Raw genomic sequence first — 47,240 nt, 5'->3', positions numbered from 1 at the left:
TCTACGGCAGCTACAACTTGTAATTTAAAGCCTAACGAATAATCTCGCTGTGTTCGCTTAACGCGGGCTGGTATTGGTGTGGTCATAATAAAGTCCTAAATGTGTAAACACATTCCAGGACAAGACAGTCGAATGATAAAAGCCAGTAGCAACTGCTACTGGCTTTTTTGGTTGTTACTAACGCAGAGTGAGATAGCTTCTAATTAAATAGCTGAGTCCACAAAGCCTCGCTTCTGGATGTATCTTAAACGAGCGGCAAACATGATAGCTGCAGAGGTTAAACCTGCAATCAAGCCAATCCAGAAGCCTTGAGCCCCCATATGCTGCACTATGATGTCGGTGCGCGCTAATGTGTAGCCTAAGGTCATGCCCACGCCCCAATACGAAACCAGCGTGATATAAAATGCGCTGCGGGTATCTTTATAACCACGCAATGCACCTGCTGTAACTACCTGAATTGAATCTGATAACTGATAGATAGCGGCGAAGAACATCAAGCTACCAGCCAGTGTAATCACATCAGGGTTGTCGTTATATAGAAGCGCAATTTCGTTTCTAAATAAGATGGTAATCACTGCGGTACAGGCTGCTAACGAAAACGAGATCATCAGAGCCAGTTTAGTCACTAACGCGGCGATCTCAGGCTTATCTTGGCCTAAGTAATAGCCAACGCGGATAGACACTGCGATACCCAAAGATAGCGGCAACATAAACACAATCGATGAAAAGTTCAGTGCTATTTGATGTCCTGCGACTACAGTTGCGCCTAAAGGTGCTAAAAGTAGCGCGATGATTGCAAATAAACTCACTTCAAAAAACAACGCCATGGCGATAGGTAAGCCATGTTTTGTCATATCCACCATGACCTTTAGGTCTGGCAGATGAAAAGATTTGAAGGGAGCCAATTCTTTAAACTTGTGGTGAAACTGCATATAGATGATCATGGCGATAAACATTGCCCAGAACACTAATGCCGTAGCCACACCACAACCAGCGCCGCCCATAGCGGGCATGCCAAAGTGGCCATAGATAAAGATGTAATTAGCTGGGATGTTGACCGCAAGGCCCACAAAGCCGATGACCATGGTTGGTAGGGTATAAGAGATCCCTTCGCTACAGCCTCTTAGTACCTGATAGAGTACAAATGCTGGCACGCCCCACATAAAGCCATCTAGGTAGCCGATGCCTAATCTCGCCATTTCTGGTTCAAGATCCATCATGGTAAATATATTCTCTGCAAATGAGAGGAATAGCACCACACCTAAGCTACCGATTATGGCAATATAAGCGCCTTGATAAGCCAAAGGTTGAATCGCTTTTTGATTGTCGGCACCATGATGGTGGGCAAACACAGGTGTAAAGGCCATGAGTAGACCTTGAACAAAAAGCAAAGCGGGTAACCAAAGACTGGCACTGATAGCTACAGCAGCCATATCGACGGCAGCGACACGACCCGCCATGACGGTATCGATAAAGCCCATCATAGTTTGCGTGACTTGGGCAATTAACACGGGTAGCGCTAATTGGATTAAGCGTTTGGCTTGAAAGCCAGAATGGTTCATGGGTACAGCCCTTAATATACTAACGAGAGATAATAATGTTTACAGGTATAGTTCAAGCAACGTGCGAAGTGTTGGCGATAGATAAGAAATCAGGCTTAAACACGCTACAAATCGCAATTGGGCCGGATTTGCGCGAGGGACTTTCACTAGGGGCAAGTGTCGCAAATAACGGTGTATGTTTAACGGTTACAAGAATAGATGATGATAGGGTGTTTTTCGATGTAATGGAAGAGACCCTTAAGCTAACTAACCTATCAAAACTGAGAGTTGGCTCACAGGTTAACATTGAACGTTCATTAACCTTTGGTAGCGAGATTGGCGGGCATATTTTATCGGGCCATGTTCACACCTTAGCTGAGGTCGATTTCGTCAGTGTCACTGAAGAACATTATGATATCCGTTTGAAAGTTGAGCCTAAATGGATGAACTACATTTTGTATAAAGGCTTCGTTGGTGTTAATGGTTGTAGCCTGACAGTGGGTGAGGTAACTGAAGACACCTTTATGTTGCACTTGATCCCTGAAACACTGAAGCTTACAAATCTTGATGGTTATCAAAAAGGCGATGTGATCAATATTGAGATCGACAGCCAAACTCAGGCGATCGTGGACACGGTAGAGCGTGTGCTAGCCAAGCGATTTGCAGTGTAATGTGTCGTTGCAGCAGTGCGGTTCACTGCTGCGCCCACATAGGTGGAAAAGGGCGTTACTGATTAATAGATCTGCTCATCGTCTGAATCAATAAAAAGTTCAATCTTATGTTGGGCTTCATCCATGTGCAATCGCATATGGATTGGGTTGCAGCACACCCGACAGTCCTCATAGTAATCCTGATCGCCACAGGTAGCATCGATATTAATGTGTTGGTGGTGCCCGCAGTGAGGACAGCTAATTGTCTTGTTGATGAATCGCATAATTACGCTCCCATAAAACCTACTGCACTTCGCCCTCCATCGACAGCTATCACCTGGCCTGTGATATAAGGCGCGCTAACTAAATGTGAAATAAGCTTGGCAATGTCTTCAGGCTGTCCAAGCTTCGCCAAGGGGATTGCGCCTAAAACAGCTTGTTGCGATTCCATATTGGACTGTTCCGGCCAGAGAATTGCACCGGGTGATACGCCATTTACACGTATGTTCGGGGCGAGTTCTTGTGCCAATGACAGTGTTGCCATTTCAAGTGCAGCCTTTGATATAGAGTATAGTCCATGATCTTTTAGTGGGCGCTTGCCATGGATGTCTAAAAGGTTAATCACGCAGCCATTATTTGCTGAGAGTTGTGGGCAGAGTTTTTCAGCCAGCATATAAGGTGCGATAAGGTTGGTGGCAAGCAGTTGTTGTGCTTTAGTAAAAGAGCTCTTGCCAATAGGAGTCGGGTAGAAGCAAGAGGCGTTATTAATAAGGACTTCAAGGCTTAGAGCACGAGTCTCTATTTGTGCGACTAGTTTATCTAATGCGGTAGCGTCGGCTAAGTCGGCCTGCATAATGATCGCAGAGTCGGCGCGCTTAGTGTTTAGCTCATCGCATAGTGCTTGGGCTTCATTTACAGATTGACCGTAATGGATCACGATATTGTAGTCATCCTCATGAAGTTGAGTTGCAATTGCGCGTCCAATCCGTTTCGGTGCGCCCGTGACTAATGCCCAAGTTGTCATATTGAAGCCTTTTAGATAGCAGATAAAATGAGGCTAAAATATAACAGTTGTTAGCTATTAGCCCAGTATAACTACATCATAGCCAGAGCAAGCAAAGAATAGAAGTCGCAGCCAAATACACTCTTGTTAGGGAGTCACGTGAGAGGATTGGTTATGACTCAAACGGTTGTTTATCGTCGGAGTAAACTCTGCAATCGTAGTGGGGACGCTGTTGGCTTTTAATCTATTACATTCGTTGAGCAAGTTTTGCGTCATTAGCGAGATTGAATCATCAAGCTGAGATTCTATTTGGGCAACAATGGCTTGTTTATCCATTATTAGCGTGTCTTGTTGCTCTTCTCCTGCTATTTCTGGCTGAAAAAGTGCGGCGGTTAACATCAATGTTTTAATCATCATGACCTCCTTATTAAGTCTCGGCCATATTAGAAATAAAGCGTGAACAAACTGTGACATTAACTTGTTAGTTTCATTACATTTGCCCAGTGTTTATTAGATAACTTGATAAGAAAAACTAATCGAATGGAAAGCTTGCATCATGTACTCCCTATCAACTAGAATTAGCGGCTTGCACGCTGGAAAACCCAGACCACTGTATGGCCTAGTCCCAGTAGTGCGCACCCATACTTAATTTAAAACCAAGTGGCCCTACGTAGGGGTCACCACTGGAAAAGGAATAATCATGCCTGTTATTACACTTCCTGACGGAAGCAAACGTGAGTTTGCTAACCCTGTTTCTACTTTAGATGTTGCTGCTGATATCGGTCCTGGCCTTGCTAAAGCCTGTATCGCGGGTCGCGTGAACGGCGAGCTAAAAGATGCTTGCGATCTGATTGAAACCGACTCAGATCTTTCTATCATCACAGCTAAAGATGAAGAGGGCGTAGAAATTCTTCGTCACTCGTGCGCTCATTTGTTAGGTCACGCGATTAAGCAACTGTTCCCAGAAACTAAGATGGCTATCGGTCCAGTTATCGATAACGGTTTCTACTATGACGTTGACCTTGACCATAAGTTGACTCAGGAAGACATCGATGCGCTAGAAAAGCGCATGACAGAGCTTGCAAAGACTAATTACAACGTCGATAAGCGTGTTGTTAGCTGGCAAGAAGCGCGTGATACCTTCGAAGCCCGTGGCGAAAGCTACAAGATGGCGATTCTTGATGAGAACATCAGCAAGGACTCAACGCCTGCGCTTTATCACCATGAAGAATATATCGACATGTGTCGTGGTCCTCACGTACCTAACATGAAATTCTGCCAAAACTTCAAGTTAATGAGTGTTGCAGGTGCCTACTGGCGCGGTAACTCAGACAACAAGATGTTGCAGCGTATTTATGGTACAGCTTGGGCTGATAAGAAAGCACTTAAAGTCCACCTTAACCGTCTTGAAGAAGCGGCTAAGCGTGACCACCGTAAGATTGGTAAGCAGTTAGACCTTTACCATATGCAAGAAGAAGCACCTGGCATGGTGTTTTGGCATAACGACGGTTGGAGCTTGTTCCTAGAACTTGAGAAGTTTATTCGTCAAAAGCTAGGCCAATACACTTATCAAGAAGTAAAAGGTCCATTGATGATGGACAGAGTATTGTGGGAACGTAGTGGTCACTGGGACAAGTACTCAGAAGCCATGTTCACTACGAGCTCTGAAAACCGCGAATACGCAGTTAAGCCAATGAACTGCCCTGGTCACGTACAGATCTTTAACCAAGGTCTTAAGTCTTACCGTGATCTGCCACTTCGTATGGCGGAGTTTGGTTGTTGTCACCGTAATGAGCCATCGGGTTCACTACATGGCCTAATGCGAGTACGTGGCTTTACTCAAGATGATGCTCATATCTTCTGTACTGAAGAGCAAGTTCAGCAGGAAGTGAGCGCATGTATCAAGATGGTTTACGATACATACGAAACATTCGGCTTTAATAATATTGTCGTTAAGCTTTCAACACGCCCTGAAAAGCGTATTGGTGACGATGATATGTGGGATCGTGCTGAAGAGGCACTTAAGCAAGCATTGACTGCTAACGGTATCGAATTTGAGATCCTACCGGGCGAAGGTGCCTTCTACGGCCCTAAGATTGAATTCACATTACATGACTGTCTAGACAGAGCGTGGCAATGTGGTACTGTGCAGCTCGATTACGCTCTACCTGGTCGTTTAGGTGCAACCTATGTTGCTGAAGATAACAGCCGTCAAACACCTGTTATGATCCACCGTGCGATCTTAGGTTCACTAGAGCGCTTCTTGGGTATTCTAATTGAAGAATATGCAGGTAAATTCCCAGCTTGGTTGTCACCAGTTCAAGTTGTTGTAATGAATATTACCGATAAACAGTCTGATTATGTGGACAATGTCGTTAATTTATTCAAAGAACATGGAATTCGTGCAACTAAAGACTTGAGGAATGAGAAGATAGGCTTTAAAATACGCGAACATACCTTAAGGCGTGTGCCTTATCTATTGGTCGTTGGTGACCAAGAGATGGAAAATAAGGAAGTAGCGGTGCGTACCCGTGAAGGCGTTGACTTAGGTAAGATGCAGATCGAAGAATTTGCTACTAAGCTCAAGAACCAGATTTCGCTCCGTAGTCTCAATTTGTTGGAGGATTAGGTCATAAAGATCAAGAAAACAGCAGGGCGCCAGGCGGCCCCAAACAGAATTAACGAACTCATCACTGGTGTGCCAGAAGTCCGTCTAAACGGTCTTGACGGTGAGCAATTGGGAATCATGAGCATTAGAGAAGCTCAAGAGATCGCTGACGAAGCCGGCGTAGATCTTGTAGAAATCAGTCCTAATGCTGAGCCGCCAGTTTGTCGTGTTATGGACTACGGTAAGTTCCTTTTTGACAAAGCCAAAGCTCAAAAAGAACAAAAGAAGAAGCAGAAAATTGTACAGGTGAAGGAAATTAAATTCCGTCCCGGTACAGACGAAAACGATTATCAGGTAAAACTACGCAACCTGACTCGTTTTCTAGAAGACGGCGACAAAGCGAAAGTAACGCTGCGTTTCCGTGGTCGCGAGATGGCTCACCAAAGTCTAGGTATGGATCTTCTGAACCGTATCAAGACTGATTTGGAAGCAATTGCAGTTGTGGAGTCTTTCCCTAAAATGGAAGGTCGCCAAGCTGTTATGGTTCTAGCGCCGAAAAAGAAATAGTAAGGCAACCATAAAAGTAACAGGGGCCTCTTGAGGTTTCCTGTTCGCCTTGCGTTTTATTAATTGTCCCAATGCGGAGTTTTAGCAATGCCTAAAATGAAAACAGACAAGGGTGTACAAAAGCGTTTTAAGAAAACCGCTAATGGTTTCAAGCGCAAGCAAGCCCATTTACGTCACATTTTGACCAAGAAGAGCACTAAGCGTAAACGTCACTTACGTGCTAAATGTTTAGTAGCTAAGTCTGATGTGCCAGCAATTGCACGTCAACTACCATACGCTTAATTAGAGGAGTAAAGAACAATGCCTAGAGTTAAGCGTGGTGTAACCGCTCGTGCTCGTCACAAGAAAGTACTTAAATTAGCTAAAGGTTATTATGGCGCTCGTAGCCGTACTTACCGCGTTGCTGTTCAAGCAGTAACTAAAGCTGGTCAATATGCTTACCGTGACCGTCGTCAAAAGAAACGTCAATTCCGTCAACTATGGATTGCACGTATCAACGCGGCATCTCGTCAAAATGGCCTATCTTACAGCCGTTTCATTAATGGTTTGAAAAAAGCATCAATCGAAATCGACCGTAAGATCCTAGCTGACATCGCTGTTTTCGATAAAGTTGTATTCGCAACTTTAGTAGAAAAAGCAAAAGACGCTTTAGCTAAGTAATTAGTTTAGAATCTTTTTAGAAAGGGAGCCCTATGGCTCCCTTTTTTTATAACTGAAATCCTCAGCCGTGATACCTGAGAGAAAAAATAGCGACAAAAAAGCAGGCATAATGCCTGCTCAATTTGTTCGCTCTGAAAGGGCTATTTCTGTGCGTCTAAGTAACGCTCTGCGTCTAATGCAGCCATACAGCCTGTACCAGCAGAGGTAATTGCTTGGCGGTAATGTTGGTCCATCACGTCGCCTGCAGCAAACACACCTTCGATACTTGTCTGAGTTGCGTTGCCATCGAGACCGCTTTGGATCTTGATATAGCCATTATTCATCTCTAGTTGGCCTTCAAACATCTCAGTGTTCGGCTTATGACCAATAGCAACAAATACACCTGCAACCTCTAGATCTTTAATGCTGGCGTCTTTTGTGCTCTTCATCTTAAGACCCGTTACACCCATCTGATCGCCAACCACCTCTTCAAGAGTGTTGTCTAAGTGAAGGATGATATTGCCGTTCTCAACCTTGTCCATTAGGCGCTTTGTTAAGATCTTTTCACTGCGGAAACTATCACGGCGGTGGATCAGGTGAACTTCTGATGCGATGTTGCTCAGGTAAAGCGCTTCTTCAACGGCAGTGTTACCACCACCGATCACGGCGACTTTTTGATTACGGTAGAAGAAACCATCACAGGTTGCACAGGCCGAAACGCCGCGACCTTTAAAGGCCTCTTCAGATTCAAGGCCTAGGTACATAGCCGATGCACCTGTCGAGATAATAAGTGAGTCACAGGTAAACTCGCCGTTGTCGCCTTTTAGCTGGAAAGGACGAACATTTAAGTTCACTTCATTGATGTGATCGAAAATGATCTCAGTTTCAAACTTTTCAGCGTGTTTTTGCATACGCTCCATAAGTGCAGGACCTGTTAGGTCTTCTGCATCGCCTGGCCAGTTTTCAACTTCAGTCGTTGTGGTTAGCTGTCCACCTTGCTGCATTCCTGTGATCAATACAGGCTTTAAGTTCGCGCGTGCTGCATAAACTGCTGCAGTGTAGCCTGCTGGGCCTGAACCCAGAATAAGTAGTTCACAATGTCTAGCTTGGGTCATTAGTCTCTCCGTTCTTTAACGAATGCGGTACTGCAAGAGGAATCGTTTCTCTCTTGTTTTAACAATTGCAGCGATTGTAGGGAATTTAACGGGAGGGGTAAAGCTCTGTATTTGGCTTTAGGCAGCTTCTAAGTGAGCATGCTTGTGATATTTGGCGGTTTTTGTTGGGTTTAGGCTGCTCCTTATCACATTTTGGTTTATTCTATAGCGCAAAGATCGACTGTTGGCTTGTTTGCTGCTGCAAACTGTAAGAGTCAAATCGTATAAGCAAAAGTAAAAGGAAGTGTTATGCGTATTACCGCGAATTTTGATAGTGGCAACATTGAAGTTATCAATTTAGATAATAAAGATGACGTGCAGTTAGCGATCCGTCCCGATGAAGGCGGCGAATTTTTTCAGTGGTTTAACTTTAAACTAGAAGGTGTGGTGGGTAACCAGTACACACTTAACATCGTTAATGCAGATAAGGCTTCTTACACTAAAGGCTGGGAAGATTACCAAGCAGTAGCGACTTACGATAGGCAAAATTGGTTTAGACTGCCAACGGAATATAAAGATGGCAAATTAACAATTCATGTTGATCTCGATTGTGATGCCATTCAGATTGCCTATTTCGCGCCATACAGCTATGAGCGTCATCAGGATCTGCTAGCTGCTGTTCAAGTCCATCCACAAGTTAGCCTTGAGCACTTAGGCCTAACGCTAGATGGCCGCGATATGACCTTGGTTAAGATTGGTGACGGCGACGAAGAGAAAGCCAAGATCTGGATCACCGCTCGTCAGCATCCAGGTGAAACCATGGCGGAATGGTTGGTAGAAGGCTTAATGAACAATCTACTCGATAGTGATTGTCCTACAGCTAAGGCGCTGCTAGACAAAGCTAACTTCTACATTGTACCGAACATGAACCCAGATGGAAGTGCCCGCGGTCACCTGCGCACCAACGCCGTCGGAACCAACCTTAACCGCGAATGGAAAACGCCTTCTCTAGAGAAGAGCCCTGAAGTGCTTTATGTGGTTAATAAGATGAAAGAGACCGGCGTGGATCTTTTCTATGACGTACATGGTGATGAAGGTTTACCATACGTGTTCCTCGCTGGGTGTGAAGGCGTACCTGCCTTTAACAAGAAAGATGCTGAGCGTCAGCAAGCCTTTGTCGATGCACTATTGATGGCGAGTCCTGATTTCCAAGATAAATTTGGTTACGATAAAGATCAACCCGGCCAAGCTAACTTGACGGTTGCTTCAAATTGGGTTGCACATACTTTTGGTTGCCTATCAAATACCCTAGAGATGCCATTTAAAGATAATGCGAATATGCCAGACTTAATGGCGGGTTGGTCACCAGAGCGCTGTATTTATCTTGGCGAAGCGTCATTAATTGCAATGAACGCTGTGGTTGATAAACTTAAGTAAGACATTTTTGTGCAACTTAAGACATAAACTAAGAGGTAGCCAATGGCATTAGTTAATTGTCCTAGCTGTAATAAACGTATTTCGAGTATGGCAAAGGAGTGTTCATATTGTAAGGCGAAGATCTCGTCTGATAATGAGAGCCTAAGAGTTATTAGCCATATCAAGCGTTCGAATCAGTTAATGAATCAGAGCTTTTTAGCACTGACCCTGTTTATTGCAGGTGTAGTGATTTGGTTTTGGGGAGGCGAGCCAGCTGAAGGCCTAAGAGCAAATATTGCTGTTGGTGCATTTTCACTTGGCTTTGTTGGCTACCTAATTACTCGAATTCAGATAGTTCTGCATAAACGGAAAAAAGTATGACCGATATAAACAAAGTTATCGACGAAATGCCCGATGAAGTTTATCAGCGTCTACTGAGCGCTGTTGAACTGGGTAAGTGGGAAGATGGTACCGTGTTAACGCCTGAGCAACGAGCATCGACTCAACAGGTGGTTATGCTTTATCAAGCAAGAAGGCTCAAGCAGACGGATCATTTTACTATTAATAGTGAAGGGCAGGTCAACGAGCTGTCTAAGTCTGAGCTTAAAAAGCAGTTTAAAGGTGAGGCGATCGCCGAATTTAAAGAACACGACCTTTAGTCTAAAAAGAAGTAACAAAAAGCCCAAGCATAATGTTTGGGCTTTTTTAATATTGCCTGCTACAAAAGAGCATATTTGATGATTGGTACTAGTCTGCTGTTAACTCACCGGCAATAGACACCTTCATCGCAGCGCGAATATCATCAGGGCTCATGTCTGTTGATAGTAAGTAGTGCAGCTTAGTCAGGGCTGCTTCTGTGGTCATATCGTAACCACTGGTTACACCTGCTTCTGCAAGCGCGTTACCTGTTGCATAGCCATCCATGTTGACTCGCCCTTGCATGCACTGTGTTAAGTTGACCAATACTATGCCACGCTCTTGGGCGTCTTTTAGGGTTTTTAGTAACTCAGGAGTTTGCGGTGCATTACCAACACCAAAAGTTAATAAGATAAGAGCCTTCACAGGTTGCTGAAGAATATTGGCGAAGATTTCGGTGTTAATGCCAGGGTAAAGGGTAACAACACCAATAGGTTGAGGGCTAATTTTGGCGACTTTAAGCTCGACCTTTGGATCAAATTTAGCACGTTTCCCAGCATGCCAACGGATTTTAATGCCAGCCTCTAACAACAACGGGAAGTTTGGCGATGCAAAAGCGTTGAAGCCATCGGCATGAGCTTTAGTTGTACGGTTACCGCGAAAGAGCTTGTTATTGAAGAATAAGCAAACCTCTGCGACAGGATAGTTAGCGGCAATATAAAGCGCATTTAGTAGGTTTGTTTGGCCGTCCGATCTAAGTTGAGCTAGCGGAATTTGTGAGCCAGTAACGATAACAGGTTTCTGCAAGCCTTGTAGCATGAAAGAGAGGGCTGATGCTGTAAACGCCATGGTATCGGTGCCATGAAGAATGACAAACCCGTCATACTGATCATATTTTGCTTTGATGTCATCCGCTATCATCTGCCAATCAGTAGGTTTCATATTCGCGGAGTCTATAAGTGGCGAATATTCGTTAATGACGAAGTTAGGCATTTCATCATGGTAAAACTCAGGCATGGCTTTTACGCAGCCTGTAAGGAAGTCGGCAACTGGAGCAAAACCATGTTCGGTTTTTTGCATACCAATGGTGCCACCAGTGTAGGCTACATAGATAGATCGTTTAGTCATTTGATTTAGTTTTTTAGTTTTTGATTAAATCTCGATGCAGGGATTATATACCTAAAGTGGCTTTAGATGCAGGCTAATAGGGGCATTTATCCCAAGCAAAGGGCACTAAAATACTGTTTTGATACATTTGTGCGTTAAATAGAAATTAATGAATTGAAATCTCTCGTAACAAACTTGCTGTCGGTATATTTCGCTGTCCAAAAAGTGTAGTAGGGTTGATATATAAAAGCCCTGCAATGGCAGGGCTCTCTTGATAAATAATGGTGGTTAGTAATTGCAGGTATCGCAATACAGATACACGCCATTGGGGTCGTCGAAGGCTTTAAACTCTTCAATCACACCTGACCACTTTGACAGCAAGCTTTCAAGTAGGCTTGATTGAGTCATGCTCTGGGGCAGGTAGCTTGACGCAGAAGCAAACATTTCTTGAATGAATTGCTCTTGAGGCGACAACTCTCTCTCTATGACCTCGGTATCGAAGGTATCGAGTGATGCCATTTCAGCGGCTTTAGTCACCGCATCTTCAAGCTCCCCTAAATCGTCGACTAGACCGAGTTCCAGAGCCTTTCGGCCGGTCCAGACACGACCTTGGGCGATGTTATCAACCTGTTCAAGACTCATATCACGCTCTTTTGCCACAAGCGAGATGAAGTCGAGGTAACCACGTTCGATATGACGCTGGATTATTGCCTTTATTTGAGGTGTTAGGCCTTTAGTCACCGAGAAACCCGCCCATTCAGAGGTACCAACGCCGTCGGTGTGAACTCCAATGCTCGCTAGCGCGTCTTCAAAAGTGGTGACCATACCGAAGATCCCAATAGAGCCTGTAAGGGTCGTAGGGGTTGCGTAGATATAATCGGCGCTGGCAGAGATCCAGTAACCACCCGATGCGGCGTAGCTGCCCATACTGACGATCACAGGCTTATTCGCCGCTTTTAATGCAAGCACTTCTTGCCTGATCTGCTCGGAGGCAAAGGCACTACCACCAGGGCTGTCTACACGAAGTACAACGGCCTTAACTGAATCATCGAAACGCGCTTTTCTCAGAAGCTCAGAGGTACTCTCGCCGCCAATTTGCCCCGCGGGTTGCGAACCATTGAGGATGTTTCCTTTAGCTACAACGATTCCGACTTTGTCATTGAGTGATAAAGGAGGGTAGGTTTTAGCTACAGATAGATAATCATAGAAGTCGATATGCTTATAGGATTCCCCATCGGCAGACTTACCAACGGCATCAACCATAGATAACCTAAACTCTTCAGCAGACTTGAGCCCATCGACCCATTTCATATTAAGAGCCATTTCAGACGACTTGCCATCTGCTTTATCGAGCTGTGCCAGATAATCATCTGCACTTAACGATAAGCTGTCACTGTCGATACCGCGATTTGCGGCAACGGTGTCGGCGTAGCTCTGCCATAAATCGTTTAATAGGACTAAATTAGCTTCTTTCGCTGCGTCAGACATATCATCACGGATAAAAGGCTCAACCGCGGACTTGAATGTGCCTACTCTAAAGACGTGAGCATTAATCTGAAGTTTTTCTAATGCTGATTTAAAATAGAGTCGATAGCGACCTAGGCCTTCAATTTCCACACTTCCTTGCGGGTTTAAGTAAATCTTGTCGGCAAAGCTGGCGAGAAAGTATTGGTTTTGCCCATACCAGTTAGCATTAGCAACAACGCTCTTGCCTGTAGCTTTAAAAGATTCAATAGCATTGCCAATAGATTGTAGCTTGCTGATCCCTGTGCCTCTTAACATGCCAAGATCTAATACTATCTGATTGATCCGCTTGTCTGAGGCGGCATTGTTAATCACTAATAAAACGTCTGAAAGTAATATCTCGCCACTTCCATCGGCCTCTCCGCCACTTTTCATCGCAGCTTCAATCGGGTCGACTTGACGTTTCTGATCAACAATAACCCCTGAAAGGTTCAGTACCAGCGCGGCGCCATCTTCAACTTCAACACCATCATCAGCAGTAAGGCTAACGATAATAACGGCAATCAGTCCGAAGAAAATAAGATTAAGAAAAAGCTTTCTTAATCCATTGACTGTATTCCATGTAAGTAGGAACATCCTTTTAAATATTGAGGGTTTAGTGGGCATCAGCCACTCCTATATAGCGTAGTTGATATAATGCTAACTGAAATTTCGCCCGAAAGGAAAACTCAATTGTAAAGGAATCTATTCATCCGCTTATTGAGCTTATTGTTTACTCAGGGTATGCTGGATTAAATCACTTGTTTAAAAAGGATGTTTGAATGTCGTTTCCGCATTTATTAGAACCCTTAGATCTGGGATTTACCCAGTTAAAAAACCGCGTATTGATGGGATCAATGCACACAGGTTTAGAAGAAGAAAAGGGCGGCTTTGAGAAACTGGCAGCGTTTTATAAAGAGCGCGCACTCGGTGGTGTTGGATTAATCGTCACTGGTGGGATATCACCTAATCTACGAGGGCGCCTAGCGCCTAATGCCTGCCAACTGAGTTTTCCTTGGCAGGTTAAGAAACATACCATAGTGACCAAGGCGGTACATGAGGCGGGGGGCAAGATCTGCATGCAATTACTGCACGCAGGACGCTACGGTTATCACCCTTTCTCGAGTGCACCAAGTAAGATCAAATCGCCTATCACGCCATTTACTCCATCGGCGATGTCCACACGACAGGTTGCTTCCACGATTAAAGATTATGCTACCAGCGCGGCTTTAGCTAAAAAAGCAGGCTATGATGGTGTCGAAGTAATGGGAAGTGAAGGCTATCTGATTAACCAATTTATTAGCTCTCGTACCAATAAGCGAACCGATAAATGGGGCGGAGCGTTTGAGAGTCGTGCTCAATTCCCAATCGAAATAGTGAAGCAAATCCGCGCTAAGGTCGGTGCTGATTTTATTATCATCTTTAGATTATCGATGCTTGATCTGGTTGATAATGGATCAACTTGGGAAGAGGTTGTCCAACTCGCTAAGTGGCTCGAACAGGCGGGCGTGACGATTATCAATACAGGGATCGGTTGGCATGAAGCCCGTGTACCGACTATCGCCACGAGTGTACCTCGAGGCGCATTTGCTTGGGTGACCGAGCGCCTGATGAAAGAGATGTCAATTCCGCTTATCGCTACTAACCGCATTAACACTCCTGAAATTGCCGAGCATATTATCTCTTCAGGTCAGGCAGATATGGTGTCCATGGCACGCCCATTCCTCGCCGATCCTGAGTTTGTTAATAAGGCTGCAGCTAATACGCCGGAGCTTATCAACACCTGTATTGGTTGTAATCAGGCATGTCTCGACCATACCTTCTCACTAAAGCGCGCCACTTGCCTTGTCAACCCAAGAGCATGTTATGAAACTGAGCTTAACTTCACTCCAGTACAAAAGAAGAAGCGCATTGCCGTGATGGGAGCGGGACCTGCTGGCATGGCATTCTCGATTTATGCCGCGAGTCGCGGCCATGAAGTGGTATTGTTTGAGGCTAAACCGGAAGTGGGCGGGCAGTTTAATCTTGCACGTAAGATCCCAGGCAAAGAAGAGTTTAATGAAACTATCCGTTACTTTCTGAATCAGATGAAGCTTCATAATGTGGAGCTACGTTTAAACACCCGCCTCGATGCTAGTGTCGTCCGTGACGAGAAATTTGACGAAATTGTTATGTCATCAGGCGTCAGACCAAGACCTATCGATTTACCCGGTTTCGATAGCCCTAAAGTCGTCGATTATCAACAAGTTCTCAATGGCGAGGTAGAGATTGGCCGAAAGGTGGCACTCATAGGTGCTGGCGGAATTGGATTCGATATGGCCCATTTCCTGTGTGAATCTGAGTCTTCAACTCTAGACTTAAATCGTTGGTTAAAACAGTGGGGCATAGACAAAGAATATAAGCAGCCTGGCGGTTTGACTGAGCCAGTACCTGAAGATAAGCATCGTGAAGTGTACTTGCTACAACGTAAAACCACCAAGATGGGCAAGGGCTTAGGTAAAACCACAGGTTGGATCCACCGCTCTGTATTAAAGCAACATCAAGTATCGATGAAAACGGGTGTCAGCTACGAGAAATTCGACGAGCAGGGCCTGCATATCAAGGTCGATGGTAATGCCCAAGTGTTGGATGTGGATAATGTCATCTTGTGTGCTGGCCAAGTATCAAATACTGAGCTTGTGGATGAGATGAAATCTACTGGCATACCTGTTCACCTTATCGGTGGCGTCGATGTTGCGGCTGAACTTGATGCCAAGCGCGCAATCCGCCAAGGTGCGGAGTTAGCCATCGCACTCTAATCTGTTGTCGCTTCTAAAGAAAACCTGCTTCTGTTTCATGCATTAGCAGGTTTTTTTATTGTTGTTTAAAGGTGTAGGATTGAGAACAAGAGGCAAATAGATATCATCGTTGGGGCTTTTACAAGGGATTGTATCGCCCCTTTGTGCTGTTTTACTCCTAAGACCAAATTTTAACTTTTAATCCTCTTGTTATTTCACGCTTTGTTCACGAGTGATCAATTATCGTTTTTAGAGAAGTATGAGCATTGAAATGCGCATGTACTAAAGTGTGAATTTTTAAAGGAAATAAAGGCATGAACAAAGTCTTATTAGTAAGTGTATTGGTACTCGCATCATCTAGTGTATTCGCAGGTCAAACGACTGAAAACAAGGGCGGATTTATAGGCCCTAGTAACGTAAAGGTTCAGACGGTTGCTGTGGCTTTAGAAGCGAAAGATGACACACAAGTTATGTTAACCGGTTACATTGATGCGAGCTTAGGTGACGAAGAATATAAATTTAGGGATGACACAGGTGAGATTATTATTGAGATTGACGATCGCGATTGGAAAGGCGTAGAGGCAACACCTGAAACCAAAATAGTTATTCAGGGTGAAGTCGATAGCGGCTGGTCATATACAACTATCGATGTTGATTCGGTTCGATTGGCAAAATAGCCTTATATCCGTTTTGAACTAACACAATTAGGCTCGATTAGACCAGTTGCATTCGCTGCTGGTCTTTTTTGTTTTTATTGCATAGGCGGCTGGCGAGTTTGGCAGAGAAATAGTTGGTCTAACGTGTCTTGTTAGAACAGCTTTTGCTTTGCGGGGCTCATTTGTTGACAATATGCTAGTCGGTATCGAATGCCATCCAAATATTGAGAAGCGTGATTATTATTTAAATACCAAAAACCTGAATTCATATCAGTTTTTTGATTAAAAAACATCTGCTCGCTGGCTAATAATTTTTCCTGACTTGAATGCTGTAACCAGCTTTCAATGGGGCTTGTTGATAGATAAATTAGGAGCGCCAACATCTCATTCGGTGAAGTTGTTTTATCTAAAGATTTCTGACGTAATTTAGCAAGCAATTCAAAAGGGCACTGGTGGGTATAGTCAACCGTATTAGAAGTGATGTGGGGAGCTAAACCCGTGTCTGATGAAGGTGAGCTTAAATATAATTCTGGCCAGTTAAGGTTAGCTTTGGCTAGATCTAATGCAATTCGACGTTCACCAAGCCAATTATGAACTATGCAAGGTAAGTGCGCATCACTCGCCATGGTGAGATTACGCTTAAGGCTTGGCAATAGTGACATACGTTTCACATCTAATTGGGCCGCAAGTTTTGCCATCAAAACTATGGTTACCAAGCCTGTAGAAGGCCAACAATGAAGCTGTTTTTCTAATGACTCTGCTACCTCAATCAGTTGCAGGGTTAATGACTCTAGTTCATTTTTAGGAAATGGCCCTGACACAACAAAAGGACAGTTTGAGCCTGCAAATGGGCCATTACTTATGTTGATGAGTGCACTGTTTTTTGAGTTTGCTTGGTTGGGGGATTTTGTACCGTTAAAAATGAAGGTGGCGCCGTCCGGTGGAAGCTGCCATTCTCCATTCGCGTTACCTATGATGGTCACTTTCGTTAATACTGATAATAGTTGAGGGGGATTGTCTGCTTGCATACTAACCTTTAGAGTGAGTTCCTTTCGTAGGTCATTATACTCAGTAGAGCAAAAAATGCTCGTTGCAACTGTCTTGCACTAACTTAGCGGTAGTTTTATCGTATTAAATACACCACTCAAGGGCGTAGCCAATATTGTAAGAGAGCAGAGTTAAATCCCTTTTGTAACAGCTGATTTATCGCTGGGCATGCGTACAACCATCTCAGCCCCTTCGGCTGAAAGGGCTAAATCGATATCGCCGTCAGGGGCGCAGCAGCAGGGCAAGCATTCATCAGCTTCTAACGATACAAGTGGCTCACGGATATAAGTGACTTTTCCGCTTTTGACCTTAGTTTTGCACTGGCCACAATAACCACTTCGACACTCAGAGAATATCTTTACTCGTTTTTGTTCAAGTGCTTCAAGCAAGGTTAAGTGTTGCTGATTAAACAGCAACACAGGCATGCCTTGAAGGCTCACGATAGGAGCCTTCTTAAAGCTAGCTTGACTAAAGTTGGCCGGCTTAAAGGTCAAAGTCTGAAAACTCATCTTCGTCGATAGAAGAGTCGATTTGACCCACGAGGTAAGATGAGACCTCTACCTCTTGGGGAGCTACCTGAACAGAGTCGCTCTCCAACCAGTTTTTCATCCAAGGAAGTGGGTTGCTCTTCTCTTCATATGGCGATGCGAGATTAACGGCTTTCATGCGCTCGTTAGTGATGTATTCAACATACTGACATAGGATATGCTCGTTCAGACCGATCATTGAACCATCTTTGAATAGGTATTTAGCCCACTCTTTTTCCTGCTCAGCAGCTTTAACGAAGATGTCGATAGCCGTTTGTTCACACTCTTTAGCAATCTCTGCCATTTCTGGGTCGTCTTTGCCACCTTGCATGATTTTCAAAATATGCTGGGTGCTGTTAAGGTGTAGCGCTTCATCGCGAGCGATTAGACGAATAATTTTCGCATTGCCTTCCATTACCTTACGCTCTGCAAATGCAAATGAGCAGGCGAAGCTAACGTAAAATCGGATTGCTTCTAGCACGTTAACCGACATCATACATAGGTATAGGGCTTTTTTGATTTCACGTTTAGTGACTTCAACTACTTCACCTTCGATCTCATGTTTGCCTTCACCATGTAGGTGGTAAGCTTGGCTTAATTTGATCAAGTCATCGTAGTAATTAGCAATGTCACTTGCGCGCTTTAAAATCTCTTCGTTTTGCACGATGTCATCAAATACGATTGAAGGATCGTTAACAATATTACGAATAATATGGGTGTATGAGCGCGAGTGAATCGTTTCTGAGAAGGACCATGTTTCAATCCAGGTCTCTAGCTCTGGTAGCGACACTAAAGGTAAAAACGCCACGTTTGGCGAACGGCCTTGAATTGAATCGAGTAGCGTTTGATACTTAAGGTTTGAGATGAAAATATGCTTTTCATGCTCTGGCAGGGCAGCGTAATCGATTTTATCGCGGCTAACGTCAACCTCTTCTGGACGCCAGAAGAAGGAAAGCTGTTTTTCGATCAGCTTTTCGAATACTTCATATTTTTGTTGATCATAACGCGCTACGTTAACTGATTGCCCAAGAAACATAGGCTCTAGCATTGCATTGTTTGGAGTTTGACAAAATGTTGAATAGGCCATTTTTCTATCTTCCGATAACGGGGGCTAGGCCCCCTTAAATTAACGTTTAATACTAATGATTAAAATCTTGGGTTAGATCTTACATGCGCCGCCAGCGCAACTGTCATCTTCTTTCTCGACGGCAGTGATATCGTCATGACTATCTGAAGCTCCATCACGAGTATTGTGATAGTAAAGTGTCTTCACACCATATTTGTAAGCGGTTAATAAGTCTTTTAGCAGTACCTTCATCGGTACGCGGCCACCTTCAAAACGAGTTGGGTCGTAGTTGGTGTTTGCTGAAATCGACTGATCGACAAATTTTTGCATTAAACCCACTAGCTGTAAGTAACCATCGTTACTTGGCATTTGCCATAGTAGCTCATAGCTGTACTGGTACTTTTCAAAGTCTGGAACAACTTGCTTTAGCTGACCATCTTTACTGGCTTTAACGCTGATTAAACCTCGTGGTGGCTCGATGCCGTTAGTTGCGTTAGAGATCTGCGAAGAGGTCTCAGACGGCATTAGCGCAGACAGGGTTGAGTTACGTAGACCGTGAGTCTTGATCTCTTCACGCAGTGTTTCCCAGTCTAGATGTAACGGCTCATCACAGATCTTGTCTAGATCGCGCTTGTAGGTATCAATTGGCAAAATACCTTTAGCGTAAGTTGTCTCATGGAATGCAGGGCAGGCGCCTTGTTCTTGAGCTAGCTTCATTGACGCTTTCAATAGGTAGAATTGAATCGCTTCAAATGTCTTGTGGGTAATGCCGTTGGCTGAGCCATCAGAGTAACGCACGCCTTCCTTCGCTAAGTAATTAGCAAAGTTAATCACGCCTATACCAAGAGTACGGCGGTTCATCGATGCTTTCTTAGCAGAGATGATCGGGTAATCTTGATAATCTAATAAGTTATCTAGCGCACGTACTGCAAGATCGGCCAATGGCTCGAGCTCTTCAAGTTTCTTAATCGCGCCTAAGTTCAATGCCGACAGTGTACAAAGCGCAATTTCGCCATCTGGGTCGTTAATGTTATTTAACGGCTTAGTTGGTAGGGCAATTTCTAAACATAAGTTAGACTGACGAACTGGTGCAACCTTAGAGTCAAATGGACTGTGGGTATTACAGTGGTCAACGTTTTGAATGTAGATCCGGCCAGTAGAGGCACGCTCTTGCATCATTAACGAGAACAACTCAACCGCTTTGATCTGCTTTTTGCGGATGCTAGGATCGGCTTCATACTTAAGATACAGACGCTCAAATTCTTCTTGATCTTCAAAGAATGCATCGTACATACCAGGTACATCAGATGGGCTGAACAAACTGATCATGCCACCTTGAATAAGACGTTGATACATTATCTTGTTGATCTGTACACCGTAGTCCAAGTGACGAATACGGTTATCATCCACACCACGGTTGTTCTTAAGTACTAATAGTGATTCAACTTCTAAGTGCCACATAGGGTAGAAGAGAGTTGCTGCACCACCACGTACGCCGCCTTGAGAGCATGACTTAACCGCCGTTTGGAAGTACTTGTAAAAAGGTAAGCAACCCGTATGGAATGCTTCACCGCCACGAATTGGGCTACCAAGTGCACGAATACGGCCTGCGTTGACCCCGATACCTGCGCGCTGAGATACGTACTTAACGATTGAAGAAGAGGTCGCGTTAATTGAGTCTAAGCTGTCGCCACATTCAATCAATACACAAGAGCTGAATTGGCGCGTAGGCGTACGCACACCAGCCATAATTGGTGTTGGCAGTGAGATCTTGAATGTTGAGGTCGCATCGTAAAAATCTTTAACATACTGAAGGCGCGTGTCTTTTGGATACTTGGCAAATAAGCAAGCTGCAACCAAGATATAAAGGAACTGAGCACTTTCGTAGATCTCGTGGCTAACGCGGTTCTGAACCAGATACTTACCTTCTAGCTGTTTTACCGCGGCGTAAGAGAAATTCATATCACGCCAGTGATCGATGTAGCTGTCTAATGTATCAAGCTCTTCACGGCTATAATCTTCAAGAATATGTGTGTCGTACTTGCCTAGTTCAACCAGTTTAACCACATGATCGTATAGCTTAGGCGGTTCAAATTGACCGAAAGCTTTTTTACGTAAGTGGAAAATAGCTAAGCGCGCAGACAGAAACTGGTAGTCTGGTGACTCAGGTGAGATCAGATCTGCAGCCGCTTTAATGATAGTCTCATGGATGGCTTCTGTTGCAATGCCATCGAAAAACTGCAGATGAGAGCGCAGCTCTACTTCAGATACAGAGACATTGTTGAGTCCTTTTGCCGCCCATTCAATAACGCGATGGATCTTGTCTAGATCGATAGTCTCACGTTCGCCACTACGCTTGGTGACTGTCATATTGCTATTCATTAACGATAAACCTTGGTTTTTATATTTATGAAAGTGACCTGTGTAGGCGCACCGTACGTTTCCCTGTAAACAAACAGATTTTAACCGAAAATCGGGGAGTTCCTTTTTGTTGACACAAACGACTAAATAGTGCCTACCTCTATCACTCACACACTATATATGGTGTTTTGAGATTCAATAGCTACAAGATAGTGAGGTTGTTGGTTTTTTGCAAGTGGGAATTTAGGGGACAAGTTGTGGATATCTTGAGGATAATCGAACCTGTTAGTAATGGCTAACCGTTAAAGCTTGTTTTGGTTTGATTTCCTTTTAAAAGGTTAACAATTAAACAAATAAAAATGTTCTGTCAGATCGCCACTTACTTGAGCGATCTAAGCAGAACATTTTTACAACTATTAGTGTGAAGTATTCAAGCCTAGCACTTTAGAGTTGAAAACTTGTTCAGCTGTAAAGTTAATTCTACTGAGCAAGTGTAAAAAAGTCTGCTAAATGATCGCCAGTCTCAAAACTGAGATCAGCAGGCCAAAGCGAAACATCATCATTGGCACCAATATAACCCCATAGTGCAAGCCCTGAGATCATATTGGCCGCTTTTGCCGCAATAAGGTCGCGCTCTGCATCACCAAGATAAAGGATATGCTCTGGGAGGACTTTTAGCTGCTGAGCGGCTAAGTGCATAGGTGCGGTATGGGGCTTAGCGTAAAGGGTTGTGTCGCCACTAATCACCGCCGGCATTTGGGCCGTAAGGCCTAATCTGTTTAAAAGCGGGCGTGAAAAGCGTGCTGGTTTATTGGTGACTACGCCATAGGGAATGGCTAAATGATTCAGTCTATCCAATAGTCTATCTAACCCATTAAACAGTTTGCAGTCGTCGCCGTTAATCAACTCATAATGATCAAAAAGCGATTGCTGTAACTGAGCAATATACTGTTCTTCAATGGCTGGCAGGGCGGCTTTAATCATTGCAATACTGCCATGAGACGCACTGTCGCGGATTTGTTCAAACGGTACACGCGAGTGGCCTAAGGCTTCTAAACTCATATTGAGCGCTTCAATCATATCGGGCGCAGTATCGGCCAGCGTACCATCTAGATCAAACAGTACGCCTTTGATTTTTAATGCTTCAGCCTTAGTCATTCTTAACTGTCGCAATCATGTAGTTAACTTCAAGACTTTTGGTATACCTAAAGATATCGGTAATCGGATTATAGGTGATCCCACAAGCATCTTTACAAAACAGCTCTGCATTTTCAGCCAGCTCAATAAGCTCTGATGGTTTAATAAATTTATTATGATCGTGAGTGCCAACAGGTAGCATCTTTAGTACATATTCAGCACCTAGAATGGTTTCAACATAGGCACGTAGATTACGGTTAATAGTTGAGAAGAACACATATCCGCCAGGTTTGACCATATCGGCGCAGGCTTGAATGACCGAACTAGGGTTAGGGACATGCTCAAGCATCTCCATACACGTCACTACATCATAATGACCACGATGTTCATCGCGATGTGCTTCGGCAGTGTTCTTTATATAGTTTATCTCCACACCCGTTTCTAAGGCGTGAAGTCTAGCAACATCAAGGGGCTCTTCTCCCATATCGAGCCCGGTTACATGGGCGCCGATTCTTGCCATGCTTTCAGATAAAATACCACCACCGCAACCGACATCCAGTACCTGCTTACCAAAAATGCCACCAGCGGTTTGATCAATATAGTTAAGACGTAGTGGATTTAAGTTGTGTAGCGGCTTAAATTCACCTTTGGGGTCCCACCAAGTAGCGGCCATCTTTTCAAACTTCGCGATCTCTTGTGGATCAACATTGCTATGTGTTTGCACTTTAATTACCTCACAGTGACAAATCCGTATTTAGCTCAGATTATAATGAATAGTGGCAAGAAACAAACAAGTTATGATTTTGTGGAACAAAGTGGTGATTTATTGCGCCTATGCCTTGATTTTAATCAAGTGAATTGACTTTATCTGGTTATTTAAAATGAATCGATATTTGGGTCTAGCGCCATTAAATAACTGTGTTAGAATGCCAAATCACGTTTTCAAGCTTAGCTATTTTAGGAAATAGAAATAGCTCGCTAAATTTCAGGGGATCGAGCAGTTTATGACTGATCTGGCTTCATCTATAACACCAATTAATATTGAAGACGAATTAAAGAATTCATACTTAGATTACGCCATGAGCGTAATCGTTGGTCGCGCACTGCCTGACGTTCGAGACGGCCTTAAGCCTGTACATCGCCGCGTGCTATTCGCGATGAATGAATTGAAGAACGACTGGAACAAGCCTTATAAAAAGTCTGCCCGTGTCGTTGGTGACGTAATCGGTAAATATCACCCACACGGTGATACGGCTGTTTATGACACGATTGTTCGTCTGGCTCAGCCATTTTCCATGCGTTATCCGTTAATCGATGGTCAAGGTAACTTCGGTTCCGTTGACGGCGATGCGGCAGCGGCAATGCGTTATACCGAAATCCGTATGGACAAGTTAGCGCACCAGCTATTGGCTGACTTAGATAAAGAGACGGTTGATTTCGTCCCTAACTACGACGGCACAGAATTTATTCCAGCGGTATTACCGACCCGAATCCCAGCACTGTTAGTCAACGGTTCATCAGGTATTGCGGTTGGTATGGCGACTAACATTCCGCCACACAACTTAAATGAAGTGATCAGTGGCTGTTTGGCACTTATCGAAGACCCAGCACTGTCAATTGAACAGTTGATGGAGCACATCCCTGGTCCAGACTTCCCAACAGCAGCAATTATCAACGGCCGTAAAGGTATCATCGATGCTTATAAGACAGGTCGTGGTCGCGCCGTTATGCGTGCTCGTGCTGAAATTGAGGAAGAGAATGGCCGTGAGCGTATTATCGTTCATGAGATCCCTTATCAAGTAAACAAGGCGCGTTTGATCGAAAAGATCGCTGAGCTGGTAAAAGATAAGAAGATCGAAGGTATTAGCGGTCTACGCGACGAGTCAGATAAAGACGGTATGCGTATCGTTGTCGAGATCAAGCGTGGCGAAGTGGGTGAGGTTGTACTTAATAACCTATATGCACAAACTCAAATGCAGTGTTCTTTCGGTATTAACATGGTTGCACTGACCAATGGTCAGCCAAAACTGTTTAACCTTAAAGAGATGCTAGAGTGCTTTATCCTTCACCGCCGTGAAGTCGTCACACGTCGTACCGTATTTGAACTGCGTAAGGCCCGTGAAAGAGCACATATTCTAGAAGCATTAGCGGTTGCACTCGCTAACATCGATCCGATCATTGCCTTGATCAAAGCCTCTCCAACTCCTGCTGAAGCAAAAGTTAAGTTGGTTGCACAGGGCTGGGAGCTTGGCCACGTTAAAGGCATGCTTGAGAAAGCCGGCGATGATGCTGCGCGTCCAGAGTGGTTAGAACCTGAATACGGTATTCGTGATGGTCAGTACTACCTGACTGAGCAGCAAGCTCAAGCGATTCTAGAACTGCGCCTACACCGTCTAACGGGTCTAGAGCATGACAAGATCATTGCTGAATACGAAGAACTGTTAGAGGTTATTGCAGCATTACTACTTATCCTAAGCAGCCCACAGCGCTTGATGGAAGTAATCAAAGAAGAACTTGAAGAAGTACTTGAAAACTTTGGTGATGCGCGACGCACTGTGATCAACGCTAATGAAGTTGATATGAGCCTTGAAGATCTTATCAATGAAGAAGATGTTGTAGTAACACTGTCACACTTAGGCTACGCCAAGTATCAGGCTCTGTCTGACTATCAAGCACAGCGTCGTGGTGGTAAGGGTAAAGCCGCAACTAAGGTTAAAGACGAAGATTTCGTTGAGAAACTATTAGTTGCCAATACCCACGACACCATCTTGTGTTTCTCTGACTTTGGTAAGATGTACTGGTTGAAGGTATATCAATTGCCATTGGCGAGTCGTACAGCCCGTGGTCGCCCGATTGTTAACTTACTGCCATTGGCAGAAGGTGAGCGTATCACCGCGATTCTACCTGTACGCGAATATGCTGAAGATAAGTATATCATCATGGCAACTTCTCACGGTACCGTGAAGAAGACGGCCTTGACAGCTTATAGTAACCCTCGCGCAAACGGCATCATTGCAGTTAACCTGAAAGATGGTGATCAGCTAATTGGTGTTGATATTACCGATGGTAATGACGACATCATGTTGTTCTCAAACGAAGGTAAAGTGGTTCGATTTAACGAAAAAGCGCGTAGTTCTGAGACGGGTGAAGTGAAGATCGATCCAGAGACTGGCGAAGAAGTGATTGCTCTGCGTGCCATGGGACGTACTGCAACCGGTGTTCGCGGTATTAAGCTTGAAGACGGCCAAACTGTTGTATCGCTAATCGTACCTAAGGGTGATGGCGCGATCTTAACAGTAACCGAAAACGGATACGGTAAGCGTACTGAACTGTCTGAATACCCAGCTAAGAGTCGTGGTACTAAGGGTGTGGTTTCTATCAAGGTTAGCGAGCGTAATGGCGCAGTAGTTGGCGCCGTTCAAGTTGGCAGCAACGATGAAATCATGTTGATCAGCAACAAAGGTACCTTGGTTAGAACACCAGCAGAGGGCGTTTCGACAATAGGTCGTAACACTCAAGGTGTGACTATTATCCGTACTGCTGAAGATGAGAAAGTAGTTGGCCTACAGCGCATCGATGAGATCCAGGCGCCAGAAATTGAGCTTGATGAAGAGGGTAACCCGATCATCGTTGAAAGCTCTGCTGAAACTGAAGTTCAAGCAGAAGCAGTCAACAGCGAAGCCGATAGCACTGAAACACCAAAAACTGAAGATTAATATACATCAAGCTTGATGCTTTATTAATGTGACTAAAAAAGGATGCCATTGGCATCCTTTTTTGTTGCTGGTCTTATAGGACTAAAGCCGCCACTACAATGTTAAATACCTAGCTTGTCAGCTTGTTTAAATGCATCGCGCCAAAACTCTGCACTTAATTTAGCAATGACTCTCGATTCTCCATTGAGTAACATCGCCATTCCAATATTCAGTTCCGGAGAGTAGGAGACTTCTGCTACATAACCTGCTACCCAACCAGCATGGTAGATGAGCGGATGGCCATTAAACTCATAGACTCGCCAGCCTTTACCGTAATATGCACTATCAAGGTAGGGCCGCCAATCTCTGCGCCGTAGTTCTTTAGTGGTCTTTACCCCTGGCGTGGTTAAATCTTCAATGATATTGGCGGAAATGACCTCAGGGTTTTGCCCTAAATTGGCCATCAGCCATTTTGAAAGATCGTTAATACTTGCATTGACCCCAGCAGCAGGGGCTAGCTGATAATAGTTGGGTTTGACTTTTACCTTTCTAAAGCCTGATTTAGTTTTAACATGGGGCTCTGCTCGGTTGCTTGTATTTAGAAAAGCGTGGTAACCAACCGAGGCAGTACTCATACTCAAAGGTGAAAAAATTCGTTTCTGAATAAAGTTTGCATAGCTGAAGGTCGATTGTTGTTCTATGGCGCGCTCGATGAAGGAAAAGGCGACATTTTGATAACCGTAACAAACACCAGGTTGACAGATCGGCGTTAGCTCATCGAATTTACTGACAATCTTAGTGAAATTGACATTAGCATTGATGAGATTGTCATAACTATTTGGCATTAAGCCAGTGCTATGGCCAATAATGTGGCCAAGATTAATCTGTGCCGCATTTTGCTGCTCAGCCAAGGTGAATTCCGGTAAATAGCTCACTATAGGTTGTTGCCAGTCCAGCTTACCTTCTTCGACTAACATTGAGGCGAGTGTGCCGGCAAAGGTTTTGGAGACTGATGCAAGTCGAAATACAGTATCAGGATTAACGTTTTGGTTGCCGCCTTTGACTCTTTTGCCGTAGGTCCCCAGTTTTAAAACATTATCGGCTTCGACAATCACAAAGGCTCCACCGGGAACTTTGGACACTTTTAATTCATGGTTAAAGCGTTTTTTGAAGGTATTAGAAAGATCGGTATATTGCGACTCTGTTGCGTAAAGTTGCTGTAGTGGAAAGAAAGACCCTATAGATAAGGAGCCAGCCAAGAATATAGATTTTAAACGCATGTACAGATCCAATGTGCCGTTAAAACGGTCTGTTTAGTATGTTTTTTAGACTTTACTACTGAAAATGCCATTTATGTCAGTCGTGTTTGGTAATGCTAATTACCCAGTCTAGATCTCGAGTGCGCAATGTATTAAATGGGTTATATACAACATATCGCGACTTACTCTAACCTGAGTCGTATTCTAACCATTACGCTAACAAAATGCAGACACTAAAATTAAAAAATAGTGACCTGCTTAGATTAAAACTGATCACGGTTATTCGATATTTTCATGTTAGCTGCCAATAAGTTGGGATATACTGCTGTAAAGAATACTAATACCCTAATGTTTCTACTAAATATAATAGAAGGACAATACTGTGAGCGCGATTTTCAACTTCTGTGCAGGCCCAGCCATGTTGCCAACCGCTGTAATGCAAAAGGCTCAGAAAGAACTACTAAACTGGAATGACCAAGGTGTTTCCGTAATGGAAGTAAGTCATCGCAGTAAGGAATTTATCGCGTTAACCGAGCAAGCAGAATCTGATTTACGCCAGTTAATGGATATTCCGAGTAATTACCACGTGTTATTTATGCACGGCGGCGGTCGAGGTCAATTTTCTGCTGTTGTGAATAATTTTCTCGGCAACGACGGTAAGGCGCTTTATTTGGTAGACGGTAGCTGGTCAAAAGCGGCGGCAGAAGAAGCCGAAAAGTTGGCTGGTAAACAAAACATTGATACTTTACAAATCGTACAAAGTGTAGGCGGTCTGAATCAAGTTAACCTGCCTGATTTGAATCTAATAGACAAAGATTATCGCTACGTACATTACTGCCCAAACGAGACTGTAGATGGTATCGAAATTTTTGAAAGCATAAATAGTCCGTGGCCTGTCATTGCCGATATGTCGTCGAATATTCTGTCGCGTAAAATTGATGTTAGCCAGTTTGGGTTAATCTATGCGGGCGCGCAAAAGAATATTGGGCCATCGGGTTTAAGTATTGTAATCGTCCGAGATGACCTGCTGGCATTGCCGAGTCTGCCACAATCGTCAATTATGGATTACCGATTAGCAGTAGAAAACGATTCTATGTACAACACACCACCAACTTTTGCTTGGTACTTAGCGGCTGAAGTATTTAGCTGGTTGAAACAGGTAGGTGGTGTTGCCGAAATGGAGAAGCTCAATATTGAGAAGGCGAAACGACTCTATCAATGTATCGATGAGCTGGATTTCTACTTGAGTGGTGTGGCTAAAGAAAATCGTAGCCGTATGAATGTAACGTTCCAGCTAACTAATTCTGAGCTGGATAGTCAGTTCCTAGCAGAGGCTCAAGCGGCTGGTCTTGTTGCGCTTAAAGGTCACCGCAGTGTGGGTGGTATGCGCGCAAGTATCTACAATGCAATGCCATTAGAAGGGGTGGATACCCTAGTCGAATTTATGAAGGCGTTTGCTGCAAAACATAGCTAATCCCATCAATCCTTTGACGAAAAAGCCGATAATATAGATATTATCGGCTTTTTAATTGTAATTGTTTTAAAGCTTATTAAGTCGCTGAACCTTAAGAGATCACTTTAGCAATCGACTCTGCGAGGTAATCAACATTACCAGTGCCGATCCCTGCGATACTGATGCGACTAGAGTCCACCATATATACGCTGTAATGCTCTTGAAGTTCGGCTACCTGTGCAGGCGTTATCCCAAGGAAGGAGAACATGCCTTTTTGCTCTGCAATAAAGTCAAAGTTACGTTGAACACCTTTTTCTTTCAGTTTGCTCACTAGCATGGCGCGGTTGCCATTAATTCGCTCGCGCATCACTTTAAGCTCATCTAGCCACTCTTGCTTTAGCTCTTCTGAACCAAGAATGGTTTCAACAATGGCGGCACCATGTGCCGGTGGCATTGAGTAGATACAACGTACTACATATAAGAGCACTGAAAAGGCGATATCTGCACGTGTCGTGTCACTACCAATTATCGTGCAGGCACCGATGCGTTCACGATATAAGCCGAAATTCTTTGAACATGAGCTACAAAGGATCATGTTCTCGACCTTTGCTGCCATCTTACGCACACCGTAGGCATCTTCATCTACGCCATCTCCAAATCCTTGGTAAGCCATATCGATGAGTGGAGTAAAGCCTTTATCGACAGTGAGGTCGATAATCTCATCCCATTGTGCTGGAGATAAGTCAGCACCGCTTGGATTATGGCAACATGCGTGTAGCAGTACGACATCGTCAGCGCTCACATGGGATAGCGCAGCTTTCATCTCATCAAACTTCAATGTTTTGGTTTCGTAGTCGTAATAAGGGTAGGTTTTTACGGTTATACCAGCAGCTTCAAATAATCCGGTGTGATTGGCCCAAGTTGGATCGCTTACCCAGAGGACTGCATTTGGGTTGCAACGCTTGATAAAGTCCGCAGCAACCCTTAATGCGCCAGTGCCACCTGGCGTTGAAACTGTTCGTACGCGATTGGCGATAATTGCAGGGTGATCTGCGCCAAAAGCAAGTTCTGACATCAAGCGATTAAAGTCAGCCGAACCGGTGGGGCCTATGTAAACTTTGGTTGACTCTGTATCTAATCGGAACTTCTCGGCTTTTTTCACGCAGGTGAGAATTGGCGTGTGCCCAGCTTCATCTTTATAGACGCCAACGCCTAAATCGACTTTTTGAGGGTGGGTGTCTTCACGGTATTTAGTCAGCAAACCTAAGATGGGATCGGCTGGCATAGCGGTCAATTTGTTGAACATGTCAGAGTTTACCTTTTCTATGAGCGGCACGTTTAAAGCCGTTTATCGTTATAGCGTTAGATTAACGTAAATACGGCAATAGTGAACAGTAGTCATGGATTTTTTGATTATGAATTATTTTGGAAAATAATCATTCCACTTGGGTTAACCACTGAAGTTAACCGTCTATACTGGCGCGCGAAACTGTTAATTTTTACTACTTGAGTAGAATTTAACTATTAAAGGGGGATTTTACTAAAAAAACGGTTGAATCCTTCGCTGCAATGAGTAATTTTATAGCTACGAAGTTCAAACAAACGCATAGAAGACTGTCATTTTGTCGTGGTGACCGCATAAAGTCCGCTAGCATGAACATCTACTGTTAACCCGCAGGCGAGTTTGACTCCTGCAGCAATAATAAGAAGTATGCAATGAATCAATTACGTTTAGAGCCGATCAAAAAAGTATCAGGAACCATTAATATTCCAGGTTCAAAAAGCATTTCAAATCGTGCTTTATTATTGGCGACCCTCGCAAGAGGGACCACGACACTCACTAACTTACTCGACTCCGATGATATCCGATATATGTTGGCATCGCTGAAGCAGTTAGGCGTCAGCTATCGCCTGTCAGACAACAACACTGTTTGTGAATTAGAGGGCATTGGCGGTCCTTTAAATGCATCTGAACCACAGACTCTATTTTTGGGGAATGCTGGAACAGCAATGCGTCCTTTATGTGCGGCGCTGACATTAGGTCGAGGCGAGTTTACATTAACCGGCGAGCCCCGCATGGAAGAGCGACCAATCGGCGATTTGGTCGATGCATTACGTCAACTCGGGGCTAAGGTGACATACCTAAAAAATGATGGCTTTCCACCACTCGATATTACCTCTACAGGACTTAATGGTGGGGATGTTGAAATCGCGGGCGACCTATCTAGCCAATTTCTAACGGCGTTACTCATGGTTGCGCCTCTAGCAAAGGGTGATGTCAATATTAAAATTAAGGGCGAGTTAGTCTCAAAGCCCTATATAGATATTACGATCGCCCTAATGGCGCAGTTTGGTGTAGAAGTACAAAATAATAATTATGCCTCGTTTGTCATTAAAGCTGGGCAAAGTTACGTGTCGCCGGGTAAAGTGCTTGTTGAAGGTGACGCATCATCAGCATCGTATTTCCTCGCTGCGGGTGCCATTCAAGGCGGCGAAGTAAAGGTGACTGGCGTGGGTAAACTTAGTATCCAAGGTGATGTAAAGTTTGCCGATGTGCTTGAAAAGATGGGGGCAGAGATAGAGTGGGGTGATGATTATATTATTTCACGGGGCGCGGAACTTAATGCTGTCGATTTAGATATGAACCATATTCCCGATGCGGCCATGACGATTGCGACTACAGCGCTATTTGCTTCCGGCACCACCCATATTCGCAATATCTATAATTGGCGCATTAAAGAAACTGATCGCCTATCTGCAATGGCAACCGAGCTTCGAAAAGTGGGGGCGATTGTCGATGAAGGCCATGATTACATTAGTGTCACGCCACCAGCTAAGTTAACTACTGCAGCCATTGATACTTATAACGACCATCGTATGGCGATGTGTTTCTCTATGTTGGCGTTCGCCGATTGTGGGATCACCATTAACGAACCTGAGTGCACTTCCAAAACATTCCCCGATTATTTCAATCAATTTAATGCGCTTGCTAATTAAGCCATTACCTAAATAAGCCGGATAAAGCTTCAGGTGTTGTTTGTATAAACCTGAAGCTTAACTGGACCAAGTTCCCGAATATTTGAAGTTTTTGCCGCTTTCTTAAGTTACATGGTTTATAATGCGCGCGCTCATTTTTCGGTTATATCAAGGAAGATGGAATTTCTTGTGGAGGATTTTATGTCAGAAAGGGCGCCTGTTGTCACTGTTGACGGCCCGAGCGGTGCGGGAAAAGGTACTATTAGTCAGTTACTTGCTAAGCGATTAGGCTACAAGTTGCTCGATAGTGGTGCGATCTACCGTGTATTAGCGTTAGCGGCTATTCATCACAATGTAGAACTAGATAATGAAGAAGCGCTAACCTTACTAGCAGCACATTTGGATGTGCAGTTTGTAACTGGTAATGAAAGTAAAGGTATTAAAGTCGTATTAGAGGGCGAGGATGTATCGACAACGATACGTAGCCAAGAGTGCTCTAATGCGGCATCGAAAGTAGCGGCATTTCCACGGGTTAGGGAAGCGTTACTGCGTCGTCAGCGTGCATTTGCAGAAGCCCCAGGCTTGATCGCCGATGGTCGTGATATGGGCACTGTTGTATTTCCTGCTACGCCAGCCAAATTGTTTTTAACGGCAACGGCGGAAGAAAGGGCTCAAAGACGCTATAATCAGTTGCAGGACAAGGGCTTCGATGTTAATATCGATCAACTTTTGTCAGAGATAAAAGAGCGTGACGACCGCGATATGAATCGTAGTGTCGCACCTTTGGTGCCTGCCGAAGATGCTCTTGTCATCGATACGACGAACATAAACATTGAAGATGTGTTGGACATGGCGCTAACGCATATTCACCAAAAGCTCCAAGTTCCTGCATAAGCAGGGGCTTAACTATTCGTCAAACGGATGAGACGAATTATTAATCTGACTCCACGTCCAGGATGGTCCGTGGTTTATAAAGAAAGTAACTTAAACATGACTGAATCTTTTGCTGATCTATTTGAACAATCCCTTAATGAACTTGAGTTCCGTCCTGGTTCTATCGTACGTGGTGTAGTTGTAGCCATCGAAAACGGTATGGTACTAGTTGACGCTGGTCTTAAGTCTGAAAGCCCAATCCCAGCTGAACAGTTCAAGAACGCTCAAGGCGCTCTAGAAATCGCAGTTGGCGATGAAGTTGACGTAGCTCTTGACTCTGTAGAAGATGGTTTCGGTGAAACTCAACTTTCTCGTGAGAAAGCTAAGCGTCACGAAGCTTGGATCGTTCTAGAAAAAGCGTACGAAGATGCTGAAACTGTAATCGGTATCATCAATGGTAAGGTTAAAGGCGGTTTCACTGTTGAATTAAACGGTATCCGTGCATTCCTACCAGGTTCTCTAGTTGACGTTCGCCCAGTTCGCGACACAGCTCACCTAGAAAACAAAGAATTAGAATTCAAAGTTATCAAGCTTGACCAGAAGCGCAACAACGTTGTTGTTTCTCGTCGTGCAGTTATCGAATCTGAAAGCAGCGCAGAGCGTGATGCTCTTCTTGAGAACCTTCAAGAAGGTCAATCAGTTAAGGGTATCGTTAAGAACCTTACTGACTACGGTGCATTCGTTGATCTTGGTGGTGTTGACGGTCTTCTACATATCACTGATATGGCTTGGAAGCGTGTTAAGCACCCATCTGAAATCGTTAATGTTGGTGACGAAATCAACGTTAAAGTTCTTAAGTATGACCGTGAGCGTACACGCGTATCACTAGGTCTTAAGCAACTTGGCGAAGATCCATGGTTAGAAATCAGCAAGCGCTACCCAGAAAACACTAAGTTAACTGGTCGCGTAACTAACCTAACTGACTACGGTTGTTTCGTTGAAATCGAAGAAGGCGTTGAAGGTCTTGTTCACGTTTCTGAAATGGATTGGACTAACAAGAACATCCACCCATCTAAGGTTGTTAACCTAGGTGATGAAGTTGAAGTTCTAGTTCTAGACATCGATGAAGAGCGTCGTCGTATCTCTCTAGGTCTTAAGCAATGTAAGACTAACCCATGGGATGATTTCGCAGAGCGTTTCAACAAGGGCGACAAGGTTTCTGGTAAGATCAAGTCAATCACTGACTTCGGTATCTTCATCGGTCTTGACGGCGGCATCGACGGTCTAGTTCACCTTTCTGACATTTCTTGGAACGGTACTGGCGAAGACGCAGTTGCTGAATACAAGAAAGGCGACGAAATCCACGCTGTAGTTCTTTCTGTTGACCCAGAGCGTGAGCGCATCAGCTTAGGCGTTAAGCAAACTGAAGACGATCCATTCAATGCATACCTTGCTGACAAGAAGAAAGGTGTTGTAGTTTCTGGTGTTGTTACAGCAGTTGACGCAAAAGGTGTTACAATTGAACTAGCTGAGACTGTTGAAGGTTACCTTCGCGTTTCAGATATCTCTCGTGAGCGCATCGAAGATGCATCTACAGTTTACTCTGTAGGTGACAAAGTAGAATCTAAGTTCATGGGTGTTGATCGTAAGAACCGCACCATCAGCCTATCTATCCGTGCTAAGGATGAAGCTGAAGAGAAAGAAGCAATGGCTAGCTTGAACAAGCAAGATGACGTTGCTATGAGCAGCGCAATGGCTGAAGCGTTCAAAGCAGCTCGTAAATAATCGCCTTGAAGTTCAGGGGTGCTTGCACCCCTAAAAGGTGACTGTGTTTGGCTTGATAATAGAGGGTATAGGATGACTAAATCCGAACTGATCGAAAAACTTGCCACTAGGCAGTCGCAGCTGTCTGCGAAAGAAGTGGAAGCCGCTATCAAAGAGATGTTAGAGCAAATGGCCGAGACATTGGAATCAGGTGATCGTATTGAGATCCGTGGTTTTGGTAGTTTCTCACTTCATTATCGTGCTCCACGCACTGGCCGTAACCCAAAGACTGGTACTTCAGTTGAATTGGAAGGTAAGTACGTACCGCACTTTAAGCCAGGCAAAGAACTGCGCGAACGTGTTGATGCTATTAACGCGTAATTTACATTGTATTAAAAGCCTCCATTAGGAGGCTTTTTTATACCTAAAACTTAGGTATCACTAGCTAGTTAACTCTTTTTCTTAGATAATTAAAGCTCACATACGCGTTCATGGAGCAAAACGTGAAGTCATTTATCATTGCTTTTCTAGTCGCTGCGTTTTTTTTCTTAGCGCTTATCTTCGGTGCCCGTAACGAGCAGGTCGTGACGATTAGTTACTTCGTCGCACAAGGTGAGTTTAGGCTGCCCGTTGTCTTAGCATTTGTTTTCTTAGCGGGTTTTTTGGTGAGTTGGATATTTGCCATGTACCATATCGCAGGACTTAAGCTGTCTTTGCGCCGTGCGAATAAGAAACTTGCTGTCTATGAAGATAAACAAACGGCACAAGAACAGTCAAAATCAATGGCAGTAAAAAGCACTGAAAAAGAAGTAGACGCGTAATATGTTAGAAATCCTGTTTCTGCTTCTTCCTATAGCAGCCGGTTACGGTTGGTATATGGGCCGCAGAAGTGTCAGACAAAAACAGACAAATCAGCGTAAGCAGTTAAGCCGAGATTACTTCACTGGGCTAAACTTTCTATTGTCTAACGAGTCTGATAAAGCCGTTGATCTGTTTATTAGTATGCTCGACGTCGATGACGATACTATCGACACACATCTCTCCTTAGGCTCGCTGTTTCGTAAGCGCGGCGAAGTCGACCGTTCAATTCGTATTCACCAAAACTTAATTGCAAGACCTAGCCTCACCACAGAGCAAAGAGATATCGCTATGATGGAACTAGGCAAAGATTATCTCGCTGCTGGTTTTTATGACCGTGCCGAAGAGATTTTCATTAACTTGGTTAACCAAGAAGATCACAGTGAAGAAGCTGAGACTCAGCTAATCGCCATCTATCAAGTGACTAAAGAGTGGCAGAAAGCCATCGACATCATTAAAAAGCTCAAACGCAAGCGCCAGCAGGAACTTAAGCATGATAGCGCCCATTTTTATTGTGAATTGGCGAACGAAGCTCAAGATGATGCGACTAGATTGAAAAATCTGCAGTTAGCGATTAAGCAAGACAATCAGTGTGGCCGTGCATTATTAACGCTCGCAGAGCTGTACTTAAAGCAAGAAGAGTTTAAAGCCTGTAAGCAAGCAATTGAGAAACTGCTAAATACTGATATAGATCTACTTCCCGATGCTTTAGCCACCGCGAAAGAAGTGTACCTATTAACTAGCGATAGCGCTGGGTATCAAGAGTTATTGAGAGAGGCAATCGAAAAGGGCGCTGGCGCGAGTATCGCCATCACGCTTGCTCAACATATGATAGAGCAAGGTCACCCTAAAGACGCAGAAAAGCTAATTATGGAAGGCCTGATCAGACACCCAACCATGAAAAGTTTTCAGCATTTGATGAAGATACATCTACAGCAAGCTGAAGAGGGACAGGCGAGAAAAAGTTTGTCTATGCTAGAACAGCTTGTAGAGCAGCAGATAAAATACCGTCCCGGTTATCGCTGCCGAGAATGTGGCTTCCCTTCACACAGATTATATTGGCATTGCCCCTCCTGTAAACATTGGGGCAGCATCAAAAGGATTAGAGGACTCGATGGTGAGTAACCGTTCGTACCTCTGATTTATCAACAAAAACCTGTAAAACCTTACACCGCAAAGCGATTGGAGAAAGAATGACTGACAAGCCTATTTTAGTTGCCCTAGACTATGATAATAAAAATGATGCTTTGCAGCTTATTGATCAATTAGATCCAGATATGTGTCGATTGAAAGTCGGCAAAGAGATGTTCACACTGTTTGGTCCACAGTTGGTAACTGATATTCATAGCCGTGGATTTGACCTTTTCCTCGATCTTAAATTCCACGACATTCCCAATACCGTTGCTAAAGCCGTAACAGCTGCAGCAGAGCTCGGAGTGTGGATGACCAATATCCATGCATCTGGAGGTCTTGCGATGATGGAAGCGGCAAAGCGAGCACTTGAACCCTATGGTGATCAAGCGCCATTGCTTATTGCCGTAACTGTGCTGACATCAATGAGTGACGACGAGCTTAAGCTGCTTGGTATCAATGTACCAGCATCGGAACATGTTCTTCGTTTAGCCGCTCTGACAAAACAAGCAGGTTTAGATGGCGTAGTATGTTCGGCGCAAGAGTCTACGCTTCTAAAAGCTAAGTTTGGCCAAGACTTTAAATTAATCACACCTGGTATTCGTCCTGTTGGCAGCGACAAAGGGGACCAACATCGCGTGATGACGCCTCCAGAGGCACTGGCTGCTGGTTCTGACTATTTAGTTATCGGTCGCCCAATTACCAAAGCTGCTGATCCATTAAAAGCGTTACAAGCAATTCACCAAACGATTGCGTAATCCATTTTAGCCGAGTAGGTTAGTGCATAAGAGAGCTTAAGCTTAGTGAATTGGCAGTAAAAGGCTTTTCATTGAGTTTAATCAGGAGCGCTAACCTATAAGGATAAATGGAACCATGTTTGACTATCAGGGAAAAAACGTTGTAGTTGTTGGCGGTACCAGTGGGATTAACCTTGGGATTGCCAAGCGATTCGCCGACGCTGGGGCTAATGTGATTGTCGCTAGCAGAAGCCAAGATAAAGTTAATGCAGCAGTTTCTGAGTTAATACAGGCCAACCCCTCAGGCACTCATTTAGGGACTTGTTTTGATGTCAGGGATTTAGACGCATTAAAACATGGTTTTGCAGTTATCCAAGATACTTTTTCACATATTGATGTACTTGTTAGTGGCGCGGCTGGCAATTTTCCAGCATCAGCTGAGAAACTCAGTGAGAATGGTTTTAAGTCGGTAATGGACATCGATCTACTTGGCAGTTTTCAAGTGTTAAAACAAGCATATCCGCTAATGAAGCAGCAGGGCGGTGCTATTATCCAAATTTCAGCTCCTCAAGCGTATGTCCCTATGCCTATGCAAGTGCATGTATGTGCGGCCAAGGCGGGAGTTGATATGTTGACTAAAACATTAGCGATTGAGTGGGGCTGTAAAGGGATCAGGATCAACTCTATCGTTCCCGGGCCTATTGCAGGAACCGAAGGGTTTGATAGACTTGCGCCTAGTTCAGAGTTACAAGCAAAAGTTGCCCAAAGTGTGCCATTAAAGCGTAACGGCGATAGCAATGATATTGCTAATGCTGCACTATTTTTAGCTTCAGACATGGCGTCTTATATTACCGGGACAGTATTGCCAGTTGATGGTGGTTGGTCACTCGGCGGCGCTGGGGCTACAATGGCTGAAATTGGCCAATTAGCGCAAAATAAAAGCTAAGCAGATAAATTAGAGATTAGAGAATTAAGTATGGCAAACCCATTTCAAGAGCAGCTTCTTAAAGCTGGTTTAGTAAGTAAGCAAAAAGTACGCGATACTAAAACGCAAAAGCGTCGCGATAGAAAAGCTAAGGTCGATGACGGCTCTGAGGCGCTTAAGCAAGAGATTGCCGCCAAGAAACAAGCACAGGCAGACAAAGATAAGCAATTAAACGAGCAACGTTTTGCAGAGGCTTCAGAAAAAGGTTTGGTTCGTGGTCTAGTCACTGAGTTTAAGAAACTTGCGATCTCTTCACCGAAAGATGCTGAGATTAAGTTTAACTTCACTTTTGAAAATAAAATTTACTCACTGTATGTGGATGAAAAAATGCAGAGTCAGCTGTTAAATGGCCATCTCGGTATTATCAGACATGAAGAGAATAGCTATTTGGTTCCCCATAAGTTAGTAGAACGAGTTAATTTACTTGTTCCAGCATGGGTAGGCTATCTTTGGTCTCAAGAAGACAATAGTGACGTTGTTGAGGAAGATGATCCATATGCAGATTATGTCATTCCAGACGATCTAATGTGGTAATCGATATTTTCCCTGATTAAAGCAGTGAAACAATGAAGTATTAAAGCCGTAATGGATAGTCATTACGGCTTTTTTATATCCGCTACTACCAGAATAGTGAAGCCATCTTTCTATCTGATACACCACTGTGCTTCTACACCTCAGAATTTGTAATAACCAGTCTTAATATCTTTGAAATCTGTAAAAGAGAGCTTTCTTCAACACGCTACAAATAAAGTGATTACTAATTTAATTTGTTAGCTTTCGAACTTATTTACTCTTCTTACTATTGTGTATTTTTATTTTAATTAAGTAACCACTAAATAAAACACGATTAATTTCACCACTCTTATCGGTATTTGAATCGCTCATAAATTCTTTAGACTTAAGTTAATAATCAAGAGCTTATTTGGTTTTGATTATGGGGAGAAGTGCAAGTTGTTTTCAAGTTGCGCTTCTCACACTAACTCCAATCTATATTGTTTGCGAAGAGCTGCAAGGTTGGAAAGTTTTCTGATAAAAAAGGATTTTTTATGAGTTTAAGAAATAGAGATACTGGCTATTATGGCGAGAACATAAGTGCGTTGAATGAGTTCGCAATAGAAGAGATTAACAACCCATCTTCTAAAGATCCGCTTATCAATGCCGCAATCGTGACCGATCTTCAGAAGTTAGTTTTAGATATCTATGCTAGAGATCAAGAACATCGGTTAATTTTAAAGGAAAGTACTTTCTCTAAAGTTAATGTGCATCGTTCGGCAATAAATTCGGATCATTTATGGCTGATATCTAAGCAGGGTAATTTAGTCGCTTATCTTTCAGGTAGTCACATTTATACCGACCTAGGTGAACAAGTATATGTCTTTAAAGCATGTATGGTTGCTGTTGAGGTCGATAATAAAGGTGAACTGTTTTCCCGGTTATATGCGCGACAGATCATACGCGGAGTTCTCTCTTACTGGAATAGTGCGAGTAATTTGGGCAAGCCTATGCCTTTTATTACTAGGACATTAAACCCTATCGTTGCGCAAACGGTTTATAGTTTGGGAACGAATATGTATCCATGCCTTGATGGATTGCCGATTAGTGACCGAGTGAGGGATAGGCACCGCGCGTTCGAGAAAGTCATCAACGAGTCAATTGGAGATGATGGAATATTAGTTAACTCCTTTATGAAGCACAGTGATTATAAGTTAAGGCCAACTAAAGGTAAGTCTAAGAGGTCAAAGATCTACTCCTTCTGCCGAAGCTTAGGCGATACGGATGGCGCGGTGCTTACCGGTGAATTGGTGTTTGGAGACGATTTTATTCATCATTTGCAGGAGAAGATCTCAGGTGATCACATATCTATGGGAGATCTTGGTTTGGTCAATCTCCTGAGAGACTCGGCGCAACAGCAAGCCCTAAGCATGTCTGAAACTCAAAGCTTCGGAGGCTGTTAATTATGACTTGTAATGATAATAGTGTGGCTAAATTCACCTTAAAGGCTGAGGCGTTTCGCGATCACGTTTTACGGTCTACCGCTGGTCAGGTCGTTTGCTATGATTCGCTACAGGCCAAATCTACTTATGGGGCCAATACCATTGCCGCAGAAAGAGAAATTACTGGAGCGTTTAAGGTATTGCCTGTTGAGGGAGAGGAGGGGCGACACGCTGATGAGCTTAATATCAGTACTATTGTAAGGCTCGCTGGCGAGTATCAGATTGCTCTTTATCCTATAAGCAGTGGCAACAACTGGGGTTATGGCTCTGCTAATCCAGTGGATGACGCAGAACCGTGTTTTATTTTGGACTTGTCCCGCCTTAAGCGAATAGAGATTAACGCGCAACAGGGGATTGTGCGACTCCAGCCCGGTGTGACACAACAAGAGCTGCGGGATAGGTTAGATAGTGATAATTTGCGATTGATGGTGCCAGTTACCGGTGCAGGCCCTACTTGCAGTTTGGTTGGTAACGCTATCGAGCGCGGCTATGGCATCACCCCACACACAGATCATTTTGCTGCTGTAACCAGCCTAACAGCTATACTCGCGGATGGTTCTCTCTATCGCTCCGCTGTTAACTCTTTAGATCAAACATCAGAGAAAACCGTAGACAGCTCTTACAAATGGGGATTGGGTCCTTACCTTGATGGACTCTTTTCTCAAAGTAACTTGGGAATAGTGACAGATATGACCATTAGGTTAGCTCCATTGCCAGAGTGCGTCGAATCTTTTTACTTTTTTTGTCATGATGACAAAAATCTTGAGCCTTTAGTCACTCTAGTTACGGGGATCTTAAAGGACTTTCCAGGAGTCGTAGGTTCGATTAACCTTCTAGATTGTAGGCGAATGTTATCTATGGTCGTTCAGCGCTCTAACGACAATGATATGAATGATTTAGAGTATGTTGAACGATTACAAGCTTCCCATAAGGTTTACAAATGGACCTGTATTGGAAGCCTTTATGGAAATCATGAGGTTGTTCAAGCTGTAAAACGACAGATCACAAAGCGTATAAAAGAGGTTGAGTGCGTAAATCGTTCTTTATTTATTAGCGCCAAGAGATTGAAGCGGGCTGCTAAGATTTTTGACCTCTTACCTCAGCAGTTATTTAGTGGTTTACGTAGTCAACTTGCGGCTTTGCAAAAGAGTACGTTGATTATGCGCGGGATCCCTAGTGAAGTCGCTTTACCCTTAGCCTACTGGCGTAATGAACAGACGCCCACTGCGGTTACAGCTCTCAATCCTGCACGTGATAATTGTGGTTTGCTTTGGTATGCGCCCTTAATACCCGTATCAAACTCGAAAATAAGAGAGTTTGTGGACATGGTAAGAACTGTCTGCCCTAAATATGGCATAGAGCCACTGATCACCATGACGGCACTGAGGCATGACTGCATCGACAGTACTATCCCACTGCTGTTTAATCGCAGCGATGCTAAAGCGGTTGAAAGTGCCAAACGTTGCCTTGATGAGCTGTTCATTCGGGGTTGTGAGCGAGGTTTTGTTCCATACCGTCTTAATATCGAGCAACAACGGCGCTTTTTGTCTGCAGACGATCCCCATTGGGCGTTAGTGAGAAAAATCAAACAAGCTATCGATCCAAAAAATATTATTGCACCTAAGCGCTATAATCCATAAGGAGTAAAACTTGGGTCTTTTGGCAGTGAAGAAGCCAAAAGACCCTTCTGTTCAATGCCTGTATTATCGAGTAACTTAAAGGGCTATCAAATTAGAGTGTTTTAGGTTGTTACCTCTATTGAAGACAAAAGGCATATTTAATACCAGACTGAATAAGGAAATTAGCGTTTGAAGAGAGTCATAATTTTTGGAAACTCAGGTTCTGGTAAATCCACATTAGCAAGACAGTTGGCCGAGAATTATGGGCTTGCACACCTTGACTTAGATTTAATTGCTTGGCTACCTCAAACTCCTCCCGAGCGAACGCCCTTAAAACAAGCCTCAGGGGAGATTTCTCGCTTTATTAATAAGCATGACGCTTGGGTCATCGAAGGCTGTTATTCAGATCTGCTGGAGATGGCAATGTACAAAGCGAGTCAGATTATCTTCTTGAATTTACCGATAGACGATTGTGTCACGAATGCTCGAAATCGTCCTTGGGAGCCACATAAGTATGCGTCTAAAGCAGAGCAAGACAGCAACTTGTCCATGCTAGTTGACTGGATTAAGCAATACCAAAGTAGGCGAGATACCTTTTCATTGGCGGCCCATCAAGCCCTGTTTGATGAGTTTACTGGCAAGAAAACTATGATTAGCAGTAATCAATAAAAGCCGCTTATACCTGCAGCTTGACGTCGGCGACCAAGTTGCTATTGAGTCGAATGATACAGACTCATTTTTGCCCCAATCGGTGTTAGCCTCGCTACTCACACGAGCGCTGATTATTGTTTTTTTTCCAATCAAAACTAATGTTGATGCTAGATGGACGGACATTTATTTTGTCGGTAAAATGCTCTCTCGCGGCTGCACATAAATTTCAGTCAACTTTAGAGAAAACCCGATGATTGTAGAAAATGTGCTTCCTGAAAATTACGCAGAAATGCTTAATGTTTGGGAAAATTCAGTCCGAGCGACTCATGACTTCATAACAGAAGAAGATATTGAGTTTTTTAAACCAATTATCATCGAGCAGGCTTTTCCTGCTGTCACTTTAAGGTGTGTGAAAAATGAAAGTGATTCAATTCAAGGTTTCGTGGGTATCCACGACTCAAAGATTGAAATGCTTTTCATCTTAAACGAGGCAAGAGGGCAAGGTGTAGGTAAGGTGCTACTGCAATACGCAATAGAGCAGTTAGGTGCAACCAAAGTCGATGTAAACGAACAAAACCCACAGGCAGTAGGTTTCTACGAGCATATGGGGTTCAAAGTCGTTTCGCACTCGCCACTTGATGATATGGGAAAACCTTTTCCAATTCTGCATATGACACTTTAAAGCTCGGTTTGTCGTAACCAAGTTTGTTAGAAGAAACGCCCAAAGCTAATAACTTTGGGCGTTTCCGTATATGGTGAAAACCCATACAAGTATAAGGTTTCAAAATACTATTTCTAATCAGGTGGAAATTTGTTAGTGCAATAGTCCTATCACGTTTCTGTCCATTTTCGAGTCAGGGAGCGCTTCGTGACTCACTTATGCCCCAAAACGAGCTAGCGAGAGAAATTTTCGCACCGGAGAACTGCATTAGCGCCTTATATTTTCTAATGTCTTGGGCGCTCAGAACTGACTTTAAAGTACTAGATAGATACACAGTTATAATTGTACGTTGATGACTCGTGAGTAAAGTGAGCAAAATTGGGTGATTTATGCTCGATAAACTTCTAGTTTTTTGATAACTTATTGAATTTACAATTATTGGTAAAAGATTGTAGAGACCTCTACATCAAGGTGCTCGCTTTTGCGGGCTTTATATTAATAAAATTGGTCTTAAGTTTCCATTTTGTCAATATAAAACAATCGGTTGGCTTGGTATGGTTGCTGCTAAGTTGAATTTGAATCGGAACATTATCGAGCAGCTATATAATAAGCTGTTATGTTGAAGCTGTAGAATAATGTGGTGAATCAAAGTTGGTATTACCGCATAGAATACGATGAGCGCTATGAAGTAACCTTGAGTCAATGTATATGGAACTATTTGACATAGTAACCTACGTAGTAGGAGCAATCGTTTTAATTTCCTTGTTGGCGATGCTGTATGAAGCCTGGCCGCTTGTTTTATTGGTCTTGGCTATCGTCTTAATTAACAAGTTCACCATGTGGGCATCTGTTGTCATATTTTTGCTTGTTGTTGTAATGAACCCTCAAGATGACAAGACACAGGAGCTTAGCAAGGGAGCTGCTTTGATTGAGAGCATGGTAAGCGCGTTCAAAGTTACTTTTTGCATAGTCGTTGCTGCATGGTTTATAGGGATGTTATTTTCAGGTGATGGATCTGGTTCTGTACCTTGTGGAAGAGCCACTCCACATGGTTGTTAAAATTTCAACATAACAAGGCGCTGCAGGCGGATCGCTATTGTTTGATTGGCTGTTGCTCGTGCCTCGCAGATTTTAGCCAACCAAACTGCTCCCGCTGAGCGGAGCGTTATATTCTCACTAATTGAAGGAGTCAAAGTGGCCAACGACGGAAAAGATTACGAGTAGTTTGTAAAGGATCTTCAGCAAGGCTTGCTAGATTCAGAAGATTTTATAAAACAGAAGAACATCTGCATTGAGACCAATAAAAAGATAACTGATAACTGCGGAATAAAAAGGGAGTTTGATCTCTATTGGGAGTATGAACTTGCAGGTATAACTTATAAAACGGTTATTGAGTGTAAGGATTACGCATCTAAAGTATCAGTTGAAAAAATAGACGCATTGATAGGTAAAACAAGAGACATTCCAGATTTAAAAGCAATATTTGCCACTAAAACAGGCTATCAGTCTGGAGCAAAAATAAAGGCATAACAGAATAAAATAGATTTACTTATTGTTCGAGAGCAAGGTGATCAAGACTGGGAAGATTCAGAGGGAAATCCATATATAAAAGAAATTGCTATAAAAATGGAACTTGTATCTGCCGCAAGAACTTTAAGTTTTTCACCACTCATTGATGGTGATTGGGCAAAAAAACATACTGATATAGACCTTAGTAAGCCCTTTAACCTAAACATGAGAAATGATCTGATAATTGTTGAAGATTTAGACAAAAGCGAAAGGTATTCGATACTGGAACTTGAAGAAAGGCTTGGCTCCATTCATCACGGTGAATCAGGAGAGTTCACTAAAGAAGAAGAGTTTGAAGACGCCTTTATGTATTGTGAAGATACCAAGCTTAAATTAAGGGGCTACAAAATGACGTATGCAATATCTCTCCCGATTCAAATGCCTATAAATATTGATTACTCAAAGGAATTAGTTGGGGTCATTGAATATCTTCATAAAGGTACAAAAACAGCCATATTCTCAGATGGGAAGTCTAGAGAGTGGAGCTGACCACGAATATAACAAGGGGATAAGGGGATATGTGGGGTCAGGGTAAACTTTATTTGATTACCATACTTTTTCTTATCCCACGACCTAGCTTTAGACTCCTTACTCTAACTGATTTCTGTCCAGATACGTCTTAGAGTGATCGCTCTAAGACACTTTTGCCCCTTTATTAGTTACGCACGATAAGCAGATTTCATAGTTTTACTAATCCTAAATGCCTTGTAGAGGTTACTTTCGCAGGATGAGATTAATGGAAGACTTTGTTCTTTTTGTCACCTAGATTCAACAGTAAAAAAGAAAATAAATATGAGCGACAGTTTGTCTTCAAAGTAGTATCTTAATCGTTGATAAGAAATGGTCTTATAATCAGATAGATTGAGAGATGAGATATGCCAATAACTGCTTATTCAAACACTTACAAACGAGAATTAGATGTAACTCAATTGGAGTCTCTTTTCAATGAAAGTCCTCACTCTCTAGATGTTTCGTTTCAAAACTTTGTAAAAAATGACGTAGAGTGTCCTGCATGCAATGTAACTGGTGGTTATATAGTTAGTGAGGGTATTTGTGCAAAGACGGGTAGAACGGTATCTCAAGCTCACTTTGCATTTAGAAATTCTCAAGGAGTTGATGCACACTTACCATTTTGTGAGTTCTATAATGGAGAGGACAAACAAAAGTTGGTAGCAAATGAAGGTACAGTTGACTTTAGAAACTCTAAGTCTCCCATAACAAGACAAATTGGGGTCATAGTTAGTATTGGGATAGAAAACAATATTTTCAGTCAAGGTGACATGCGAGATATGAGGCAATGGTTTCTTGATTTGAGGAAAAGTGGTCAGGAGCTTTTTGATATTTCGCCACACATTGTCAATCTTGCTAGAAGCTCATATGTTAAATCTAAAAGAAATTCTGAAAAATTTGTCCTAGACGTTACCGAAGCCTCAAAAGAAGGTTTTGATATCGATAAGGAAGTTTATGAGTCTCTAAGCCATCAATATCCTCATTACAAATTGATTGAATACTATAAAGAGAATCCATTCTATTTAGAGATAAGCCAGAAAGCTGTAGTGAAAAAGGCCATTAGTATAATAAGAAATGACTCAAGTACCTTAAACTTTGACCGAAGCGTGGTATTAGAAAAGTATCAATTGACTCGGAAACTTGCCTCTAAAATAGTTAAGAATGACGGTTTTCTATCACAAAAATTATCTCCTAGTGCACTTTTTAAATCTAATCCGTTAATGGCACTTTCATCTTTACTACTATTTGTATCAAATTGGGATATTGAAGAAGCATGGAAAAAGGTTGAAATAATTTATAAAATACAATCTGTAAAAGATGGTAACGCTGGAAATTTTATTGGCCTTAATCCATTTGTAAATTACAGCGCTTGGGTGATCATTAAGAAATTGATGTTTATAAAAGACACCCTTGAAGATACTCTAGATTATGACTACATATTTAATGGAGAAAAATCACGGTTAATGAAGTTATACGACCTTAAAGGTTGATCACTACAATAGCGGTTGCGTTAGTGTTGTAGCATTAACGCATCTCTGCTCTACGGCATTTCAGAACCATATCGTCAGACATGAAGCTGACCTAAAACGTGTCAGCAGACTATTACCTAAATCAGGTCCCGAACTTTAGGTAATACAAGTTTCTGCCCCAAAGCTAGTTAAAGTCAAAGTTTGTTCATGTCCTATTTTAGTCGCTTTTGTCATACCTCACCTAATGTGTGGTGGAAATACAAGACCTGCTCCCTTCGCTTTTTTTAGTTCTGTAATGATCAAAAGAAGTAATGCTTATAGGTCTCCTTTTTAGCAATGTAATTATTGTTCAGCTACTTACCACATTGTGAATTTTCAGCATTATTTTGGTGTAAGAAGGAAAGCGATTTAGAGTTAACAACTGCTAAGTGGCTGTTTAAAAAAAGTTCCTCCCAATAGTTGAATCAAATAACGTCACAAATAAGTAAATTCCGGTTTTCACCATCAGAAGAGTCAGTGGATTCGTAGTAAAGCACTTGTTAAAGTGTTGATTTAAAATGTATTTAAAGTTACCTTGTTCGCGTGGGATTAACTAGGCTGACTGTTCTTATTCGGAGTTCAGCCGAATATGCTGTTATGCCTCTTGGGTGCACATCGAACATGGGAGTACAGATGTCAATTTCTACAATAAGCAATAATAT

Annotated in this window: 44 protein-coding genes; 29 read left to right on the top strand and 15 right to left on the bottom strand. The window is 43.2% G+C overall.

Going from position 1 to position 47,240, the window contains the following annotated elements; genetic code table 11:
- Nucleotides 1-203 precede the first annotated feature (203 nt).
- Nucleotides 204-1,562, bottom strand: coding sequence for an MATE family efflux transporter (locus K5Q92_RS17500; protein ID WP_220770201.1), 1,359 nt, complete (start codon nucleotides 1,560-1,562; stop codon nucleotides 204-206).
- A gap of 35 nt (nucleotides 1,563-1,597) precedes the next feature.
- On the opposite strand from K5Q92_RS17500, the gene K5Q92_RS17495 reads away from it, so the two are divergent.
- Nucleotides 1,598-2,212, top strand: a complete 615-nt coding sequence (locus K5Q92_RS17495) for a riboflavin synthase subunit alpha (RefSeq protein WP_220770200.1) — start codon at nucleotides 1,598-1,600, stop codon at nucleotides 2,210-2,212.
- Nucleotides 2,213-2,274: 62 nt separating this feature from the next.
- Here the strand turns inward: K5Q92_RS17495 and K5Q92_RS17490 are convergent, their stop codons facing one another.
- The 3 genes from K5Q92_RS17490 to K5Q92_RS17480 all read right to left on the bottom strand — a co-directional run bounded on the left by K5Q92_RS17490 (nucleotide 2,275) and on the right by K5Q92_RS17480 (nucleotide 3,611).
- On the bottom strand, nucleotides 2,275-2,475 hold the full coding sequence (locus K5Q92_RS17490; RefSeq protein ID WP_202722255.1) for a CPXCG motif-containing cysteine-rich protein: 201 nt from the start codon (nucleotides 2,473-2,475) through the stop codon (nucleotides 2,275-2,277).
- 2 nt (nucleotides 2,476-2,477) lie between these two features.
- Nucleotides 2,478-3,215: a pteridine reductase gene (locus K5Q92_RS17485; RefSeq protein ID WP_220770199.1), complete on the bottom strand. Its 738-nt coding sequence runs from the start codon at nucleotides 3,213-3,215 to the stop codon at nucleotides 2,478-2,480.
- 126 nt (nucleotides 3,216-3,341) lie between these two features.
- Nucleotides 3,342-3,611, bottom strand: a complete 270-nt coding sequence (locus K5Q92_RS17480; RefSeq protein ID WP_220770198.1) for a hypothetical protein — start codon at nucleotides 3,609-3,611, stop codon at nucleotides 3,342-3,344.
- Nucleotides 3,612-3,894: 283 nt separating this feature from the next.
- On the opposite strand from K5Q92_RS17480, the gene thrS reads away from it, so the two are divergent.
- From thrS to rplT, 4 genes are all read left to right on the top strand, one after another.
- Nucleotides 3,895-5,823 carry a threonine--tRNA ligase gene (gene thrS / locus K5Q92_RS17475; RefSeq protein ID WP_220770197.1) on the top strand — a complete coding sequence of 643 codons (1,929 nt, stop codon included), beginning with the start codon at nucleotides 3,895-3,897 and terminating at the stop codon, nucleotides 5,821-5,823.
- Between the two features lie 3 nt (nucleotides 5,824-5,826).
- Nucleotides 5,827-6,369, top strand: coding sequence for a translation initiation factor IF-3 (gene infC / locus K5Q92_RS17470; protein WP_220770202.1), 543 nt, complete (start codon nucleotides 5,827-5,829; stop codon nucleotides 6,367-6,369).
- Nucleotides 6,370-6,456: 87 nt separating this feature from the next.
- A complete protein-coding gene (gene rpmI / locus K5Q92_RS17465) occupies nucleotides 6,457-6,651 on the top strand; it encodes a 50S ribosomal protein L35 (RefSeq protein WP_011865828.1) in 195 nt (64 codons plus the stop codon).
- A gap of 18 nt (nucleotides 6,652-6,669) precedes the next feature.
- Nucleotides 6,670-7,029, top strand: a complete 360-nt coding sequence (gene rplT, locus K5Q92_RS17460; protein ID WP_012155496.1) for a 50S ribosomal protein L20 — start codon at nucleotides 6,670-6,672, stop codon at nucleotides 7,027-7,029.
- Nucleotides 7,030-7,169: 140 nt separating this feature from the next.
- Here rplT and trxB read toward each other — a convergent pair whose 3' ends face one another.
- Nucleotides 7,170-8,123 carry a thioredoxin-disulfide reductase gene (trxB, locus tag K5Q92_RS17455; RefSeq protein WP_220770196.1) on the bottom strand — a complete coding sequence of 318 codons (954 nt, stop codon included), beginning with the start codon at nucleotides 8,121-8,123 and terminating at the stop codon, nucleotides 7,170-7,172.
- A gap of 288 nt (nucleotides 8,124-8,411) precedes the next feature.
- Between trxB and K5Q92_RS17450 the strand changes: the two genes are divergently transcribed.
- Genes K5Q92_RS17450 through K5Q92_RS17440 form a run of 3 tightly spaced genes read left to right on the top strand, consistent with a single transcriptional unit; the run spans nucleotide 8,412 to nucleotide 10,177 of the window.
- A complete protein-coding gene (locus tag K5Q92_RS17450) occupies nucleotides 8,412-9,539 on the top strand; it encodes a M14-type cytosolic carboxypeptidase (RefSeq protein ID WP_220770195.1) in 1,128 nt (375 codons plus the stop codon).
- Nucleotides 9,540-9,581: 42 nt separating this feature from the next.
- Nucleotides 9,582-9,899 (top strand): zinc ribbon domain-containing protein, encoded by a 318-nt coding sequence (locus tag K5Q92_RS17445; RefSeq protein ID WP_220770194.1) that lies wholly within the window; start codon nucleotides 9,582-9,584, stop codon nucleotides 9,897-9,899.
- Nucleotides 9,896-10,177, top strand: a complete 282-nt coding sequence (locus K5Q92_RS17440) for a YeaC family protein (RefSeq protein ID WP_220770193.1) — start codon at nucleotides 9,896-9,898, stop codon at nucleotides 10,175-10,177. The genes K5Q92_RS17445 and K5Q92_RS17440 overlap by 4 nt, the downstream gene beginning before the upstream one ends.
- Before the next feature lie 88 nt (nucleotides 10,178-10,265).
- Here the strand turns inward: K5Q92_RS17440 and ansA are convergent, their stop codons facing one another.
- Together ansA and sppA are read right to left on the bottom strand one after the other, a co-directional pair.
- Complete coding sequence (gene ansA / locus K5Q92_RS17435) at nucleotides 10,266-11,282, bottom strand: asparaginase (RefSeq protein ID WP_220770192.1); 1,017 nt, start codon at nucleotides 11,280-11,282, stop codon at nucleotides 10,266-10,268.
- A gap of 267 nt (nucleotides 11,283-11,549) precedes the next feature.
- Nucleotides 11,550-13,391, bottom strand: coding sequence for a signal peptide peptidase SppA (gene sppA, locus K5Q92_RS17430; protein WP_220770191.1), 1,842 nt, complete (start codon nucleotides 13,389-13,391; stop codon nucleotides 11,550-11,552).
- Between the two features lie 155 nt (nucleotides 13,392-13,546).
- Between sppA and K5Q92_RS17425 the strand changes: the two genes are divergently transcribed.
- Together K5Q92_RS17425 and K5Q92_RS17420 are read left to right on the top strand one after the other, a co-directional pair.
- Nucleotides 13,547-15,562 carry an FAD-dependent oxidoreductase gene (locus K5Q92_RS17425; RefSeq protein ID WP_220770190.1) on the top strand — a complete coding sequence of 672 codons (2,016 nt, stop codon included), beginning with the start codon at nucleotides 13,547-13,549 and terminating at the stop codon, nucleotides 15,560-15,562.
- A gap of 293 nt (nucleotides 15,563-15,855) precedes the next feature.
- Nucleotides 15,856-16,218, top strand: coding sequence for a YgiW/YdeI family stress tolerance OB fold protein (locus K5Q92_RS17420; protein ID WP_220770189.1), 363 nt, complete (start codon nucleotides 15,856-15,858; stop codon nucleotides 16,216-16,218).
- A gap of 131 nt (nucleotides 16,219-16,349) precedes the next feature.
- Here K5Q92_RS17420 and K5Q92_RS17415 read toward each other — a convergent pair whose 3' ends face one another.
- From K5Q92_RS17415 to ubiG, 6 genes are all read right to left on the bottom strand, one after another.
- A complete protein-coding gene (locus K5Q92_RS17415) occupies nucleotides 16,350-17,225 on the bottom strand; it encodes a hypothetical protein (protein WP_220770188.1) in 876 nt (291 codons plus the stop codon).
- Between the two features lie 150 nt (nucleotides 17,226-17,375).
- Entirely contained in the window at nucleotides 17,376-17,753 is a 378-nt protein-coding gene (gene yfaE / locus K5Q92_RS17410) for a class I ribonucleotide reductase maintenance protein YfaE (protein ID WP_220770187.1), read from the bottom strand.
- A complete protein-coding gene (gene nrdB / locus K5Q92_RS17405; protein WP_220770186.1) occupies nucleotides 17,728-18,858 on the bottom strand; it encodes a class Ia ribonucleoside-diphosphate reductase subunit beta in 1,131 nt (376 codons plus the stop codon). The genes yfaE and nrdB overlap by 26 nt, the downstream gene beginning before the upstream one ends.
- 72 nt (nucleotides 18,859-18,930) lie before the next feature.
- Nucleotides 18,931-21,219, bottom strand: coding sequence for a class 1a ribonucleoside-diphosphate reductase subunit alpha (gene nrdA, locus K5Q92_RS17400; RefSeq protein ID WP_220770185.1), 2,289 nt, complete (start codon nucleotides 21,217-21,219; stop codon nucleotides 18,931-18,933).
- Nucleotides 21,220-21,678: 459 nt separating this feature from the next.
- Nucleotides 21,679-22,356 (bottom strand): HAD family hydrolase, encoded by a 678-nt coding sequence (locus K5Q92_RS17395; protein ID WP_220770184.1) that lies wholly within the window; start codon nucleotides 22,354-22,356, stop codon nucleotides 21,679-21,681.
- The gene (ubiG, locus tag K5Q92_RS17390; protein WP_220770183.1) at nucleotides 22,349-23,059 is read right to left on the bottom strand and encodes a bifunctional 2-polyprenyl-6-hydroxyphenol methylase/3-demethylubiquinol 3-O-methyltransferase UbiG; all 711 of its coding nucleotides are present in this window, start codon (nucleotides 23,057-23,059) and stop codon (nucleotides 22,349-22,351) included. Before ubiG ends, K5Q92_RS17395 begins: the two co-directional genes overlap by 8 nt.
- Nucleotides 23,060-23,339: 280 nt before the next feature.
- Here ubiG and gyrA point away from each other — a divergent pair, with 280 nt between their 5' ends.
- A complete protein-coding gene (gene gyrA / locus K5Q92_RS17385; protein WP_220770182.1) occupies nucleotides 23,340-26,051 on the top strand; it encodes a DNA gyrase subunit A in 2,712 nt (903 codons plus the stop codon).
- A gap of 101 nt (nucleotides 26,052-26,152) precedes the next feature.
- On the opposite strand, the gene K5Q92_RS17380 is transcribed toward gyrA, so the two are convergent.
- Nucleotides 26,153-27,310, bottom strand: a complete 1,158-nt coding sequence (locus K5Q92_RS17380) for a serine hydrolase (protein WP_220770181.1) — start codon at nucleotides 27,308-27,310, stop codon at nucleotides 26,153-26,155.
- Between the two features lie 361 nt (nucleotides 27,311-27,671).
- On the opposite strand from K5Q92_RS17380, the gene serC reads away from it, so the two are divergent.
- The gene (serC, locus tag K5Q92_RS17375; protein ID WP_220770180.1) at nucleotides 27,672-28,763 is read left to right on the top strand and encodes a 3-phosphoserine/phosphohydroxythreonine transaminase; all 1,092 of its coding nucleotides are present in this window, start codon (nucleotides 27,672-27,674) and stop codon (nucleotides 28,761-28,763) included.
- Nucleotides 28,764-28,854: 91 nt separating this feature from the next.
- Here the strand turns inward: serC and K5Q92_RS17370 are convergent, their stop codons facing one another.
- Nucleotides 28,855-30,048, bottom strand: a complete 1,194-nt coding sequence (locus tag K5Q92_RS17370; protein WP_220770179.1) for an amino acid aminotransferase — start codon at nucleotides 30,046-30,048, stop codon at nucleotides 28,855-28,857.
- Nucleotides 30,049-30,458: 410 nt separating this feature from the next.
- Between K5Q92_RS17370 and aroA the strand changes: the two genes are divergently transcribed.
- The 17 genes from aroA to K5Q92_RS17285 all read left to right on the top strand — a co-directional run bounded on the left by aroA (nucleotide 30,459) and on the right by K5Q92_RS17285 (nucleotide 46,560).
- A complete protein-coding gene (gene aroA, locus K5Q92_RS17365) occupies nucleotides 30,459-31,739 on the top strand; it encodes a 3-phosphoshikimate 1-carboxyvinyltransferase (RefSeq protein ID WP_220770178.1) in 1,281 nt (426 codons plus the stop codon).
- 180 nt (nucleotides 31,740-31,919) lie between these two features.
- Complete coding sequence (cmk, locus tag K5Q92_RS17360) at nucleotides 31,920-32,612, top strand: (d)CMP kinase (RefSeq protein ID WP_220770177.1); 693 nt, start codon at nucleotides 31,920-31,922, stop codon at nucleotides 32,610-32,612.
- A gap of 96 nt (nucleotides 32,613-32,708) precedes the next feature.
- Entirely contained in the window at nucleotides 32,709-34,376 is a 1,668-nt protein-coding gene (rpsA, locus tag K5Q92_RS17355) for a 30S ribosomal protein S1 (RefSeq protein ID WP_220770176.1), read from the top strand.
- 72 nt (nucleotides 34,377-34,448) lie between these two features.
- Nucleotides 34,449-34,736: an integration host factor subunit beta gene (gene ihfB / locus K5Q92_RS17350; protein ID WP_202722230.1), complete on the top strand. Its 288-nt coding sequence runs from the start codon at nucleotides 34,449-34,451 to the stop codon at nucleotides 34,734-34,736.
- A 122-nt stretch (nucleotides 34,737-34,858) separates the two neighbouring features.
- Entirely contained in the window at nucleotides 34,859-35,176 is a 318-nt protein-coding gene (locus K5Q92_RS17345) for a LapA family protein (protein ID WP_259649617.1), read from the top strand.
- A gap of 1 nt (nucleotide 35,177) precedes the next feature.
- Nucleotides 35,178-36,338 (top strand): lipopolysaccharide assembly protein LapB, encoded by a 1,161-nt coding sequence (gene lapB, locus K5Q92_RS17340; RefSeq protein ID WP_220770174.1) that lies wholly within the window; start codon nucleotides 35,178-35,180, stop codon nucleotides 36,336-36,338.
- Nucleotides 36,339-36,406: 68 nt separating this feature from the next.
- A complete protein-coding gene (pyrF, locus tag K5Q92_RS17335; RefSeq protein ID WP_220770173.1) occupies nucleotides 36,407-37,102 on the top strand; it encodes an orotidine-5'-phosphate decarboxylase in 696 nt (231 codons plus the stop codon).
- A gap of 115 nt (nucleotides 37,103-37,217) precedes the next feature.
- On the top strand, nucleotides 37,218-38,027 hold the full coding sequence (locus K5Q92_RS17330; RefSeq protein WP_220770172.1) for an SDR family oxidoreductase: 810 nt from the start codon (nucleotides 37,218-37,220) through the stop codon (nucleotides 38,025-38,027).
- Between the two features lie 30 nt (nucleotides 38,028-38,057).
- A complete protein-coding gene (locus K5Q92_RS17325) occupies nucleotides 38,058-38,600 on the top strand; it encodes a DUF2058 domain-containing protein (protein ID WP_220770171.1) in 543 nt (180 codons plus the stop codon).
- Nucleotides 38,601-39,112: 512 nt separating this feature from the next.
- Entirely contained in the window at nucleotides 39,113-40,021 is a 909-nt protein-coding gene (locus K5Q92_RS17320; RefSeq protein WP_220770170.1) for a hypothetical protein, read from the top strand.
- A 2-nt stretch (nucleotides 40,022-40,023) separates the two neighbouring features.
- Nucleotides 40,024-41,700, top strand: coding sequence for an FAD-binding oxidoreductase (locus K5Q92_RS17315; protein WP_220770169.1), 1,677 nt, complete (start codon nucleotides 40,024-40,026; stop codon nucleotides 41,698-41,700).
- Nucleotides 41,701-41,868: 168 nt separating this feature from the next.
- Nucleotides 41,869-42,348 (top strand): AAA family ATPase, encoded by a 480-nt coding sequence (locus K5Q92_RS17310; RefSeq protein WP_220770168.1) that lies wholly within the window; start codon nucleotides 41,869-41,871, stop codon nucleotides 42,346-42,348.
- 232 nt (nucleotides 42,349-42,580) lie between these two features.
- On the top strand, nucleotides 42,581-43,012 hold the full coding sequence (locus tag K5Q92_RS17305; protein ID WP_220770167.1) for a GNAT family N-acetyltransferase: 432 nt from the start codon (nucleotides 42,581-42,583) through the stop codon (nucleotides 43,010-43,012).
- Between the two features lie 687 nt (nucleotides 43,013-43,699).
- Nucleotides 43,700-44,050, top strand: coding sequence for a hypothetical protein (locus K5Q92_RS17300; protein ID WP_220770166.1), 351 nt, complete (start codon nucleotides 43,700-43,702; stop codon nucleotides 44,048-44,050).
- Nucleotides 44,051-44,239: 189 nt separating this feature from the next.
- On the top strand, nucleotides 44,240-44,521 hold the full coding sequence (locus K5Q92_RS17295; RefSeq protein ID WP_220770165.1) for a restriction endonuclease: 282 nt from the start codon (nucleotides 44,240-44,242) through the stop codon (nucleotides 44,519-44,521).
- 96 nt (nucleotides 44,522-44,617) lie between these two features.
- Nucleotides 44,618-45,049: a hypothetical protein gene (locus tag K5Q92_RS17290; RefSeq protein ID WP_220770164.1), complete on the top strand. Its 432-nt coding sequence runs from the start codon at nucleotides 44,618-44,620 to the stop codon at nucleotides 45,047-45,049.
- Between the two features lie 386 nt (nucleotides 45,050-45,435).
- Nucleotides 45,436-46,560, top strand: a complete 1,125-nt coding sequence (locus K5Q92_RS17285; protein ID WP_220770163.1) for a hypothetical protein — start codon at nucleotides 45,436-45,438, stop codon at nucleotides 46,558-46,560.
- Nucleotides 46,561-47,240: the final 680 nt, after the last annotated feature.

Origin of the sequence: Shewanella sp. MBTL60-007, from assembly GCF_019654915.1 — a bacterium.
In the GTDB taxonomy this organism is placed as follows: domain Bacteria; phylum Pseudomonadota; class Gammaproteobacteria; order Enterobacterales; family Shewanellaceae; genus Shewanella.
The sequence above is the reverse complement of the archived record's forward strand: the minus strand, read 5'-3'. Positions and strand labels throughout refer to the sequence as shown.

Excerpts from the sequence above, each read along its gene's own strand:
- lapB (WP_220770174.1), top strand. The coding sequence starts at position 35,178 with ATGTTAGAAATCCTGTTTCTGCTTCTTCCTATAGCAGCCGGTTACGGT.
- K5Q92_RS17500 (WP_220770201.1), bottom strand. The coding sequence starts at position 1,562 with ATGAACCATTCTGGCTTTCAAGCCAAACGCTTAATCCAATTAGCGCTA.
- rplT (WP_012155496.1), top strand. The coding sequence starts at position 6,670 with ATGCCTAGAGTTAAGCGTGGTGTAACCGCTCGTGCTCGTCACAAGAAA.
- K5Q92_RS17480 (WP_220770198.1), bottom strand. The coding sequence starts at position 3,611 with ATGATGATTAAAACATTGATGTTAACCGCCGCACTTTTTCAGCCAGAA.
- pyrF (WP_220770173.1), top strand. The coding sequence starts at position 36,407 with ATGACTGACAAGCCTATTTTAGTTGCCCTAGACTATGATAATAAAAAT.
- K5Q92_RS17305 (WP_220770167.1), top strand. The coding sequence starts at position 42,581 with ATGATTGTAGAAAATGTGCTTCCTGAAAATTACGCAGAAATGCTTAAT.
- K5Q92_RS17420 (WP_220770189.1), top strand. The coding sequence starts at position 15,856 with ATGAACAAAGTCTTATTAGTAAGTGTATTGGTACTCGCATCATCTAGT.
- trxB (WP_220770196.1), bottom strand. The coding sequence starts at position 8,123 with ATGACCCAAGCTAGACATTGTGAACTACTTATTCTGGGTTCAGGCCCA.
- nrdA (WP_220770185.1), bottom strand. The coding sequence starts at position 21,219 with ATGAATAGCAATATGACAGTCACCAAGCGTAGTGGCGAACGTGAGACT.
- K5Q92_RS17330 (WP_220770172.1), top strand. The coding sequence starts at position 37,218 with ATGTTTGACTATCAGGGAAAAAACGTTGTAGTTGTTGGCGGTACCAGT.
- K5Q92_RS17285 (WP_220770163.1), top strand. The coding sequence starts at position 45,436 with ATGCCAATAACTGCTTATTCAAACACTTACAAACGAGAATTAGATGTA.
- K5Q92_RS17445 (WP_220770194.1), top strand. The coding sequence starts at position 9,582 with ATGGCATTAGTTAATTGTCCTAGCTGTAATAAACGTATTTCGAGTATG.
- ansA (WP_220770192.1), bottom strand. The coding sequence starts at position 11,282 with ATGACTAAACGATCTATCTATGTAGCCTACACTGGTGGCACCATTGGT.
- K5Q92_RS17325 (WP_220770171.1), top strand. The coding sequence starts at position 38,058 with ATGGCAAACCCATTTCAAGAGCAGCTTCTTAAAGCTGGTTTAGTAAGT.
- K5Q92_RS17395 (WP_220770184.1), bottom strand. The coding sequence starts at position 22,356 with ATGACTAAGGCTGAAGCATTAAAAATCAAAGGCGTACTGTTTGATCTA.
- rpmI (WP_011865828.1), top strand. The coding sequence starts at position 6,457 with ATGCCTAAAATGAAAACAGACAAGGGTGTACAAAAGCGTTTTAAGAAA.
- K5Q92_RS17495 (WP_220770200.1), top strand. The coding sequence starts at position 1,598 with ATGTTTACAGGTATAGTTCAAGCAACGTGCGAAGTGTTGGCGATAGAT.
- K5Q92_RS17415 (WP_220770188.1), bottom strand. The coding sequence starts at position 17,225 with ATGCAAGCAGACAATCCCCCTCAACTATTATCAGTATTAACGAAAGTG.
- nrdB (WP_220770186.1), bottom strand. The coding sequence starts at position 18,858 with ATGGCCTATTCAACATTTTGTCAAACTCCAAACAATGCAATGCTAGAG.
- rpsA (WP_220770176.1), top strand. The coding sequence starts at position 32,709 with ATGACTGAATCTTTTGCTGATCTATTTGAACAATCCCTTAATGAACTT.
- sppA (WP_220770191.1), bottom strand. The coding sequence starts at position 13,391 with ATGCCCACTAAACCCTCAATATTTAAAAGGATGTTCCTACTTACATGG.
- K5Q92_RS17315 (WP_220770169.1), top strand. The coding sequence starts at position 40,024 with ATGACTTGTAATGATAATAGTGTGGCTAAATTCACCTTAAAGGCTGAG.
- K5Q92_RS17300 (WP_220770166.1), top strand. The coding sequence starts at position 43,700 with ATGGAACTATTTGACATAGTAACCTACGTAGTAGGAGCAATCGTTTTA.
- cmk (WP_220770177.1), top strand. The coding sequence starts at position 31,920 with ATGTCAGAAAGGGCGCCTGTTGTCACTGTTGACGGCCCGAGCGGTGCG.
- gyrA (WP_220770182.1), top strand. The coding sequence starts at position 23,340 with ATGACTGATCTGGCTTCATCTATAACACCAATTAATATTGAAGACGAA.
- thrS (WP_220770197.1), top strand. The coding sequence starts at position 3,895 with ATGCCTGTTATTACACTTCCTGACGGAAGCAAACGTGAGTTTGCTAAC.
- K5Q92_RS17370 (WP_220770179.1), bottom strand. The coding sequence starts at position 30,048 with ATGTTCAACAAATTGACCGCTATGCCAGCCGATCCCATCTTAGGTTTG.
- K5Q92_RS17450 (WP_220770195.1), top strand. The coding sequence starts at position 8,412 with ATGCGTATTACCGCGAATTTTGATAGTGGCAACATTGAAGTTATCAAT.
- K5Q92_RS17440 (WP_220770193.1), top strand. The coding sequence starts at position 9,896 with ATGACCGATATAAACAAAGTTATCGACGAAATGCCCGATGAAGTTTAT.
- K5Q92_RS17425 (WP_220770190.1), top strand. The coding sequence starts at position 13,547 with ATGTCGTTTCCGCATTTATTAGAACCCTTAGATCTGGGATTTACCCAG.
- K5Q92_RS17290 (WP_220770164.1), top strand. The coding sequence starts at position 44,618 with ATGGAACTTGTATCTGCCGCAAGAACTTTAAGTTTTTCACCACTCATT.
- yfaE (WP_220770187.1), bottom strand. The coding sequence starts at position 17,753 with ATGAGTTTTCAGACTTTGACCTTTAAGCCGGCCAACTTTAGTCAAGCT.
- aroA (WP_220770178.1), top strand. The coding sequence starts at position 30,459 with ATGAATCAATTACGTTTAGAGCCGATCAAAAAAGTATCAGGAACCATT.
- K5Q92_RS17485 (WP_220770199.1), bottom strand. The coding sequence starts at position 3,215 with ATGACAACTTGGGCATTAGTCACGGGCGCACCGAAACGGATTGGACGC.
- K5Q92_RS17380 (WP_220770181.1), bottom strand. The coding sequence starts at position 27,310 with ATGCGTTTAAAATCTATATTCTTGGCTGGCTCCTTATCTATAGGGTCT.
- ihfB (WP_202722230.1), top strand. The coding sequence starts at position 34,449 with ATGACTAAATCCGAACTGATCGAAAAACTTGCCACTAGGCAGTCGCAG.
- K5Q92_RS17490 (WP_202722255.1), bottom strand. The coding sequence starts at position 2,475 with ATGCGATTCATCAACAAGACAATTAGCTGTCCTCACTGCGGGCACCAC.
- K5Q92_RS17320 (WP_220770170.1), top strand. The coding sequence starts at position 39,113 with ATGAGTTTAAGAAATAGAGATACTGGCTATTATGGCGAGAACATAAGT.